The organism is Janthinobacterium sp. GW821-FHT03C08 (assembly GCF_059420905.1).
In genome coordinates, this window is record NZ_JBWKUP010000021.1 from 1 (window position 1) to 56,342 (window position 56,342).

General features: G+C 63.9%; 50 protein-coding genes, 4 tRNA genes, 1 other RNA gene and 1 riboswitch. Of the genes, 24 read left to right on the top strand and 31 right to left on the bottom strand.

Features of this window, described 5'->3' with window-relative positions; translation table 11 throughout:
- Positions 1–1,149 (bottom strand): DNA polymerase III subunit gamma/tau (gene dnaX, locus AC07VL_RS24440; RefSeq protein WP_494808135.1); only part of this gene is annotated, 1,149 nt, incomplete at its 3' end.
- Between the two features lie 173 nt (positions 1,150–1,322).
- Here dnaX and AC07VL_RS24445 point away from each other — a divergent pair.
- Positions 1,323–1,976 carry a hypothetical protein gene (locus tag AC07VL_RS24445; RefSeq protein ID WP_494808136.1) on the top strand — a complete coding sequence of 218 codons (654 nt, stop codon included), beginning with the start codon at positions 1,323–1,325 and terminating at the stop codon, positions 1,974–1,976.
- 59 nt (positions 1,977–2,035) lie between these two features.
- On the opposite strand, the gene ffs is transcribed toward AC07VL_RS24445, so the two are convergent.
- Both ffs and ubiD read right to left on the bottom strand, forming a co-directional pair.
- An RNA gene (gene ffs / locus AC07VL_RS24450) (signal recognition particle sRNA small type) lies at positions 2,036–2,134 on the bottom strand.
- Positions 2,135–2,257: 123 nt separating this feature from the next.
- Positions 2,258–3,742 (bottom strand): 4-hydroxy-3-polyprenylbenzoate decarboxylase, encoded by a 1,485-nt coding sequence (gene ubiD, locus AC07VL_RS24455; protein WP_494808137.1) that lies wholly within the window; start codon positions 3,740–3,742, stop codon positions 2,258–2,260.
- A gap of 477 nt (positions 3,743–4,219) precedes the next feature.
- Between ubiD and AC07VL_RS24460 the strand changes: the two genes are divergently transcribed.
- The gene (locus tag AC07VL_RS24460) at positions 4,220–5,137 is read left to right on the top strand and encodes a transglycosylase SLT domain-containing protein (protein WP_494808138.1); all 918 of its coding nucleotides are present in this window, start codon (positions 4,220–4,222) and stop codon (positions 5,135–5,137) included.
- A 268-nt stretch (positions 5,138–5,405) separates the two neighbouring features.
- Here the strand turns inward: AC07VL_RS24460 and nusB are convergent, their stop codons facing one another.
- From nusB to ribBA, 3 genes are all read right to left on the bottom strand, one after another.
- Positions 5,406–5,876, bottom strand: a complete 471-nt coding sequence (gene nusB / locus AC07VL_RS24465; RefSeq protein WP_215405451.1) for a transcription antitermination factor NusB — start codon at positions 5,874–5,876, stop codon at positions 5,406–5,408.
- A gap of 202 nt (positions 5,877–6,078) precedes the next feature.
- On the bottom strand, positions 6,079–6,561 hold the full coding sequence (gene ribH / locus AC07VL_RS24470; protein ID WP_070219579.1) for a 6,7-dimethyl-8-ribityllumazine synthase: 483 nt from the start codon (positions 6,559–6,561) through the stop codon (positions 6,079–6,081).
- 178 nt (positions 6,562–6,739) lie between these two features.
- Positions 6,740–7,858, bottom strand: coding sequence for a bifunctional 3,4-dihydroxy-2-butanone-4-phosphate synthase/GTP cyclohydrolase II (gene ribBA / locus AC07VL_RS24475; RefSeq protein ID WP_086146059.1), 1,119 nt, complete (start codon positions 7,856–7,858; stop codon positions 6,740–6,742).
- Between the two features lie 379 nt (positions 7,859–8,237).
- Here ribBA and AC07VL_RS24480 point away from each other — a divergent pair, with 379 nt between their 5' ends.
- A complete protein-coding gene (locus AC07VL_RS24480; RefSeq protein ID WP_494808139.1) occupies positions 8,238–8,663 on the top strand; it encodes an OsmC family protein in 426 nt (141 codons plus the stop codon).
- A 189-nt stretch (positions 8,664–8,852) separates the two neighbouring features.
- Here the strand turns inward: AC07VL_RS24480 and AC07VL_RS24485 are convergent, their stop codons facing one another.
- The 11 genes from AC07VL_RS24485 to glyA all read right to left on the bottom strand — a co-directional run bounded on the left by AC07VL_RS24485 (position 8,853) and on the right by glyA (position 22,239).
- On the bottom strand, positions 8,853–10,247 hold the full coding sequence (locus AC07VL_RS24485) for a hypothetical protein (RefSeq protein ID WP_494808140.1): 1,395 nt from the start codon (positions 10,245–10,247) through the stop codon (positions 8,853–8,855).
- 158 nt (positions 10,248–10,405) lie between these two features.
- Positions 10,406–11,044 (bottom strand): riboflavin synthase, encoded by a 639-nt coding sequence (locus tag AC07VL_RS24490; protein WP_494808141.1) that lies wholly within the window; start codon positions 11,042–11,044, stop codon positions 10,406–10,408.
- A gap of 180 nt (positions 11,045–11,224) precedes the next feature.
- On the bottom strand, positions 11,225–12,298 hold the full coding sequence (gene ribD / locus AC07VL_RS24495) for a bifunctional diaminohydroxyphosphoribosylaminopyrimidine deaminase/5-amino-6-(5-phosphoribosylamino)uracil reductase RibD (RefSeq protein ID WP_494808214.1): 1,074 nt from the start codon (positions 12,296–12,298) through the stop codon (positions 11,225–11,227).
- A 339-nt stretch (positions 12,299–12,637) separates the two neighbouring features.
- Positions 12,638–13,255, bottom strand: a complete 618-nt coding sequence (locus tag AC07VL_RS24500) for a GspH/FimT family pseudopilin (protein WP_494808142.1) — start codon at positions 13,253–13,255, stop codon at positions 12,638–12,640.
- Positions 13,256–13,290: 35 nt separating this feature from the next.
- Positions 13,291–13,731 carry a type IV pilin protein gene (locus AC07VL_RS24505; RefSeq protein WP_494808143.1) on the bottom strand — a complete coding sequence of 147 codons (441 nt, stop codon included), beginning with the start codon at positions 13,729–13,731 and terminating at the stop codon, positions 13,291–13,293.
- A 341-nt stretch (positions 13,732–14,072) separates the two neighbouring features.
- A complete protein-coding gene (locus tag AC07VL_RS24510) occupies positions 14,073–17,936 on the bottom strand; it encodes a pilus assembly protein (RefSeq protein WP_494808144.1) in 3,864 nt (1,287 codons plus the stop codon).
- On the bottom strand, positions 17,933–18,583 hold the full coding sequence (locus AC07VL_RS24515) for a pilus assembly PilX family protein (protein ID WP_494808145.1): 651 nt from the start codon (positions 18,581–18,583) through the stop codon (positions 17,933–17,935). The genes AC07VL_RS24510 and AC07VL_RS24515 overlap by 4 nt, the downstream gene beginning before the upstream one ends.
- A gap of 3 nt (positions 18,584–18,586) precedes the next feature.
- Positions 18,587–19,567, bottom strand: a complete 981-nt coding sequence (locus AC07VL_RS24520) for a PilW family protein (protein WP_494808146.1) — start codon at positions 19,565–19,567, stop codon at positions 18,587–18,589.
- Positions 19,564–20,130 (bottom strand): type IV pilus modification protein PilV, encoded by a 567-nt coding sequence (gene pilV, locus AC07VL_RS24525; protein WP_494808147.1) that lies wholly within the window; start codon positions 20,128–20,130, stop codon positions 19,564–19,566. Before pilV ends, AC07VL_RS24520 begins: the two co-directional genes overlap by 4 nt.
- Before the next feature lie 256 nt (positions 20,131–20,386).
- Positions 20,387–20,848: a transcriptional regulator NrdR gene (gene nrdR, locus AC07VL_RS24530; RefSeq protein WP_494808148.1), complete on the bottom strand. Its 462-nt coding sequence runs from the start codon at positions 20,846–20,848 to the stop codon at positions 20,387–20,389.
- A 143-nt stretch (positions 20,849–20,991) separates the two neighbouring features.
- Complete coding sequence (gene glyA / locus AC07VL_RS24535; protein ID WP_290600260.1) at positions 20,992–22,239, bottom strand: serine hydroxymethyltransferase; 1,248 nt, start codon at positions 22,237–22,239, stop codon at positions 20,992–20,994.
- A gap of 111 nt (positions 22,240–22,350) precedes the next feature.
- A riboswitch (ZMP/ZTP riboswitch) is annotated at positions 22,351–22,477 on the bottom strand.
- Positions 22,478–22,793: 316 nt separating this feature from the next.
- Here glyA and ybgC point away from each other — a divergent pair.
- From ybgC to AC07VL_RS24580, 9 genes are all read left to right on the top strand, one after another.
- Positions 22,794–23,195 carry a tol-pal system-associated acyl-CoA thioesterase gene (gene ybgC, locus AC07VL_RS24540; protein ID WP_494808149.1) on the top strand — a complete coding sequence of 134 codons (402 nt, stop codon included), beginning with the start codon at positions 22,794–22,796 and terminating at the stop codon, positions 23,193–23,195.
- Between the two features lie 47 nt (positions 23,196–23,242).
- Entirely contained in the window at positions 23,243–23,932 is a 690-nt protein-coding gene (gene tolQ / locus AC07VL_RS24545) for a protein TolQ (protein WP_494808150.1), read from the top strand.
- 15 nt (positions 23,933–23,947) lie between these two features.
- Entirely contained in the window at positions 23,948–24,388 is a 441-nt protein-coding gene (locus AC07VL_RS24550) for an ExbD/TolR family protein (protein ID WP_290600257.1), read from the top strand.
- Between the two features lie 48 nt (positions 24,389–24,436).
- Complete coding sequence (gene tolA / locus AC07VL_RS24555) at positions 24,437–25,456, top strand: cell envelope integrity protein TolA (protein ID WP_494808151.1); 1,020 nt, start codon at positions 24,437–24,439, stop codon at positions 25,454–25,456.
- Between the two features lie 5 nt (positions 25,457–25,461).
- Positions 25,462–26,730 (top strand): Tol-Pal system beta propeller repeat protein TolB, encoded by a 1,269-nt coding sequence (gene tolB / locus AC07VL_RS24560; RefSeq protein ID WP_494808215.1) that lies wholly within the window; start codon positions 25,462–25,464, stop codon positions 26,728–26,730.
- 40 nt (positions 26,731–26,770) lie between these two features.
- Positions 26,771–27,295 (top strand): peptidoglycan-associated lipoprotein Pal, encoded by a 525-nt coding sequence (gene pal / locus AC07VL_RS24565; protein ID WP_494808152.1) that lies wholly within the window; start codon positions 26,771–26,773, stop codon positions 27,293–27,295.
- 134 nt (positions 27,296–27,429) lie between these two features.
- Positions 27,430–28,188, top strand: a complete 759-nt coding sequence (gene ybgF, locus AC07VL_RS24570) for a tol-pal system protein YbgF (RefSeq protein ID WP_494808153.1) — start codon at positions 27,430–27,432, stop codon at positions 28,186–28,188.
- Between the two features lie 67 nt (positions 28,189–28,255).
- Positions 28,256–28,331 (top strand) — tRNA-Lys (locus AC07VL_RS24575).
- An 89-nt stretch (positions 28,332–28,420) separates the two neighbouring features.
- Positions 28,421–28,496, top strand: a tRNA-Lys gene (locus AC07VL_RS24580).
- Positions 28,497–28,592: 96 nt separating this feature from the next.
- Here the strand turns inward: AC07VL_RS24580 and AC07VL_RS24585 are convergent.
- The 3 genes from AC07VL_RS24585 to AC07VL_RS24595 form a co-directional block, all read right to left on the bottom strand.
- A complete protein-coding gene (locus AC07VL_RS24585) occupies positions 28,593–30,215 on the bottom strand; it encodes a hypothetical protein (protein WP_494808154.1) in 1,623 nt (540 codons plus the stop codon).
- A gap of 130 nt (positions 30,216–30,345) precedes the next feature.
- On the bottom strand, positions 30,346–31,470 hold the full coding sequence (locus AC07VL_RS24590) for an acyltransferase family protein (RefSeq protein WP_494808155.1): 1,125 nt from the start codon (positions 31,468–31,470) through the stop codon (positions 30,346–30,348).
- Positions 31,471–31,635: 165 nt separating this feature from the next.
- Positions 31,636–31,944 carry an ArsR/SmtB family transcription factor gene (locus AC07VL_RS24595; RefSeq protein WP_494808156.1) on the bottom strand — a complete coding sequence of 103 codons (309 nt, stop codon included), beginning with the start codon at positions 31,942–31,944 and terminating at the stop codon, positions 31,636–31,638.
- 106 nt (positions 31,945–32,050) lie between these two features.
- On the opposite strand from AC07VL_RS24595, the gene AC07VL_RS24600 reads away from it, so the two are divergent.
- Positions 32,051–33,139: an NADH:flavin oxidoreductase/NADH oxidase gene (locus AC07VL_RS24600; RefSeq protein WP_494808157.1), complete on the top strand. Its 1,089-nt coding sequence runs from the start codon at positions 32,051–32,053 to the stop codon at positions 33,137–33,139.
- On the opposite strand, the gene AC07VL_RS24605 is transcribed toward AC07VL_RS24600, so the two are convergent.
- Both AC07VL_RS24605 and AC07VL_RS24610 read right to left on the bottom strand, forming a co-directional pair.
- Positions 33,136–34,629 (bottom strand): MDR family MFS transporter, encoded by a 1,494-nt coding sequence (locus AC07VL_RS24605; protein WP_494808158.1) that lies wholly within the window; start codon positions 34,627–34,629, stop codon positions 33,136–33,138. The two genes, AC07VL_RS24600 and AC07VL_RS24605, sit on opposite strands and share 4 nt — an antisense overlap.
- Positions 34,626–35,084 (bottom strand): MarR family winged helix-turn-helix transcriptional regulator, encoded by a 459-nt coding sequence (locus AC07VL_RS24610; RefSeq protein ID WP_494808159.1) that lies wholly within the window; start codon positions 35,082–35,084, stop codon positions 34,626–34,628. The genes AC07VL_RS24605 and AC07VL_RS24610 overlap by 4 nt, the downstream gene beginning before the upstream one ends.
- Before the next feature lie 120 nt (positions 35,085–35,204).
- On the opposite strand from AC07VL_RS24610, the gene AC07VL_RS24615 reads away from it, so the two are divergent.
- The 4 genes from AC07VL_RS24615 to AC07VL_RS24630 all read left to right on the top strand — a co-directional run bounded on the left by AC07VL_RS24615 (position 35,205) and on the right by AC07VL_RS24630 (position 37,767).
- Positions 35,205–35,280: transfer RNA gene (locus tag AC07VL_RS24615), tRNA-Lys, on the top strand.
- 79 nt (positions 35,281–35,359) lie between these two features.
- Positions 35,360–35,435: transfer RNA gene (locus AC07VL_RS24620), tRNA-Lys, on the top strand.
- Between the two features lie 549 nt (positions 35,436–35,984).
- The gene (locus AC07VL_RS24625) at positions 35,985–37,094 is read left to right on the top strand and encodes a hypothetical protein (RefSeq protein WP_494808160.1); all 1,110 of its coding nucleotides are present in this window, start codon (positions 35,985–35,987) and stop codon (positions 37,092–37,094) included.
- Between the two features lie 22 nt (positions 37,095–37,116).
- Positions 37,117–37,767 carry an RNA-binding protein gene (locus AC07VL_RS24630; protein ID WP_494808161.1) on the top strand — a complete coding sequence of 217 codons (651 nt, stop codon included), beginning with the start codon at positions 37,117–37,119 and terminating at the stop codon, positions 37,765–37,767.
- A 351-nt stretch (positions 37,768–38,118) separates the two neighbouring features.
- Here AC07VL_RS24630 and AC07VL_RS24635 read toward each other — a convergent pair whose 3' ends face one another.
- The gene (locus tag AC07VL_RS24635) at positions 38,119–38,925 is read right to left on the bottom strand and encodes an AraC family transcriptional regulator (protein WP_494808162.1); all 807 of its coding nucleotides are present in this window, start codon (positions 38,923–38,925) and stop codon (positions 38,119–38,121) included.
- A 65-nt stretch (positions 38,926–38,990) separates the two neighbouring features.
- Here AC07VL_RS24635 and AC07VL_RS24640 point away from each other — a divergent pair, with 65 nt between their 5' ends.
- Positions 38,991–39,254 carry a hypothetical protein gene (locus AC07VL_RS24640; RefSeq protein ID WP_494808163.1) on the top strand — a complete coding sequence of 88 codons (264 nt, stop codon included), beginning with the start codon at positions 38,991–38,993 and terminating at the stop codon, positions 39,252–39,254.
- Between the two features lie 57 nt (positions 39,255–39,311).
- Positions 39,312–39,917: an IMPACT family protein gene (locus tag AC07VL_RS24645; protein ID WP_494808164.1), complete on the top strand. Its 606-nt coding sequence runs from the start codon at positions 39,312–39,314 to the stop codon at positions 39,915–39,917.
- 21 nt (positions 39,918–39,938) lie between these two features.
- On the opposite strand, the gene AC07VL_RS24650 is transcribed toward AC07VL_RS24645, so the two are convergent.
- Positions 39,939–40,907: an aromatic alcohol reductase gene (locus AC07VL_RS24650; RefSeq protein ID WP_494808165.1), complete on the bottom strand. Its 969-nt coding sequence runs from the start codon at positions 40,905–40,907 to the stop codon at positions 39,939–39,941.
- A 203-nt stretch (positions 40,908–41,110) separates the two neighbouring features.
- On the opposite strand from AC07VL_RS24650, the gene AC07VL_RS24655 reads away from it, so the two are divergent.
- Entirely contained in the window at positions 41,111–42,001 is an 891-nt protein-coding gene (locus AC07VL_RS24655; RefSeq protein WP_494808166.1) for a LysR family transcriptional regulator, read from the top strand.
- A 35-nt stretch (positions 42,002–42,036) separates the two neighbouring features.
- Here AC07VL_RS24655 and AC07VL_RS24660 read toward each other — a convergent pair whose 3' ends face one another.
- The 3 genes from AC07VL_RS24660 to AC07VL_RS24670 form a co-directional block, all read right to left on the bottom strand.
- On the bottom strand, positions 42,037–42,510 hold the full coding sequence (locus tag AC07VL_RS24660) for a hypothetical protein (RefSeq protein WP_494808167.1): 474 nt from the start codon (positions 42,508–42,510) through the stop codon (positions 42,037–42,039).
- Between the two features lie 130 nt (positions 42,511–42,640).
- Complete coding sequence (locus tag AC07VL_RS24665) at positions 42,641–43,030, bottom strand: hypothetical protein (protein WP_494808168.1); 390 nt, start codon at positions 43,028–43,030, stop codon at positions 42,641–42,643.
- 13 nt (positions 43,031–43,043) lie between these two features.
- Positions 43,044–43,421, bottom strand: a complete 378-nt coding sequence (locus tag AC07VL_RS24670) for a nuclear transport factor 2 family protein (RefSeq protein WP_494808169.1) — start codon at positions 43,419–43,421, stop codon at positions 43,044–43,046.
- A gap of 267 nt (positions 43,422–43,688) precedes the next feature.
- Here AC07VL_RS24670 and AC07VL_RS24675 point away from each other — a divergent pair, with 267 nt between their 5' ends.
- The 3 genes from AC07VL_RS24675 to AC07VL_RS24685 all read left to right on the top strand — a co-directional run bounded on the left by AC07VL_RS24675 (position 43,689) and on the right by AC07VL_RS24685 (position 46,678).
- Entirely contained in the window at positions 43,689–45,089 is a 1,401-nt protein-coding gene (locus AC07VL_RS24675) for an L-cystine transporter (protein ID WP_494808170.1), read from the top strand.
- Positions 45,090–45,175: 86 nt separating this feature from the next.
- Positions 45,176–45,940, top strand: coding sequence for a histidine phosphatase family protein (locus AC07VL_RS24680; protein WP_494808171.1), 765 nt, complete (start codon positions 45,176–45,178; stop codon positions 45,938–45,940).
- Positions 45,941–46,330: 390 nt separating this feature from the next.
- A complete protein-coding gene (locus tag AC07VL_RS24685; RefSeq protein WP_494808172.1) occupies positions 46,331–46,678 on the top strand; it encodes a hypothetical protein in 348 nt (115 codons plus the stop codon).
- A gap of 311 nt (positions 46,679–46,989) precedes the next feature.
- On the opposite strand, the gene AC07VL_RS24690 is transcribed toward AC07VL_RS24685, so the two are convergent.
- The 3 genes from AC07VL_RS24690 to AC07VL_RS24700 all read right to left on the bottom strand — a co-directional run bounded on the left by AC07VL_RS24690 (position 46,990) and on the right by AC07VL_RS24700 (position 52,879).
- A complete protein-coding gene (locus tag AC07VL_RS24690) occupies positions 46,990–50,058 on the bottom strand; it encodes an efflux RND transporter permease subunit (RefSeq protein ID WP_494808173.1) in 3,069 nt (1,022 codons plus the stop codon).
- A 9-nt stretch (positions 50,059–50,067) separates the two neighbouring features.
- Entirely contained in the window at positions 50,068–51,243 is a 1,176-nt protein-coding gene (locus tag AC07VL_RS24695; protein ID WP_494808174.1) for an efflux RND transporter periplasmic adaptor subunit, read from the bottom strand.
- A gap of 76 nt (positions 51,244–51,319) precedes the next feature.
- A complete protein-coding gene (locus AC07VL_RS24700) occupies positions 51,320–52,879 on the bottom strand; it encodes an efflux transporter outer membrane subunit (RefSeq protein WP_494808175.1) in 1,560 nt (519 codons plus the stop codon).
- A 32-nt stretch (positions 52,880–52,911) separates the two neighbouring features.
- On the opposite strand from AC07VL_RS24700, the gene AC07VL_RS24705 reads away from it, so the two are divergent.
- Complete coding sequence (locus AC07VL_RS24705; protein ID WP_494808176.1) at positions 52,912–53,118, top strand: hypothetical protein; 207 nt, start codon at positions 52,912–52,914, stop codon at positions 53,116–53,118.
- A gap of 1 nt (position 53,119) precedes the next feature.
- Here the strand turns inward: AC07VL_RS24705 and AC07VL_RS24710 are convergent, their stop codons facing one another.
- Positions 53,120–56,341, bottom strand: a complete 3,222-nt coding sequence (locus AC07VL_RS24710) for an efflux RND transporter permease subunit (protein ID WP_494808177.1) — start codon at positions 56,339–56,341, stop codon at positions 53,120–53,122.
- Position 56,342: the final 1 nt, after the last annotated feature.

Consider the following 56,342-nt stretch of genomic DNA (forward strand, 5'->3'; position numbering starts at 1 on the left):
GCCCGGAGCCGACGCGGGCGCCGCAGCCGGCACGCCTTCGGCGCCGCCTATGCCGGGCCGAAAGGCCAGCATGCGCAGCAGGGTCATGGTAAAGCCCGCGTATTCGTCGGGCGCCAGGCCCAGTTCATTGCGGCCATGCACGGCGATCTGGTAAAACAGCTGCACTTCTTCCGCGTCGAAGGCGGCGGCCAGGCGCACGATGTCCGCGTATTCGGGCAAATCCTGCGGCAAGGCAGCGGGCACGGTTTGCGCCAGCGCAATGCGGTGCAGCAAGGTGCCCAGGTCTTGCAGGGCGCCGTTGTACGACAGGCTGCGCGAGGCCATCTCGTCGGCCACGGCCAGGAGATCGGCGCCATCCTGCTGCGTCAGCGCGTCGAGCAGGCGCACCAGATACGATTGGTCGAGCGCGCCCAGCATGCCTTGCACGGCGTCGAGCGTGACTTCGCCGGCCGCATACGCGATGGCCTGGTCCGTCAGCGACAGCGCGTCGCGCATGGAACCGTGGGCGCCCTGGGCCAGCAGGCGCAAGGCCGGCTGTTCGAAGGCAATGCCTTCCTGTCCCAGGATATTGTCCAGGTGGCTGATGATGTGGCCGGGCGGCATCTGCTTGAGGTTGAACTGCAGGCAGCGCGACAGCACGGTGACGGGTATCTTTTGCGGGTCCGTCGTGGCCAGGATGAACTTCACGTGCTCGGGCGGCTCTTCCAGGGTTTTGAGCATGGAATTGAACGCGTGGTTCGTCAGCATGTGCACCTCGTCGATCATGTAGACCTTGAAGCGCGCATTGCTGGGCGCGTAGACCGCCTGCTCCAGCAGCTGCGCCATTTCATCGACGCCCCGGTTCGACGCCGCATCCATCTCGATATAGTCGACGAAGCGTCCCGCATCGATCGCCGTGCACGCTTCGCACACGCCGCAAGGCTGGGCCGTGATGCCGCCCGTGCCATCGGGGCCAATGCAGTTGAGCGACTTGGCCAGGATGCGCGACAGGGTCGTCTTGCCGACGCCGCGCGTGCCCGTGAACAGGTAGGCGTGATGCAATCGGCCACTGTGCAGCGCATGCGTGAGCGCGCGCACGACGTGCTCCTGGCCGACGAGCGTCTCGAAATTCTTGGGGCGGTATTTACGGGCGAGGACTTGATAGGACATGCTGAGATTTTACCGTAGATAGCGGGTGCGAAGGGCCTATCCTGCGCCAGCCCGGAAAAGCGGCGTCAGGTGCAGCACAGAGGCAATAAAAGAACAATTGTAACAAGCTGCGCCGGGATTGGCGAAATCCGCACGGCCAGCATAGAATTTGCTTTTCCTTTAACTTGATAAAAATGAAAAATTTCATCCTGCTTCCCCTGCTCCTGTTGCCTCTGTGCGCCCATGCCGGCGAGCGCGAATGGGTACCGTACAAGAAACTGATCGAAGACTTGCGCATCGACAAATTCTACGCCCTGCCTGCCGCCGAGCGCGACAAGCTGCGCCTGTTTATCACCATCAAGCCGGACAACAAGAGCTACAAGCCATCCGACGTAATCCTGACGGCCGTCAAAGGCAACGAGCGCCTGCCCCTGCCAGCCCTGTCGCCGGACTACCGCATGGCCCTGGTGCCGAATCCCGCCTGGCTCAGCGACGACACGCAGATCATGACGAGCCTGCCCAAGGGAGAAAAATCCAAGGTCAGCCTGACGGCCACCACGGCCCTGCCCGATGGCCTGCAATGGAACTATGCGGCCGTCATGGGCAGCGTGGCGCAGATGAACCTAGCCATCAAGAAGATGGCGGGCGCGCTGAGCATGTTCGCGCCCACGGTCAAATCGGTGGTATTCAAGTTCGGCAAGCCGGCACAGTTAACGGTAGGCAACAAAGTATGGACGACGGATGCGCAGCACCAGATCGCGCTGAAACCAGACGCCACCCTGCTGAAGGACAATCCGGCCATGCTCGCCAGCGAGCGGCCCGTCGAGGCGGAACTGAGCGACGAGTAATGGCCGCAGGGCGGAAACAAAAAAAGCTGCCCGTGGCAGCTTTTATATTGTTTCCCGAAGGAGGCGAGCCTGATCTGCGGCACTCATGGTTAATAGCCGTGGCTGCTTCGTTCCCGACCTGACCAGGTTAGCCATGCCACGATGCGCAGGGGCCCGCCGGGGACAATTATAACCGGTCTGCGCAAGATTGGGGAAGTTGCGCAAAAACCAGAGTATCCCAACGGCGAAATCCGGGGTCGCATCCTCAGGGTGCGACCCCGGCATCGGCTCTTGGGCTGGCCCTACAAGCCCAGCTCTTGCCAGATGCCATCCACCCTGGCCTTCACTTCCGGCGTCATGGCGATCACCGTGCCCCACTCGCGCGTCGTTTCGCCCGGCCATTTATTCGTCGCGTCGATGCCCATCTTGCTGCCCAGGCCGCTGACCGGCGAGGCGAAGTCCAGGTAGTCGATCGGCGTGTTGTCGACCAGGGTCGTGTCGCGGATGGGGTCGACGCGCGTGGTGATGGCCCAGATGACCTCCTTCCAGTCGCGGATATTCACGTCCTCGTCGACGACGACGATGAACTTGGTATACATGAACTGGCGCAGGAAACTCCACACGCCGAACATCACCCGCTTGGCGTGGCCCGCATACTGCTTCTTAATCTGCACCACGGCCATGCGGTAGCTGCAGCCTTCGGGCGGCAGATAAAAGTCCGTGATTTCGCTGAACTGCTTTTGCAGCAGGGGCACGAACACTTCGTTCAGGGCCAGGCCCAGCACGGCCGGCTCGTCGGGCGGCTTGCCCGTGTACGTGGAGTGGTAGATGGGGTCGCGGCGCATGGTGATGCGGTCGATGGTAAACACGGGGAAACTGTCCTGCTCATTATAGTAGCCCGTGTGGTCGCCATACGGCCCTTCCAGCGCGTGCTCGTAGCCGCTCGGATGGTTTTCGTCCGGGTAGATATGGCCTTCGAGCACGATTTCAGCGGACGCGGGCACGCGCAGCTCGCTGCCGATGGCTTTCACCAGCTCCGTGCGGCTGCCGCGCAGCAAGCCGGCGAACTGGTATTCGGACAGGCTGTCCGGCACCGGCGTGACGGCGCCTAATATAGTAGCGGGATCGGCACCGAGCGCGACGGCGATCGGATACGGCTTGCCCTTGCTCTGGATGGCGTGTTCGCGGAAGTCCAGCGCCCCGCCCCGGTGCGCCAGCCAGCGCATGATGACCTTGTTACGTCCCAGCACTTGCTGGCGGTAGATGCCCAGGTTTTGCCGCTTCTTGTTCGGGCCCTTGGTGATCACCAGGCCCCACGTGATCAAGGGGGCAACGTCGCCGGGCCAGCAATGCTGGATGGGCAGGCGCGCCAGGTCGACGTCATTGCCTTCCCAGACGATTTCCTGGCACTTGGCGCCGCGCAGCTCCTTCGGCGACATGTCCCACACGGATTTCACCAGCGAGCCCAGGCCCAGCAAGTCCTTGAAATCCTTCGGCGGTTCCGGCTCCTTCAGGCGCGCCAGCACATGGCCGATCTTGCGCAGTTCGCCGACATCTTCCGCCCCCATGCCCAGCGCCACGCGGCGCGTCGTCCCGAACAGATTGCCCAGCACGGGCATCGTGTGCCCCGTCGGATTGTTGAACAGCAAGGCCGGTCCGCCCGCGCGCAGGGTGCGGTCGCACACCTCCGTCATCTCCAAATACGGCGAAATGGGCGTCGAAATGGGCTTAAGTTCACCCATTTGTTGCAGTTGAGAAATAAAATCTCGCAAATCTGAATATTTCATGTGTTTTTAATTTTTTTTGACGTCGGACGCCGTTGCTGAAGGATCTATGCCAAGTAATTGATTTTATTGGCTTTTGGCACAATGCAAGTCAAAAAGTAAGACATAAAAGTAATAAAGGATCGATTCGTTAGTATTGACTTGATATAAAACGGCTTCTACAATTCGCCCAACTTGAAAGAGGACGCCGGCCCAGGGCTTGATTTTAGCGTCTCTCTCTCATTCACGGAGTCGGGGCTCCACATGACATTTTAAGGAGTGTTTTCAAAAGGCGTCTGCCTTACCCCCGGTAAAAGTTGTATTGCGACTGATCCAATACCAATGCGGACCGATCAGCTCAAGCAAGCAATGACGGCGTTTCTCGCACGCATCCATACGCGGCGGAAACGATGATATTTCTGATGCACGGCATTGGCAGTACCCACGACACCGCGACACCGCGGAGGGACTGCCTGTTGACGCGACATTTCGGGGAACTCTATGACTCATCGTAGCACCGAAGCAGCATTACCTGCTTCAACCGTGGCTGGCCAGCCAGCACTGGCGCGTTTGCGCGCCCGCGCACAAGCCATTTCGGCACGTGGTGTCTTGACCACCGCACAACACACGCTGACAGTCTTCGGCATTTCCGCCCTGGTACTGATCGCCCTGCTGATGTTCCGCCCTGACCTGGGCAAGCAACTGACGCACAGCCTGTTCCCGCTGCCCATGGCAGAAGCGCAGGCCGTCGAAGCGCCGGCCCTGTCGGCACTGATGGAAGCGCCTGCTTCCGTGCAGACGGCCGCCGTCAAGGACGTGCCGCTGACGAAGGAAGAAAAAGCCCTGCTGGGCACGCAAAAGCAGCAGCAATGGGTGACGGACTGGCTCTCCAAGCGCTACCGCGTGGCCAACGACGCGACCAATATGCTCGTCTCGACGGCTTACCTGACGGCCCGTGAAATCAAGCTCGACCCCCTGCTGATCCTGGCCGTGATGGCCATCGAATCGGGCCTGAACCCGTTCGCGGAAAGCCCCGTCGGCGCGCAGGGCTTGATGCAGGTCATGTCGAAAGTGCACCATGAGCGCTTCCAGGAAATGGGCGGCGTGCAAGCGGCCCTGAACCCGGTCGCCAACATCCGCGTCGGCTCCCTGATCCTGAAGGACTACGTCACGCGTGGGGGTTCCGTCGAAGCGGGCTTGAAAACCTACGTGGGCGCCGCCAACTTCGCCACCGACTCGGGCTACGGCTCGCGCGTGCTGGCCGAATACCGCCGCCTGAAGCAAGTGTCCGCCGGCCAGCGCGTGCCGACCAGCACCCCGGTGATGGCATCGAACACGCCGGCGCCAGCCAAGGCCCCTGCCGCGGAAAGCGGCATCACCATCAAAGTATTGCCTCACAACGAGATCGCCGGCCTGTGACCCTTTAAAAGCCCTCACAGGGGCATCCGGAAAAAAGCCACCGGCACTTTGCGTGCGGTGGCTTTTTTTTGTCCGGCAGCCTGGTTGCGCTGCATGGGCGCATGCTGCCAGCCGGCGGCGCAGCCCGCCTTGGCCCATTACGGCCCAAAGCGGTGCCACGGCGGCAAGTCCGCCCGCCGCACAAACAAAAAGGGCAGGCTTTTCAGCCTGCCCTTTCCGCATCCCTGCGGCGCGGCGCCGGACGTGTACCTATACGTGTACCTATATATTACTTGCGCTTGCTGGCGTTGACTTCTTCCTCGCGGAATTTCACTGCCAGCTTGTCCAGCACGCCATTCACGTACTTGTGGCCATCGATGCCGCCGAACGACTTGGCCAGCTCGACCGCTTCGTTGATGACGACGCGGTACGGGATTTCCATGTTGTTCTTCAGCTCGAACGCGCCGATCAGCAGGATGCCGTGTTCGATGGGCGACAGTTCCGCGATATTGCGGTCGATCAAGGGAGCCATGCTGTCGCGCAGCGCCAGCGAGTCCTTGATGGCGCCGTACAGCAGCACCGTGAAATGATCGCCATCGGCCTTGTCGAAGCCATGCGCGGCGCGAATATTGTTCACGACGGTGGTCGCGTCTTCATTGTTCAGCAGCCACTGGTACAAGCCCTGCAGCGCAAACTCGCGCGCGCGGTGACGCGGCGTGCGGTTCTTGCTGGGATTGGCGAGCAAATTTTTCTCAGTCATGATTGTTACCTGTTCTTAAGTACGTGTTCACTACAAATTCCGGCGAGACAGCACGGCGCGCTTTTCAACGCGCCGCAGCCAACCGCGTGTCAGAACGTTCGAGAAAATGCTCAGAGCAAGGCGCGAGCCCGAAGACAGTACGAATGTACGGCGAGGGCTTGCAACGCAGCTATGGGCGTTTTATCGGACGTTCACTACACGGCTAGTCCTCCTCGGATTCTTGCAACTCTTCTAGCGCTTGCGCTAAATTAGCCATTTCCACTGCCACGCGTGCCGCTTCGGCTCCCTTGACGAGCATGCGCACTTCCGCCTGCTCGTCGTTTTCCGTCGTCAACACGGCGTTGGCGATGGGGATGCCGTAATCGAGACCGACGCGCGTGATGCCCGCGCCCGATTCGTTCGATACCAGCTCGAAGTGGTAGGTTTCACCGCGAATCACGGCGCCCAGTGCGATCAGGGCGTCGAATTGCTCGGTTTCTGCCATTTTTTGCAGAATCAGCGGGATTTCCAGGGCGCCCGGCACGGTCACGTGCAGGATATCTTCATCGGCCACGCCCAGCTTGCTCAACTCTTCCAGGCATGCCGACAGCAAGCCACCACCGACGATTTCATTGAATCGTGCCTGGACGATACCGACGCGCAAACCTTCGCCGGCAAAATTGGTTTCATACGTTCCTACGGTCATCATATGCCTCTTTAATCTGGTGGTTCAGGGCGGCATGCACATGCCGCCATCGTTTACTCTTACATCGACGCCTGACAAAATCGTAGCGAGCGGCAGCGAGTTGTGGTCGAGAAGCGCAACTGTACGAATAGTACAGTGAGCATCGCAGGCCGCAAATCGCGACGCGCAGTAGATTTGGTTAGGCGTCCTGGCCAGGATGGCACTGAAAACCCGTGACTTCCAGGTCGAAACCGACCATCGACGGCATCTTGCGGGGGCTGGCCAGCAATTGCATCTTGCTCACGCCCAGGTCGCGCAGGATTTGCGCGCCGATGCCGTAGCTGCGCAGGTCCATGCTGGCGGCGCGGCCCTTCGGCTTGGCTTGCGGCGTGTCCAGCGCGGCGAACTGGGCAAACAGCTCGCTCGACGTCTCGCCGCAGTTCAGCAAGACCATCACGCCCCGCTCGGCCTGCTTGATGGCGGCCATCGAGGCGGCCACCGTCCACGAGTGGGTGGTCGCTTCGCTTTCCAGCACGTCCAGCAGGGAAACGGGTTGGTGCACGCGCACCAGCGCTTCCAGGCCGGGGGCCAGGTCGCCATGCACGAGGGCCAGGTGGGCCGACGCGCTGGGCTTGTCGCGGAAGGCGATCAAACGGAATTCGCCGTGCGCCGTGTGCAGGGTACGCTCGGCAACGCGCTCGACCAGGGACTCCGTCTGGCTGCGGTAATGGATCAGGTCGGCAATCGTGCCAATTTTCAGGCCATGCTGCTCGGCAAACACCAGCAAGTCCGGCAGGCGCGCCATGGTGCCGTCGTCCTTCATGATTTCGCAAATCACGGACGCGGGCGTCAGGCCGGCCATGGCCGTCAGATCGCAGCCGGCTTCCGTATGGCCTGCGCGCATCAGCACGCCGCCCTTTTGCGCTTTCAGGGGGAAGATATGGCCGGGCTGGACGATATCGCTGGGCTGCGTGCCCTTGGCCACGGCCACCTGGATGGTCTTGGCGCGGTCGGCGGCGGAAATGCCCGTCGTCACGCCTTCGGCCGCCTCGATGGACACGGTGAAATTGGTGCCATAGGCCGTGCCGTTGCGCGACGTCATCATCGACAGGTTCAGCTCGTCGCAACGCTCTTCCGTCAGGGTCAGGCAGACCAGGCCACGCGCATGCGTGATCATGAAATTGATGGCTTCCGGCGTCACGAAATCGGCGGCAAGCACCAGATCGCCTTCATTTTCCCGGTCTTCTTCATCGACCAGTATCACCATGCGGCCGGCGCGCAATTCAGCGACGATCTCTTCGGTGCTGGATATAGACATTATTCATCCTCGTATGACGCCTGGCCCAACCTGCTGCGCGTCGGTATTGCCAGGCGTTGTTAATGAAACTAAAAACTGAAACTGAAACATCAAGCGCGAATATTCCGCGAATTTCCGGGAATTTTCTTATAACCTGCTATTTTAAAGGATTTAGCGCTTGCAGACCTGAAATAAGACAGCGCCGCCACAACAGACACCGCCGCCGGGCCACAAAACGCCGATTCCTCGTTCCAGCGCAAACGGCGCGGCAAAACGCGCGCCGCCCGCCTGGCGAAGAGCATAAGATGAGCGGGTCAGCACACTTGGTCATTCTCCGCGCCCCGCGGTTCCCGCCGCAGCGGGCGCTTGTTTCGCATTATTCCCACACAGGAGCGGCAGCATGAAAACCAACGGATCGGCCATCTGGTCAGGCGGCATCAAGGATGGCAAGGGCGCCATCAGCACGCGCAGCGGCGCCTTGCAGGCATATCCCTACGGCTTTGCCAGCCGCTTCGAAGGCAAGCCGGGCACCAATCCCGAGGAATTGATCGGCGCCGCCCACGCGGGCTGCTTCACCATGGCCCTGTCGCTGATCCTTGGCGAAGCGGGCCTGACGGCGGAAAAGATGGAAACAACGGCCGACGTGACCCTCGACAAGGTCGATGACGGCTTTGCCATCACTGCCGTCCACCTGATCCTGAAGGCGAAGATACCCGGCGCCGACCAGGCGAAGTTCGAGGAACTCACGGGCAAGGCCAAAGCCGGCTGCCCCGTGTCGAAATTACTGAAAGCAAATATCACGCTGGACGCCACCCTGCTGCCGTGACGCCCCCCGCCACCGGCCTGTCCCGGCGGGCATGCAGCCTGTGGCAGGGCCGGCCCTGGCGGGCGGAAGGCAGGCCTGGCGCCGCCGCTAGCCTGGAAAACGGGCCTGGCACAGGGACACCAAGGCACGCCGGGACAGTGAGCGTGGCAGGCAGCCAGTGGCGGCGCGCGGCAACTCGTGTCCCGCGTTCTAGATCTTCGGCACGGGCTTGACGGGCTCCACCGGCGCGACGGGCGCCACCAGGGGCGCTTGCGAGGCGCTGGCCGGCAAGGGGCGGTTCATCAGGCCGGGATTCAGGGCTGCGTTGTTCAGGTTATAGGCGGCGATGGCGGCCGCCACGGACGGGTCTTGCGACGACGGCGGCGGCACGGCCTGGCCCGCGTTTTGCGCGGCCAGCGCTTGCGCCTGCGCATTTTGCTGCGCCAGCTGGGCTTGCGCAGTGTCCGCCACGCCCGCATCGGCCTGCACCTGCGCTGCGCGCGCCAGCGATTGCGCCCGGTCGGCCGCCGCCTGGGCCGCCAGTTGCGCGTCGCTGGCCGCCAGTTGCGCCCGTGCCGCATCATCTGCCGCCGCCTGCGCCTGCTGCTGCAAGCCCATCTGCTGCACTTGTCCTTGCCGCAACTCTTCCACCCGCGCCGCTTCCTGCTGCCGGGCCTGCAGGTCCGCATCGAGGCCGGCACTGCCCTGGCGCAGGGCGTCCGCGCGCTGGCTGTCGGCCTGCTGCGCCTGCAGCGACTCCGGCGCATCGGCCGCCTGCCGTGCCGGCGCCTGGGGCCGCAGCCCCTGCAAGTCCAGGTTCAGCTCTTCCGCTTCCAGTTGCTGCTGCAGTTCGAGTTGCCTCTGTGCAATAGCCGCCGTTTGCGGCGCTTCCCCTCGCGCCACGGCCGCCACCTGCACTGCCAGCGCGGCAGCCGCAGGGACCGCCTCGCCGGCCAGGTCCGCCTCGACAACGGCCGCCACCGGCACGCCCTGCTGCCGGGCCAGCACGGCCCCCACCTGCGCCAGCACGTCCGTTCCCTGCTGCAAGGCATCCAGGGTGGCAACGCTGTCGGCCGCATAAGCCGCCTGCAAGGTAGCGGCATCCACGTCCTCGTTGCGCAAGTCGATGCCGATGCGGGCCAGTCCCGCCTGCGTCAGCAGGCTGCCGTCCTGCGCCAGCGCGGCGGCCGCATTGGTAGTGCCGTCGCCCGACAGCAGGTCGTAGCGCTGCGCCAGGCTGCCCGGCGTGTCGCCCGCCGTCGCCAGCTGGCTGGCGTCGATGCCGCTCGTTTGCAGCTGGGCGAACGATTCCGTCAGCTGCCGCGCCAGCGCCAGCAAGTCGTCATGGACATTCACGGGGGCAGCGGCCGCGCCAGCCTGCTCCGTGGCGCCCTGCAAGGCCAGCAGTTGCCGGCGCGACAGGGCCACGCCGGACAAAAACTGGCCCAGCGGGGAGAGGTCGACCTGGGTCGACGACAGCAGGGGAATGGCAGCCGCGGCGCCGGCAGCGGGTACGGGCGCGGCTGGCGACAGCGGCGCTGTTTCGCCCACGCGGGGCGTGGCCGGTATGACATTGGGCAAGGTGGCGCGCGAAATCGGCTCCATGGTTTTCCTCCACTGCGGAAAACTTCATAGTATGCGCGTCCGGGGGAAAAGCAACACACGCCTGGAATCTGGCGACTCTATACAATCGGGAAGGGATGCGCCGGAGCGCCCGCCGCATGCGCATGCGGGGCGGTCCGGCGGGGTGCGGCAAGCGCGTCTTAGGCGGCAGCCTTGCTGTCGAGCGACAGCATGCGCTCGACATAGCGGGCGATCAGGTCGATCTCCAGGTTGACCTTGCCACCAACCGTCAGGTGCTTCAGGGTCGTCATGGCGATCGTGTGCGGGATCAGGTTGATCGAGAAGCGGCAGCCATCGATGGCGCCCGCGCCCAGGTCTTCCACGCGGTTGACGGTCAGCGACACGCCGTTGACGACGACGGAACCCTTGAAGGCCAGGTATTTCGCCAGCGCGTGCGGCGCTTCGATGACCAGTTCCCACGATTCGCCCACGGCTTCGAACTTGCGCACGATGCCCAGGCCGTCGACGTGGCCGGACACGAGGTGGCCGCCCAGGCGCTCGGCCAGGGTCAGGGCCTTTTCCAGGTTCACTTCCGTGGGCGTATCGAGGCCCACGGTGCAATTGAGGCTTTCGCGCGAGACATCGACGGCAAAACCCGTGTCCGACTTGTCCACCACCGTCATGCAGGCGCCATTGATGGCGATCGAATCGCCCAGGGCCACGTCGGCCAGCGGCAAGCCGCCTGCATGGATGGTCAGGCGCACGCCTGCGTCGAGGCCGCCGTCAAGCGGCTGCACGGTTTCAATTTTGCCAATGGCGGCAACAATTCCTGTAAACATCGAACTAACCCTATAAAAAGTGTGAAAGTATTAAAAACGCCTGTCAAAACCTGCTGTGCGTCGTCATTTGCGGCCTACGATGCTCACTGCCTCGGCGGCCCCGTACTTCGTACAGCTGCGCTCCTCGGGCCAACGGGGGCGCCGAGCCTTCTTCCGCTCGCTACGGTTTTGTTAGGCGTTTTAATTGCGCTGGGCGAATCTTGCAAGGATACGCAAATCTTCGCCCACTTGCTGAACCTGGTGAAATTGCAAAGTGCGCTGCTGCTTGAGATCCGTCAATGCCGGCAAGGCAAACATGCCTTGCGCGTCGCCCAGCAAGGTGGGCGCCAGGTACACGAGCAATTCATCGACGCAGCCTTCGCGGATCAGCGAGCCGTTCAGCTTGGAGCCGGCCTCGACGTGGACTTCATTGATTTGCCGGCGTCCCAGTTCCAGCATCAGCGCGGCCAGGTCCACCTTGCCGGCCGCGTTCGGCAACAGGATGACTTCCGCGCCCAGCGCCTGCAGCTGCGCCTCTTTCTCCGGGTTGGCGACGGCCGCCACGATCCACGTGCCGCCCCCTTGCAGGATGCGCGCATCGAGGCTGATGTCGAGGCGGCTGTCGATGACGATGCGGCGCGGCTGGCGCGGCGTCTCGACGGCGCGCACGTTCAGTTGCGGATCGTCCGCCTTGACCGTGCCGATGCCTGTCAGGATGGCGCAGGCGCGCGCGCGCCAGGCGTGGCCGTCGGCGCGCGCCTGCGGCCCCGTGATCCACTGGCTCTGGCCATTGTGCAGGGCCGTCATGCCGTCCAGGCTGGCCGCCGTTTTCATGCGCACCCACGGCTTGCCGCGCTGCATGCGCGAAAAGAAGCCGATATTCATTTCATACGCCTCGTCCGCCAGCACGCCCGTCGTGACGGCGATGCCGGCCGCTTCCAGCTTGGCCAGCCCCTGCCCCGCCACCAGCGGGTTCGGGTCCGTCATGGCGGCCACGACGCGCCCCAGCCCCGCGCGCACGAGCGCGTCCGAGCACGGCGGCGTGCGGCCATGGTGATTGCACGGCTCCAGGGTGACGTAGGCCGTGGCGCCGCGCACGTCGTTGCCGCGCGCGGCCGCATTCGCCAGCGCCTGCACTTCGGCATGATCCTGCCCCGCCGCCTGCGTCACGCCGGCGCCGATCACCTGGCCATCCCTGACGATCACGCAGCCGATGCGGGGATTGGGCGAGGTCGTGTACAAGCCCCGCGCCGCCCATTCCAGCGCCAGGCGCATGCCATCGATATCATTGAGTATTTCCACAGGCTTAATCGCTTGAAGGTGAGTCATTAAAAAGGGTGGGTGCAGCGCCACGGACTGCACGGCGCGCTTTGTCAACCTGTCCCGCATCTCTGCCGGCGCCGCCGCAACCGGCGCGCGGACGCCGCCGGCCACCGCCTCGACGCGCCATGGCCTTGCACGGTGTGGCCAGGATGCCCGTCAAAAAAGCCCGGCTACCCGCGCCGGAACGGCATGGCAGCGGCAGCGGCCATCACCATCGGCCATCGGCCATCGGCGCGAGCTTGATGCACATCAACACGCACGGAGCGACACGCAGGGTTCACCGCGCCCATCCTAGCCGTCGGCCACGCCGCTGCAATTGGCCGCCTGCTGCTGCGGGTCACACACGCGCACCCTGCCCAGCATGTTGATTTTAATATGGCGCACCTGTTTTCCCAAAGCGAGGGACAAGGTGCCCCAGCGCGCCGCCAGGCTGTTGGTAGCGCTGCAACTGCGTCCTGCGCCATTGTAGGCGATATACAACGGTGCCGTGGCGGACGAAAACGCGAACTGGACCGTGATGCCGGCCGGCAGCGGTCCCTGGCGGAACAGCAGCTCGTCGTCGCCATCGTAGGCCAGGTTGGCATTCCGGTCGATGAAGACCAGCCAGCCCATGCGCCAGTCCATGCCGCCGGGGCCGGCCGGCACCAGCAGCACGCGCCGCCCCCGCGCCATCGCCTGCGCCCGCGTCAATTCGATGGCGGAAAACAGGTCCGTGGCCACCGCGCGCACCTGCTGGCGCGCCAGCACCTGCTGCAGGCTGGGCAAGGCAGCGGCCGCCAGCAGCGCCGCGATCGCCAGGACCGCCAGCATTTCCAGCAAGGTCAGTCCCGTGCCCCATGGCGGCCGGCGGGGCGGCGGGGCGCGGCAGGGGACGCTTGCACGCCGCCACCCGGCACCGTGTGCGCCCATGCCGGCCCTGCTGATGGGAAGCGGGCTGTGCATGGCTAGGGCCAGCAATGACTGGCCGGGCCGCTGCTGCCGCGCTGGCCCGTGCTGTCCAGCGACAGGACGCCGCACTCGGGATCGTGAAAGCGGACATCCACTTTCGGCGTGCCCGGCAAGGCGCGCAGCAGCACGCATTGCCCGATCGTCGACGCCGGACAGGCCAGCGCCTCGATTTCATAGGCGCTGGCGGCCGGACCGTCGCCGGACCACCAGGGAAACTGCTGCGCCTGCGACGGGTCCGACGCGGCGGAAAACGCCAGGTAGCGGTTGTTTTGCGAGTAATAGCGCTCCTGCTGCTGCATCAGCCGCAGCAGGCTTGCCTGGCCCTGCACCCGCTTGGCCCGCACGACATGGCCATGATAGGCGGGCACGGCCAGCGCCAGCAGCAGGCCCGCGATGGCCAGCGCGACCAGCAGTTCGATCAGGCTGAAGCCGGGCATGGCGGAAGTGCCACCGGCAGCCAGGCCGGCGGGACTGGGCAGGCGCGGCAACGCAAGCCGCTGCCGGGGTTGCCAGGGCTCCCTGCACGGCGGACTGCGCACCTGCCTGTACGCCAGCGCATGCGCCTGCCCGCGCGCCAGCCGGGACTGCCATCCGCAGCCGCACCACCATGCCATCATCCTCCGCCATGCCGTGCACATGTACCGCCCTCCCATCCGTTTGCCGCGTGGACGCCTGCTGCCCTGCTCACCCGCGGCGTCACTCGGCGCCCCACCCGCCACGCGCCGTGCCCCCTCCCACGCACCAGTGCCCCGCTGTGTCCTTATCCAGCCGCGGCGGCTCACGGCGCCTTCTTCTTCGCCGCCTCATGCAGTTCGCGCCAGTTCGCCACTTCCCGCCAGCTGAGACGCCGGGCGGGCAGCGGCGCACTGACGAGCTTGAAGCCGGGCAGCGGCCCGCCCGCCGTGCCAGGCAGGTCGGGCTGCACTACGGCCAGCGTCTTGCGCTCCCCGGCGCGGCCCGTCGGCGCGACGGCACCCACGCTGCTGCCCAATTCCAGTACCTGGGGCGGCGCCCGCGCCAGGCCATCGAGCAAGCGCCCCGTCACGGCTCCAGCCTGCACGAGGCCGCCACCGTCGGCGGCAAAGCCGCTCAGCACGTCGAGCGCATACAGGCGCGTGGCCGGCCTGGCGCAGGCATCGCGCCCCGGCAGGACGGTATTGAAGATCACCCGTCCCGCCGCCAGCACGGGGCTGGTGATGCTGCGTTCGCCCGTTTGCGCCACATCAAGGAAATCGACATACCAGCCGCGCACGGCCCCACTGCCCGTGTAGCGCACCTCGGCGCCATCGACGCGCACGCCCCCGTCCGCCGCATCCAGCCGGCGCGGCTCCAGGTCGGCCCGGCCCAGCGTGGGCGACCCTTCCTGCCCATCGTCATGCACGGCATAAAACGCCTGCGACAGGAAGGCGCCGGGCCAGGCATCGGCCGCCTCGACCAGCTTGCCCGTGCCGAACAGCAGCAGATAACCGCCGCCCCGCGCGTAAGCCACCTTGACCTGCTGCGTGACGGGCTGGCGCCGTCCCTGCCCGTCGCGCGCGACGAAAACCAGCTTGCGTCCCACGCCATCCTTCCACGGCGGACCGCCAGCCATCTCGAAGCGCCAGAGATTGCCCTGCAAGTCGCCCGCATACAGCCAGGCCAGCGCGCCATCCGTTCCCGGCACCAGCGCGGGCGGCCCCAGCGCCTGGGCAAGCGGCGCGGCATCGGTATCGACGCCATGGCCGCCATCGCCTGCGCCACCGCCGGCCACGGGCACTTTCAGGCGGAAATAATTGCTGCCCAGCAGCCAGGGTGCCCCGGGCGGCTTGTCCAGCGCCAGCAGGAAAATGGCGGCGGCCGATGCGGGTGCCGTCGTTTCCTTGCCATCGTCAGCGTAGTTGTTGTAGCCGCTGCTGACCACGGCAAAGTCGCGATAGGCCACGGCGCCATCCTTGCCGCCCATATTGATGCGGGCAAAGCCGGGCGGCGCGCGCACGTTGCCCATGAGCTTGTCGTCGCGGTCCGTAAATTCCCACAATGCCCCGTCCTGCGCAAAGCGGGCCGGGTCGGTGATGTCGAGCGCAAACACGCCCTGCGCCCCGCCGCCCATGCCGGATGCCAGCACCGTCTTCCAGCGCCCCGCGGCCAGGACTTCCGCCGTGGCGACGGCCCCGTCCAGCAACGGTCCGGGGCTGTAGTGAGTGCTTGCAGCCGCCGCCGCGGCGCGCAGCAGGGCTTGCGGCAGATAGGCAAACAGTTCGCTCCCCGTGCGCGCATCGAAGGCATGCAGCAAGCCGTCATTGGCGCCCAGGTACAGCATTTTTCGCCGCTGTTGCAGGGCCTTGCGGTGCGCGCCATAGCCGGCACCGGGCATGCCTGGCGCGGGTGCGCCGACGTAGACAAGGTTGCCATGCGGCGCCGCGCCCAGGCTGCCCGAACGGCGCCGCAGGACGCCGCCCGGCTGGCCCGCTTCGTCCGTCCGCTTGCCCAGCAGATACGCCAGCCGCCGCTCGCCCTGGCCATCGCCGCCGTCGAACGCTACCCGCTGCGCCGTCGACAGGGCTTGCCACGCCAGCGGCATCAGGGCGCCCCCGGTGCCGGGCGTGTACACGGGACGCAGGGCCGCGGGCGCCGTTGCCGCCACTTCCCCCGTTTGCCACCACATCTTGCCGCTGGCCAGGCCGCCATCGCCGCCGACGGCCAGCCCGCTGCGCGACAGGCTCATGCCGCCGTCGGCCAGGCGCAGCTGCGTGTGAAACCAGTATGCCTCTTCCGTACCGTTGGCCAGCGCTGCCAGCGCAGGACCGGGCAGCGTCAGCGCGTCCGTGCCCTGGTCCGCCGCCGCGAAGGCGGCGCGCAAGCCCGCGACGAGGGCGGGCGGATCGCTGCCGGGCAAGTAATGGGCGGGCCGGCGCCCGTCCATGCTCCATTCCGCCAGCGCGCTGCCGGTGGTGCTCCGGAAGGGATTGGCGTCGCCGTTGGCATCCTGGAAACCGCCATACTTGGCCGTCAGCAGCAAGGGCGTGACGTCCGGCGCGGCCGCCGGATCGCCCTGGCGCAAGTCGCCCGCATAGTGGTCGACCATCGGCGCACCGGCGCTCCTGCCGGGACGCAGGACCTGCACGTGCGACCAGTACGCCAGGCCGGCCGCATGGTAGCTGGCGCTGCCCGTGGCTTCGGCCAGCAGTTCCAGTCCGGCCAGGGCGGGAAGCGGTGCGGGATTGCCCTGGCCGCCGTCGCTTTCCAGCTTGCCCACGGCGCGCGTCCAGGCCATCGCGTCCAGCGGCGGCGGCGCAAACCCATCCACGGCGCGCGCACGGTCGTTGCCGCCGCCAGGCGCGGGGTGGACGGGCACGTTGCCGGGCACGTAGCGGTCGCCCGCCAGGCCCGCATCGCCGAGGCTGACGACGACCTGGCGCTGGCAGCTGGCCGCCTGCGGATCGCTCCACAGGGTGGCGACCGGCAAGCCCTCGTCCATGGCAGGCGGGGACGTCGCCGGCGGCACCACGGGACTGGCCTGCCGTCCCTGCAGGTAGCGCAGCGATTCGTACAGCAGTTCGGCCAGCGGCGCCGCTCCCGCATAGGCGCCGGGACGCCCGGCATTGCTGCGCCCCAGGCCATTGATGTAAGCGGTCACCCCGCCGCCATGCGCCGCATACACGCCATTGACGGGATTCCACTCGGCGTCGGCATTGTCTTGCGGCACAAAATCGGGTGCCATCCAGCGCTGCGCTCCCGCGTGGTGCAACGGGGCGCGCAGCACGCCGCCATACGCCTGAGCCGTGCCGGCCGGCTTGCCGTTCAGGTGGCCGAACACGCCCACGCGCACCCTGCCGCCATGGCGCTGGATGGCGCCCACCGGCTTGTAGTTCTTGCCATACGCCAGGCACAAGTCGTCGCGCAGCGGTCCCTCGTCCCCATCGCATACCCGCACGCGCGCCAGGAACACGCCGTGCGCGCCGGCGGCGCCGGGAGCGTCGCAGCTGCCGCCCGCGGGCAAGCTGCCATCGCCGAACAGCAGGCGGTTACGGCAGGAAACGATGGACAATTGCCCCAGCGCAAATGGCGTTGCGGCCGCGACGCCCTCGCGCAGCACCTTGCGCGGGAAGAACACGGGATGGGCGAAGAAATCGGGCCCGGCGCCGCCATCGGGCAGATAGGCGCGCTGCAGCACCGTCCTGCGCACTTCGTCGATGACACGGTCGCCGCCCGTCAAGGCATAGCGGACGAGGTCGAGCATGCTGGTGCTGGCCCAGTTGAGAAAGTTGCCGCTAAAACTATCCCCGCCACAGCCATGCAGCGCGTCTGCCTGCTTCAGCACGGAGAAGTAAGCGGTCGCTACGCGCAAGTCGGGCTGCAGGGCGCCGCCCTTGCCGAGATACGGATAGCTGTAGCACATGCGCGCATGAAAGTAGCCCGCGTACTCGCGCTGCGGCGCATAGTCGCCGCCATGGGCCGCCGCGGCCGCCGCATGCGTGAGCGACAGGTTGAGCAGCAGGTTCGGCGGGACGCGCGCGCCGCGCAGGCCCACGTCGGCACGCTCCAGGGCCACGGTCGGCGTGGCGGCCGGCAGCGCGCGGCCGGCCAGGCAGCCCAGGCACAACAGCGGCAACACCAGCCAGGCCCGGCCGGCGCGCCGCACGCCGGAGCGCGGCATCTTCATGGCACCGCCCCGGCCGTCTGCTTGCGGTAGTAGCTTTGCAGCACCACCTGCGTGCCGTCCTGCGCGCCGAACCCGATGGCCGTGATGCGGTACACATAGTTTTCCGTGGCGAGGCTGCCGGCCGCCGGCCCCGCCTCTTCGCCCGGCGCATGAAATGGCAGCAACTCGATGATGTAGCGGGGCCGGCGCGCGGGCAGCAAGCCCTGCCCCGTCTGCATGGCCGCGCCCGTAAACTGGCCATACGGCACCGAGCGGCTGGCGCCGCCGGCCGATTCGGCCGCATCCAGCTCCATGGCCAGCCACAGGGCCGGCGCGCCCTTGGCTGCGGGCAGGCACAAGCCCAGCTCATTTCCCTGGCCGCAAGCCTGCGCGAAGCCCGCCGCACTGCCCGGCGCGAACAGGCCGCTGCGTCCGGGCGCGCCGGGCAAGCCTTCGATATCGTTCTGCGCATCCATCAACGCCTCCTCCGCCGCCTGGAAGGCGACATGCCGGTCACGCGCGCCGCGCGCCGCCTTCTCTGCCTGCAAGGCCATCTGCGCCGCCGACACGCCCAGCAGCAGGATCACGACCAGCAGGCACAGCACGTACACGAGGGTCGCGCCACACATGCGCACGGACGCGGCCCGTCGGCGGACAGGGGCAGGCATCGCCTAGTCCGGCCCGTTGCGCAGCATGATGCTCGTTTGCACGATCTGCCGCCGTCGTCCCTGCAGGGCGGGCGGAAAAGCCGTCCGCAGCACGCGCGCGCCCGGGTCGCCGGCGCCCTGCGCCTCGACATACGCCTTGCCGAACAGGTCGAACTGCGCCGGTCCCAGGTCATCGGATTTGCCCGCCGCGCCCGCCTCTCCATGCAGCAGCAGCGCCACGCGCACGCCGGCGATGCGCTTCCAGTGCGTGCGGCGGTGAAAGTCGCGCTGCCGTTCGGCCGCCGTCTCGCCCACCAGCAGCAGCGCCGCGTCGGCGGCATCGAGCAAGCTGGCATTGACGTACAGGTTGGCCACGCCATCGGGCGGCGTATCCGTATCGAGGCCATACAGCACCTGGAAGCCGTCGACGCCGCGGATGATGGCATCCGCTCCCCAGCCGTTCGCGCCACGGTATTTGCAGCGCAATTCGCCCTCGCCATCGGCGCCCTGCGCCACGTAGAAAATGCTCCAGCCCCGCTGCGCCTCGGTGTGCGCGGCGCCCACGCCGAAGCCGGCGCAATTGAGGACGGAACCGTCGCCGCCCTCGTCCGCGCCGGCACCGTCGTAGCGCAAGGCCAGCACGTCGCTGCCATGCATGACGTCGGGCAAGGCCTGGCCGATACCCTCGCTGTTCTTGCCCAGGCCATGCGCGTCGAGCCCGGCGATATTGGCGCTGTCTTCGCTGGCGTGAAACAGCGGCGCGGCATCGCCGTCCCAGTTAACGTACGCCGTCTGGCGCACGGCGCGGGCGATGGCGTCGAGCGCATAGCGGCCGTTGTCGTCCAGGCGCGCGCCGGCCGACTGCTCCGCATAACTGCTGCTCGCCGCCAGCAGCACGGCGCTGGCGGCGAGCAGCAGCAAGGCGCCAACCGCCATGGCCACCAGCAATTCAACCAGGCCCATGCCCCGACGCCAGCTGGCTCCCGCGCCCCGCATGCCGTTCATGGACCGCCTCCGCCCAGCTGCAGCAGCAGTTTGGGGGGCGCTTCGCCCGCCCCGTTCACGGCGGGCTGGCCGTCGGGCTGGCGGCCGCGCCAGCCCAGCTTGATGACGATGGGCGCCCCCTTGCCGCCGCTGCAAGCCCAGTCCGGCCCCTGGGCGGCGGCATTCCACGCCGCCATGTCGCGGCAGATGTGCAGGCGGGCGCCGGGCAAGCCCGCATGCAGCTGCTGCTTCCATTCGGCGATATCGAATTGCGCCAGCTGCGCCGCGCCGCAGGCGCCGGCACCGAAGCAGCCGGGCGCGCCGCCGTCCTGCGCTGGGGTACCATCCGGCGCCGCTTCGTAGGCCACGCCCAGGTAGGGATTGCCGGCGTCGGGACCTTCCATGAGTGCGCTGTTGGCGCGCATGCGTTCGGCCATGCCGGCGGCCAGTTGCGCGGCGGCCGACAGCAGCGCCGATTCATGGCGCGCGCGCAGGGAGGTCAGCTGCAAAATGCTGGCGCCGAGCAAGCCCAGCGCCAGTAGCAGCAGCGACACCAGCACCTCGACGAGGGAACTGCCATCCATGGATCCACGCGCACTGCCGTGCATGACGTCCTCCTGCAAATTGCGCCGCGCGAAAGCACGACCCAGCTACACGATAGGCGCGCGCCGAAACGCGGGCATGAGGCAGCGCAAACGTCGCGGCGAAAAGGCGGAAAATCAGAAAAAAGCGGGGAAAAAAACGCGCCGGGATTGATCAGGCGGCTTGCCAGGCGAGCGCTGGCGTGGTGGTGCGGGACGCTCCATCAGTCCCGCTGGCGGCAGGCAACGGCGGGGAGCCTCAGGGCTTGCGCGCCTGCCCCACTTCGGCGATCGCATCCTGGAATTCGGCCAGGTCTTCGAAATTCTTGTACACGGAGGCGAAGCGGATATACGCGATCTTGTCCAGGCGCTTGAGTTCCTGCATGACGAGTTCGCCGATATAGCCGGAATCGACTTCACGCAAACCGCTCGTCAGCAGTTTTTCCTGGATGGAGGCGATGGCGGTATCCACGGAGGCGGCCGCGACGGGACGCTTGCGCAAGGCCAGCATCAAACTGCCGCGCAACTTATCCGCAGCGAACTCCGTCCGGCTGCCATTCTTTTTGACGACGGCCGGCATGATAAGTTCAATGCGCTCATAGGTCGTGAAACGCTTGTCGCATTGGCTGCAGCGGCGCCGGCGCCGGATGGCATCCCCTTCCTCCGATACGCGCGTATCGAGAACCTGGGTGTCGCCGTGCTGGCAGAATGGACATTTCATGGGCTGGCTACAACTTTATAGTAATAATTACGGGAAATCGCCGCCCTTAAGCAAAAGGCGCCCGAATCACTCCGGGCGCCCTGGGGCACGAAGGAATGTGTCATACAGAATCTTACTCCGTATGACACATTCTGGACAAATAATTATGCTGCGTACACAGGGTGCGCGTCGGCCAGCACTTTCACGGCCGCTTTCACGCGCTCGATGGTGGCGGCGTCATGCGGGTTGTCCAGCACGTCGGCGATCAGGTTGCCCACTTCTTCCGCTTGCGCTTCCTTGAAGCCGCGCGTCGTCATGGCCGGGCTGCCCAGGCGGATGCCCGAGGTGACGAACGGTTTTTGCGGGTCGTTCGGGATGCCGTTCTTGTTGCAGGTGATGTGCGCGGAACCGAGGATGGCTTCGGCTTCCTTGCCCGTCAGGTTCTTGGCGCGCAGGTCGACCAGCATGACGTGCGATTCCGTGCCGCCGGAAACGATGCGCAGGCCGCGCTTGATCAGGGTTTTTGCCAGCACGTCGGCGTTCTTGACCACTTGCTTCTGGTATTCGACGAATTCAGGGCTCAGCGCTTCCTTGAAGGCGACGGCCTTGCCGGCGATCACGTGCATCAGCGGGCCGCCCTGGATGCCGGGGAAGATGGCCGAGTTGATGGCTTTTTCGTGTTCGGCCTTCATCAGGATGATGCCGCCGCGCGGGCCGCGCAGCGATTTGTGCGTGGTCGAGGTGACGAAGTCGGCGAACGGCACCGGGTTCGGGTACAGGCCGGCGGCGATCAGGCCCGCGTAGTGGGCCATGTCGACCATGAAGTAGGCGCCCACTTCCTTGGCGATCTTGCTGAAACGCTCGAAGTCGATCTTTTTCGAGAAGGCCGATGCGCCGGCGATGATCAGCTTGGGCTTGCGTTCGCGGGCCAGGCGTTCCATGGCTTCGTAGTCGATGTCTTCTTCCGCCGTCAAGCCGTACGAGACGACGTCGAACCACTTGCCGGACATGTTCAGCGGCATGCCGTGGGTCAGGTGGCCGCCTTCGGCCAGCGACATGCCCATGATCAGGTCGCCCGGTTTCAGCATGGCGAAGAACACGCCCTGGTTCGCCTGCGAACCCGAGTTCGGCTGCACGTTGGCGCATTCGGCGCCGAACAGCTGTTTCACGCGGTCGATGGCCAGTTGCTCGGCCACGTCGACGTATTCGCAGCCGCCGTAGTAGCGCTTGCCTGGATAGCCTTCGGCATACTTGTTCGTCAGCTGCGAGCCTTGCGCTTCCATTACGGCTGGCGACGTGTAGTTTTCCGACGCGATCAGTTCGATATGGTCGTGCTGGCGCGTATTTTCTTTCTGGATGACGGCGAACAATTCAGGATCGACGTTGGCGAGGGTGTGATCTTTTGCAAACATGTAAAAACTCCAAGTATGAGGGTGCTTGTACTGGCAGGTTGGATCGAATGAGGGGAGCCGGCGTTAAGTGAATAACAACATTGGACAGGCAGCCTCTTCGTGCTTTTCCATAGTGGCTACCCAGGCGAACGGCGGATGAAAAATCTCACGTTTCCCGGTGGGTGCCCACCTTTCGCCGGCAAGACGACCGCCACATCGTGGGGATCGCTCCGACTTTTCGCCAGTCACGTGAGACGTAATGGAAATCAAATTGTAAGTTAAGTGCCCAAATTGAGCAAGGAATGCAGCGCTGCGGCTATAATCGCCGCGCGCTGCAGCCGCCCGGGCGCGCCACGGTCCATGCCCGGGGTGAGGACGCCCGTTCTTAAGCTGAACTTAAACCTGGCCAGGGCATGTAAGCGTATGTTACGAAGCTTGCCATCGCGCACCCCGGATCTACAATGCTGCGGTGCAACTTGCATGCTGCTTTTACATGGCTTTCCAGCAAGCGCCTTAAGTCACAACAAGAAAAATCGCGTAAAATGTTGCTCAATCTCACTACTGGCGCAATAAACATGCCTTCAGTCTTTACCTGGAACGTACGTGTCTACTATGAAGACACCGACGCCGGCGGCATCGTCTATTACGCGAACTACCTGAAATTCTTCGAGCGCGCACGCACCGAATGGCTGCGCGCCATTGACGTGGGCCAGCAGGAATTGCTGCAAACGCACGACGCGATGTTCGTTGTCAAAAGCGTCAACGCCGACTATCATGCGCCAGCCAGGCTCGATGACACGTTAAGATTAACCCTGAGCATAGAAAAGATGGGGCGCGCCTCCATCGTTTTCCTGCAACAAGCCTGGTGCGGCGACAGCCTGCTCAACACGGCCCGCGTCAAGATCGGCTGCGTCGACTCAAGCATGCGCCCGCGCGCCGTGCCCGATGCCGTGGCGGCCCGCATGCGCGCCGCCTGAGCCCCACCCCGCCACCCCGGACAATTCACCCAACAGACTGCCAGCCAATGAACGTTACACAAGATCTTTCTTTCCTCGCGCTCATCACCAATGCCCACCTGATCGTGCAACTGATCATGGCCCTGCTGTTGCTGATCTCCCTGACCAGCTGGACCTATATTTTCCGCAAGATGTTTGCCGTGCGCCAGGCGCGCAAGCAGACCATCGAATTCGAACGCAGCTTCTGGGCCGGCGGCAACCTGCATGCGCTGCATCAAAGCGCCAGCGGCAACCGCGACCAGAGCGGCGCGCTGGCCCGCATCTTTGACGCCGGCATGGGCGAATTCATCAAGGGCAAGGCGTCCTACGGTTCGCGCGACGCGCTGGACGTCGGCGCCGTGCTCGACGGTGCCCGCCGCGCCATGCGCGCCGCCTTCCAGCGCGAAATGGATGCGCTCGAATCGCACCTGGCCTTCCTCGCCTCCGTCGGCTCCGTCTCGCCGTACATCGGCCTGCTGGGCACGGTATGGGGCATCATGAACGCCTTCCGCGGCCTGGCCAACGTGCAGCAAGCCACCCTGGCCGCCGTCGCGCCCGGCATTGCCGAAGCGCTGATCGCCACCGCCATCGGCCTGTTCGCGGCGATTCCCGCCGTCGTCGCCTACAACCGTTTCTCGCACGACATCGACCGCCTGGCGATCCGCTTCGAAAGCTTCGTCGAGGAATTCTCCAACATCTTGCAGCGCCAGTCGCGCTAAGGGGGAGCACTGCCCATGGGTTCCTCATTCAATAGCGGCGGCATGCGCGGCGGCCGCGGCCGCAAGTTCAAGTCGGAAATCAACGTCGTGCCGTACATCGACGTGATGCTGGTGCTCTTGATCATTTTCATGGTGATGCCGTCGTCGAACAATCCCAGCGTGGTGAACCTGCCCAACGCGGAAAAGACGGCGAAACCGCCCGATGACTATATCCAGATCGTGCTGAAGCCAAATGGTTCGCTGTCGATCGGCCTGATCGGCAAGGACCAGCTGGCGCCGGAAACGGAACCGAACCGCGACGCCCTGCTGCGCAAGCTGCGCGGCTTGCACGAAAGCAATCCCGAGTATCCCGTGATGATCGCGGGCGACAAGGACAGCAAGTACGACGACGTGATCCAGCTCATTTCGGAAGCGAAGAAGATGGGCATTACCCGCGTCGGCCTGGCCACCAAGTAGGCGCACCACCGTATATCCGGACTTGACCGTTTTTAGATAGACTAGACTTTGCAGACCAAACCAATCGACCATGTACTCGGCAAGCCCTACAGCGTGCCGCGCGAACGCAGCCGCTGGCCCTCGCTGGGCCTGGCGCTGGCGATGCACCTTGGCCTGCTGTTTTTCCTGTGGGTAGGCGTACACTGGCAAAGCACGGAGCCGGTCGCCGTGGAAGCGGAAGTGTGGGACATGCAGGTGCAGACGGCCGCGCCGGCGCCCGAAGTGACTACCGAGCCGGAACCGACGCCGGCCCCGCCGCCGGAGCCGGAAGTGGAGCAGCCCGCCCCGCCGCCACCGCCGCCCGTGGCCGCGCCCGAGCCGAAGGTCGACCTGCGCGAGGCGGAAATCGCCCTCGAACGCAAGAAGGCCAAGCTGAAGGAAGAAAAAGAGAAAGCGGCAGCGGAAGAACGCCGCAAGCAGGAACAGAAGAAGGAACGCGAGGAAGAAAAGCGCGAACTGGAGAAACAGAAGCAGAAAGAGAAAGAAAAGGCCGAGAAGCTGGAAAAAGAGAAGGCTGACAAGCTAGAAAAAGCCAAGCTCGAAAAAGAGAAAGAAAAAGCGCAAGAAAAAGCCGAGAAGGAACTGGCGGACAAGAAAGCGGCGGCGGAAAAAGCCGCCAAGGCGAAAAAAGCGGCGGAAGAGAAAAAAGCCGCCGACAAGGCACGCGCCGCCGAGATGAGCCGCATCACGGGCGCCGTCGGCACGGGCACGACGGGCACGGCCGCGAAAGCGACCGCGCCCCGCAAGGACAGCGGCTATGTCGCTGCCCTGACGAGCAAGATCAAGGGCAACCTCGCGTACAGCGGCAGCACGGACGTGCCGGGCAACCCGCGCGCCGTGTTCAAGATCGAGCAATTGCCAACTGGGGAAATTATTTCGGTCCGAAAGATAAAAAGTAGCGGACTGCCGGCGTATGACAGCGCGGTGGAAAACGCCATTAATAAATCGTCGCCACTGCCGAAGAAAAAAGACGGCACCGTGGAACGCGAGATTGAACTCATATTCGAGATGAAGGATTTGCCTAAATGATGACCATGAAAAAAATGAGCTATGTCGTGCTCTGCGCCGGCTTGCTGCTCGGCGCCACCAGCGCCCAGGCGCAGCTGCGCGTGGAAATTACCGGTATCGGCAGCAACCAGATCCCTGTCGCCATCGCCAATTTCGTCAATGAGTCGGCGGCGCCGCAGCCGCTGTCGTCCATCATCAAGGCCGATTTGACGCGCAGCGGCGTCTTCAAGCTGATCGATGCCGATACGGCCATCGCGGAAACGGCGCCCGTCAGCTACGACCAGTGGAAAGCGCGCGGCGCCGACGCGCTGGCCGCCGGCAGCGTGCAGACCATGGCCGACGGCCGCCTGGACGTGCGCTACAAGCTGTTCGACACCATCAAGGGTACGCAGCTGTCGAGCATGAACAATGCGGCCGCGCCGCAGTTCAACCGCCTGCTGGCGCACAAGATCGCCGATGACATCTATGAAAAGCTGACGGGCACCAAGGGCGCGTTTTCCACGCGCATCGCCTACGTCACGCAATCGGGGCGCGAATACCGCCTGGAAGTGGCCGACGCCGATGGCGAAGGCATCCAGGTCGCCCTGCGTTCGCACGAGCCGATCATTTCGCCCGCCTGGTCGCCGGACGGCACCAAGGTGGCCTATGTGTCGTTTGAAAAACGCAAGCCCATCGTCTACGTGCAAAACCTGGTGACGCGCCAGCGCACCATCGTGTCGAACGAAAAAGGCAGCAACTCGGCGCCCAGCTGGAGCCCGGACGGCACGCGCCTGGCCGTGGCCCTGTCGCGCGACGGCCATACCCAGGTCTACATCATGAACGCCGATGGCAGCGGCCTGCGCCGCCTGTCCACCAGCAGCGGCATCGATACGGAACCGCAATTCTCGGCCGATGGCCAGAGCATTTACTTCACCAGCGACCGCAGCGGCGGACCACAAATCTACCGCATGCCACTCAACGGCGGCGAAGCCAAGCGCGTGACGTTTGGCGGCTCCTACAACACCAGCCCGCGGATTTCACCCGACGGGAAGACACTCGCTTATATTTCCCGTCGCGACGGCAATTTCCAGCTCTACGCGCTTGACCTGGCTAGTGGCCAGGACCTGCGCCTGTCGGACACCGCCAACGACGAATCACCGAGCTTTTCGCCCAACGGGAAATATATCATGTACGCGACCGAATCCGGACGACGCAAGTCGTTGGCGGTGGTTTCGGTGGATGGCCGCGTCAAGCAGCGTCTGACCACGCAAGCTGGCAATATCAAGGAGCCCACCTGGGGTCCTTTCATGAAGTAATGCAGTACGTTTTACCTTAACCACGACCCGGAGAATAAAAATGAGTAACTTTAAAAGTTTAGCTTTCATCGCAGCTACTGCAGCCCTGTTGTCGGCTTGCAGCACCCCTGTCAAACTGGCAGAAACCCCAGTCGTCGAGCGCGCTCCTGAAAAAACCGCGCCTCCAGCAGCCGACACGCGCGAAGTCAACACCGTCGTCGCTGAAGTCGTCGATCCGCTGAACGATCCAAAAGGCGTGCTGGCCAACCGCAGCGTGTACTTCGATTTCGACAAATACGTCGTGCGTGAATCGGAAACGCCAGTGGTGCAAAACCACGCCGCTTACCTGGTGAAGACCCCGTCGCGCAAAGTCATCATCCAAGGCAACACCGATGATCGCGGCGGCGCCGAGTACAACCTGGCCCTGGGCCAGAAACGTGCCGAAGCCGTGCGCAAGTCGATGGCCGCCCTGGGCGTGTCCGACAGCCAGATGGAAGCTGTGTCCTTCGGCAAGGAAAAGCCTAAGGCTCAAGGCAACAACGAAGCAGCATGGGCAGAAAACCGCCGCGCTGACATCGTTTATTGATGTACAGCGGTAGGCGCAGCAAGATAGACGCTTACCTAACTGGCCAGTCATAGGCATAATAATGGGGCGCAGCGCGGTGGTTCACCGCCCGGCGCCCCGTTTGCATGTATGCGTAACTTTTGAAAGCCCGACCCATGATGACATTCTCGAAAGCCGGCGTCGCCGCCGCCCTGCTGGCCGCTTTTGCCACCCTGCCCCTGCATGCCAACGCAGCCCTGTTCGACGACGACGAAGCACGCAAGGCCATCCTGGAGCTGCGCTCGAAAGTCGACGCACTGGCACGCGACATGAACAGCCGCATCGACACCAAGGCGGACAAGACGAGCACCTTGAGCCTGCTCAACCAGCACGACCAGACCATGCAGGAGATCGCCCGCCTGCGGGGCCAGATCGAAGTGCTGGGCAATGACCTGGCGAATGCGCAAAAGCGCCAGAAGGATTTCTACACCGACCTCGACGCGCGCCTGCGCAAGCTCGAACCGCGCCAGGTCACCATCGACGGCCAGGAAGCGGCCGTCGGCGTGTCCGAGCAAAGCTCGTACGAAGCGGCGCTGGCCCTGTTCAAGTCGGGCGACTACAAGGGCGCCGCCACGGCGCTGGACGCCTTCGTCAAGCGCTATCCGGAGTCGGCCTACGCGGCCAATGCGCAATACTGGCTCGGCAACGCGTATTACGCCCAGCGCGACTGCAAGAGCGCCATCAGCGCCCAGCAAGCCGTCGTGAAGAACTACCCGGACAGCCCGAAGGCGGCCGACGCCATGCTCAACATCGCCAGCTGCTACACGGAGATGAAGGACAAGGCCAACACCACCAAGACCCTGAACGCCCTGATCTCGCGCTATCCGGACTCCAGCGCCGCCCAGACGGCCAAGGAACGGGCCGGCAAAAAGTAAAAGCGGGGAAAAAGTTGCCCGTTAGGTTTGACAGAATCCCGGGCACCCCCTATAATCTTTCTTCTTCGGGTCGTTAGCTCAGCTGGTAGAGCAGCGGACTTTTAATCCGTTGGTCGCAGGTTCGAATCCCGCACGGCCTACCACGAATACGCAGTACTGATCTGCTTGCGAGTTGTTATAGCAAGCATTTTTTTACGGCACAGTGTTACCGAAGTTGTTGTAAAAAGTTTTTGGGTCGTTAGCTCAGCTGGTAGAGCAGCGGACTTTTAATCCGTTGGTCGCAGGTTCGAATCCCGCACGGCCTACCAAATACTTCAGAGAAGCCAACCGTTCGCGGTTGGCTTTTTTGTTTTGCGGCCGCATTGGGGCCTTTGCCAACTCCCGCTGGCAAAGGCCGTGCACGCTTACTCCCTGCCGGGAATATCGGCGTTATGGAATCTGCTCATGCCCACCACGCGCGTGTCGCTGTCGGCGTAGCTCAGCTCGACCGTGTCGCCGGGCCGGGTCAGCACCAGCTCTTCGGACAGGTCCGAACTGCCCGTGAAGATGGTGCCTAGCGTCTTGTCGCCCGCGGCGATGGTGATGTAATACATGGTCTGGCTGTTCCTGAATTCGGCGGCGATGCGCACGACCGTGCCCTTGAGCGCCACCTCGCGTGCTTCGGTGCCGATGTCGGCCGCCACGCGGTTGCTCGAGCGTTTCGACTGATAGCTGCGCAAGGTGGCGTTCAGCGTGTCGGCCACGCCGATGACCTGGTTGTTGCGCATGTCGACCATGCCGAAGGCGCGCGAAACGCCCTGCACGTCGCGCAGCGCCATCACATAGGTGGGCGCGCCATTGACGAGGAAGGGCAGCGGATTGGTTGCCTTGTAGTGCTTTTCGGGATTCACATTTTCCACCGCATGGGCCGCGGTGGCCTGCGACACGGACGGCACCTTGAACCAGCGCACGGCCTTGGTGCGGGAATCGACAAAGTAAAAGCCGGACAAGCCGTTGTTCTTGCCTTTCGACGTCATGCCGCCCACCCAGTACGGACGCTGGTCGGAACCGTAGACCAGGTCGAGCATGCCGTCCACGCGCAGGCGCCCTTCATTGTTCAGGTTGATAAAGCCGTGCACGTATTCGCCGCGGTCCTGCATTTGCTCGAGAATGAATTCCTCGGCCTGGATGCGGTCCACCCAGGCCGGTTCTGCACCCATCTTGTAGCGCCGCACTTCGCCCGTGACGGCATTGACGGTGATGATGCCGCTCGACTCGCTGCCCGAGAAGCCCACCTTGTGCTCGTACACCGTGCCGACGTAGTACGGCACGCCGCTGTCATCAATTTCCGGCTCGAAATCCGTCAGGCCGACCCTGGTGTTGCCCGACAGATAAGCGTGCCGCTCCACGTAGTCGCCGAAATAGCCGGACTGCAGATAGCGCATCTTCAGGGGCTTGCCCTCGAGCTCCATGACCAGCCGCACATCGGCCGGATCATGCGCCGACACCACCAGATAGCCGGGCGTGGCGCCATCCGCGAACCATTTGAAGAAGCCGCTGTGCTCGAGGAAGGCCACCCAGACGAGCTTGCCATTGACCAGCTGCTTCACCGGCGTGCCGACGGCCACCTGGGAACCGAGCGAGGCGATTTCCGACAGGCGCTTTTGCATGGCCTGCAAGGCCATGTCCTGCGACACGAGCGGCGCTTGTTCGATATCAATGGGCGGCAATGCATCGTGGAAATTCGCCGGCGCTTCCGCCCCCAGCATCTTGTAGTACGCGTTCGCGTGCAGCAATGGCGCGCTGGTGAGGAAAACAATGGCGCCAAAGAGCGCGGCCAGGACCACGTAGGCGGCGGTGAACTCCTTGCGGCCCGCCAGCGCAACGGCCGGCAAGGCCGCGATCAAGGCGATGACATAGATGCCGGCGAAATCGAATGCCAGCGTCGGGGCCTGGAAATAGCCCAGCGCCAGCAACAGCAAAAGAGAGAGCACCAGGCCGGCGATGCGCAAGGGACGGCGGTATGAGGCGTGGCTTCTTATGATCATTTTTAGATACGGGCGTGATTGAACGGAGCTTGACTGTTGTCAATCCCGATAGCATAGCATCTTGATCACTTTTTATGTGCCGTCAGGCAACACGCCGGCCGCCGGCGACGCCTCGGGCCAGGCCCCGCGCTCAGCCCAGTACGGGGCGCATGCGCAAGTGCGCCACGGCCAGCGGCACGACCCGCCCCAGCGGCACCTCCACCCAGCGGTAAAACGCGGCCCCGGCCAGCAGGCTGGCGCTCCAGGCCGTCAGCATGCCCAGCGCCTGCCAGGCCGGTTCGAGCGGCACGTAGGCGGTGAACAGCGCATTCACCAGCAGGCTGACGGGAAAGTGCACGAGGAAGATGGCGTACGAAATGCGGCCCAGAGTGTTGACGATGTTCCACGCGCGGCCTTGGGAAGGCGTGCGGGCGCGGCCGAACAGGATCAGGGCGCAGGCGACGACCAGCGCCAGGGCAATGCGGCTGCGGTAGTCGATGGCCAGCCCCAGCAGGACGGGCACCGCCATCATGCACATCAGCGCAGTGATGGCGCCGGGCTTGCGGGCTGGATCGCCGGCCCACCAGGCCAGCATGCCCAGACCATAGCTGCCAAAGAAGTACGGCGCCCAGTTGTCCCAATCCGCATCCAGGTTGAAATACAGCAGGGAAAAGGTGATGCCGGCGCTAACCGCCAGCGGCATCAGCCAGGGCAGCGCCCGCCGGCCCGCCAGCATGCCACCCAGCCATAGCAGCAGCACGGTCAGCATATACAGCTGGAAATCGATGGCCACGTACCAGGCGCCGGCCGACAGCGATTCATAGCCCAGCACGCCATGCAGCAGCAGGGCATGGGCGCTCAGCTGGCCCAGGGTGACGGCGGCCGACATGGAATCGTGCAGCATCCAGATGCCCGCCACGGGCGTCAGCACGGCGGCGAGCAGGGTGGCTGCCAGGAACGGCGGCGCCAGCTTGGCATAGCGGCGCCAGATCGCTTGCGCGGGATAAGCCATGCCGGGGCGGGCGGCAGGCGAGAGGGACTTGGCGGCGAGGAAGCCGCCGATGACGAGGAACACTTGCACGGCAATGCGCGCGTTGCCGCCCAGCCAGTCCAGCACCTCGGGCCACAGGGGCTGGACGTAGTCGGACATGGGGCCGTAGAACGCCAGGTGGTGCAGCACGATCAGCTGCGCCGCGCCTGCCTTCAATACATTGATCCAGCCAAACTGCGGACGAGGTGCCAGGTCCGCCTGTGATACCGCTGCTGCTGCCGTCATTCCCTATCCTTGCCGTGCCAGGCAGTGTCGCCAGCCCATCGCGCAAGGGGTACGCGGCCGGGGATCTACCAAAAGGCCGATATCATAGCCGAGGCTGGCAAATGGCGTGGCGGCAATGCCGCGTAGAAATGAATTCTCGACTGCGCCGCAGTCCTGCCCTGACGCCTACGCCTGCGGCTGCTGCGCGAGGATGGCATCGAGCAGGCCGGGGAAACGGCTGTCGATATCGGCGCGGCGCAGGGTATTCATGTGCGTCGTGCCCACGTTTTCCGTGCACACCAGGCCCGCTTCGCGCAAGACCTTGAAGTGGTGCGAGACGGTCGATTTCGGCCGTCCGCCATCGAGGTCGCCGCAGGCGGCCGCCTCGACTCTAGCCAGGTGGCGCACGATGTCGAGGCGGATGGAATCGCTGAGGGCATACAGCACGCGCTCGAGGACGAATTCGCTGGCGGAAGGATGTTTGTGTGGACGCATGAGCAGAATCATACCGCATCGGCTATACTAATTCCATTCTTCGAATATTTACGAACTACCGAATCTGTAGCCTCGCCCTACTCACCACCCAACCATAAAGGCCACCATGTCCGCCCTCTTCCAGCCCTACACCCTCAAAGGCATCACCCTGCGCAACCGCATCGCCGTGCCGCCCATGTGCCAGTACATGGCCGTCGACGGTGCACCCAACGACTGGCATCTGTCGCATTACGCGGGCATGGCGCGCGGCGGCGCGGGCCTGGTGATCGTCGAGGCAACGGCCGTGGCGCCCGAAGGCCGCATCACGCCCGGCTGCACGGGCATCTGGAATGATGATCTGGCGCAAGCCTTCGTGCCTGTCGTAAAAGCCATCAAGGCGGCCGGTGCCGTGCCCGGCATCCAGATCGCCCACGCGGGCCGCAAGGCCAGCGCCAACCGCCCATGGGAAGGCGACGACCACATTGCCGAGGGCGACGCGCGCGGCTGGCCAACCATCGCCCCGTCCGCCATCGCCTTTGGCGGCGGCCTGGGCAAGGTGCCGCGCGCCATGGACCTCGACGATATCGTCCGCGTGACACAGAACTTCGTCGACGCGGCCGTGCGCGCCCGCGAAGCGGGCTTCGAATGGCTGGAACTGCACTTTGCCCACGGCTACCTGGCGCAAAGCTTCTTTTCCGCCCACTCGAACCAGCGCGACGACATCTATGGCGGCAGCCTGGAAAACCGCAGCCGCTTCCTGCTGGAAACATTGAAAGCCGTGCGTGAAGTATGGCCCGAGCACCTGCCGCTGACCATCCGCTTCGGCGTGCTGGAATTCGACGGCCGCGACGAGCAGACCCTGCTCGAATCCATCGGTCTCGTGCGCCAGTTCAAGGAGGCCGGCATGGACATGATCAGCGTCAGCATGGGCTTTACCATTCCCGACGTGGCCATTCCCTGGGGTCCGGCCTTCATGGGCCCCATCGCCGAAAGAGTGCGGCGCGAAGCGAGTGTGCCCGTCTCGTCCGCCTGGGGCTTCGGCACGCCCGCCATCGCCGAGCGCGTCGTCAAGGAAGAACAGCTGGACGTGGTGATGGTCGGCAAGGCGCACCTGGCCAACCCGCACTGGGCCTACTTTGCCGCCAAGGAACTCGGCGTCGAGCGCGCCTCGTGGGTCATGCCGGCGCCGTACGCGCACTGGCTGGAACGCTACTAATCAGCTTTCGCCTTCACCGTGGCCGGATGTCCCGCCAGGGGCAGTTCCGGCAGGAACAGCAAGGCGAGCAGTCCCAATAGCAAGAGCACGGCGCCGGCGCCAAACACGCTGGCAATGGCGTGACGGTAGACTTCCACCGTTTGCGCCTGCGCCGCGTGCGCGCCCAGCGCCGACACGGCTTCCACGCCATGCCGGTGCAACTGGCCCGCGAGGATGGCGCCGGACGCCGTCACGCCCAGCAAGCCGCCCAGCGAGCGGAAGAAGGCCAGCATGGCCGTGCCCACGCCGCGCCGCGCCAGCGGCAAGGCATTTTGCACGGCGATCGTCATGTTCGGCATCACCAAGCCCAGTCCCGTGCCGAGCAGGAAGATGGCCGGCTCGATGATCCAGTAGCCGCGCGACGTTTCCATGGCCCAGGCCAGCACGGCAAACGCCACGACCGCCACGCCCAGCCCCGCCACCTGCACCATCTTGTACTTGCCCGAGCGCGACAGCACGCGCCCGTTGAACATCGACGACGCCACCAGCCCCACCATCATGGCCACCGTCATCACGCCCGATTCCGCCGGACTCGTGCCCATCACCAGCTGGAAGAACAGGGGGAAGAAGACGCTGGCGCCCATCAGGCCCATGAAGGTCACGGCCATCACCAGGCTGGCGATATTGAAGGTGCGGTTCTCGAACAGGTCCGGCGGCAGCACGGGCTCGTCCACCCTGCCCACGTGTACCGCCAGCCAGCCGCCCAGCAACAGGGCGATGCCGCCGCTCGCCTTGATGGCCAGCGAGTCCCACGGCCACTCCGTGCCGCCCAGCGCCAGCACCAACAGGGCCGCCGTGATGGCGCCCGTCAGCAGGAAGGAACCCAGGTAGTCGATCTTGTGCGCATGCGTGCGCACGGGCTTGCGCATGGCGCGCGCGATGATGTAGAAGGCCACGGCGCCCACGGGCAGGTTCACATAGAAGATCCAGTGCCACGACAGGGCATCCGTGATGACGCCACCCAATACCGGCCCCAGCACGCTGGTGACGGCAAACACGATGGGCACCATGCCCTGGCGCTTGCCCCGCTCGGCCGGCGGCACGATGTCGCCGATGATGATCTGCGCCAGCGGCATGAAACCGCCCGCGCCCAGGCCCTGGATGGCGCGGAAGAGGATCAGTTCCGTCATGTTCTGCGCCAGCCCGCACAGCACGGAACCGAGCAAGAAGGTCAGCAGGGCCGTGAAGATCATGGGGCGGCGGCCGTACTGGTCGGCCAGCTTGCCATACAGGGGCATGGTGGCCGTCGAGGCCAGCACGTAGGCCGTCACCACCCACGACAGGTGCGCCATGCCGCCCAGGTCGGCGACGATGCGCGGCAGGGCCGTGGCGACGATGCTCTGGTCCAGCGCGCCCAGGCCCAGCACGGCCATCAGACCCAGGTAGGTGGCGCGCACTTCGCGTTCCGTCAGGGGCGCTTGCGCGGCCGCGGTGTTGTCCAGGGTACTCATGCTTGTCCAATCTCGAGCAGGGGCTGCATGGCGGCTTCCAGCGCATCGACCTGCTGCGGCGACAGGCGGGCGATGCGCCGCGCCAGCGCATCGCGGCGCCGCGCGCGCAAGGTGTCGAGGACGGCCAGGCCCTCGGCGGACAGCTGCAGGCCCGAGCGGCGCCGGTCCTGCGGATCGGGCGCACTGCGCTCCACCAGCCCCGCCTCTTCCAGCGACTTGACCTGGGCGCTGACGGTGGGGCCGCGCACGTTCTGCAGGCGCGCCAGCGCGGCCACGCCGATGCCTGGCTGCTCGTGGATCAGGGCCAGCAGCATGTACTGCATCATCGACACGCGGGCATCGAGTTCGCCCCCTTCGCGCTGCATGGAGCGCAGCAGGCGCTTGAACGCCGTGCGCAAGTCATCGGACAGCGCCAAGGCGCGCTCGGGGATGGGAAGGTCTTCGGTATTGGACATGGAATGATTTAAATAGGTAGGCTATCTACCTATATTAGCCTGCGCACGAGGGCAAGGCAAGGCTTTTTTCCATCCCGGCCCTTCCCAAAACCGCCGTTGGCCGTCATAATAGCCGCCCTTGGGTCGTTAGCTCAGCTGGTAGAGCAGCGGACTTTTAATCCGTTGGTCGCAGGTTCGAATCCCGCACGGCCTACCAAGAATTTGCAGTCCGTTTGCATGCCGCCATGGCAAGCACGTACCGCTCAGTGTTACCGCAGCAAGTAGTCAAAGTTTTTGGGTCGTTAGCTCAGCTGGTAGAGCAGCGGACTTTTAATCCGTTGGTCGCAGGTTCGAATCCCGCACGGCCTACCAAATACTTCAGAGAAGCCCACGAATTCCGGTTCGTGGGCTTTTTTGTTTCTGGTCCATTTCTGGTCCGTCTCAGCAGCGGCTAGGCTTTTGCAGCCCTCCCCTTACCCGCAATCCTCTTCGTAGTGTTCGGCGTCATAATTCGGTTCGACAGAACCGAACTGGATACTTCGCCGCCCCGGAACACCACGTCCTCTAACGAGCAAGTATGAAATACCATAGGGGGGAGTTCAAGGGCGACGATGACGCTAATCGGTCACTTAACAATCTACTACGAGCCACCTCGCACGGTGGCAGGGTCAAACCTATTTCTATAAGCGGTTTCGAACTTTATCACCAACTTAGATGTGACACCGCCACCATCGAACACTAGAGCAGTAAGCAGGCCATCCCAGACTACGAAGCTTTCAATCAGCAATTAACTAGAAGCAACACCGCCAAGCATAATTATCTGACAAGAAATTATGCATGAGGTAAAGTAACACATCATTGTGAGTAGTCACGATGCAAATGTGAGAATGTGTGACATTTCCTTTGCTTAACGTAGGCCATATGAAAAAGCTAGATATAACCGAACTATCGTTCACTAAAAGTTTTATCTTCTTTAAAAAATCAAAATATCTATCCAAAAAGAAATTACTTGCCCTGCTAAAAGGTATTGCTCAGGAATGCGGAAGTACGATGAGCTTCAAACCGATTTTACGACATGGAGTATTATTTTCAGCAAGAACTGGCGAGATGGGAAGTGTCTCGCTCATGATTGGACGTAAGAAGCGTTCCCCCTCCTTTTCCAACGGCCTCTTGCAAGAAGATTTAATAAGCTATTTTCTCCTTCTTGAATCTCGCGACTATTGCGCAGTTCAATTACGACATATATCAGTTGCAGATATTGAGAAATTTGAAAATTACTATAGCAAACTTAGTTATGCGCAAGTTACCTCAGTTTTAAACGATGCCGCGAAAGTTTTAAAAATAACAGCACGGATAATAAATCCAGCTCAGCAAGGGGTAACCGGGAGAGGTTATGAAGGAACGGATCTCAATGGGGAAATGCCCTCATATGGCAACGGACGTTCTATACCCAGAAATCTTAAAGCAAAAAATGGCACAGAGATTGTTTCTATCACTTCAGGCGCAGCCAGAATTACAACCTACGGTCAGAGTGTAAGCATCCAACAGGTTGCAATTTGGTTTCACACTTACTGCGAAACAATAAATACGGGTTTGCGCTCAAAATTCATCCAGCGCTTCGCCAGCCCTGTCGTCTTTTCAGAAGAAATAAAGAAAATTAGTCCTACTTTGATCGTCTTTGACTCATTAAATTTCCGTCAATTGATTGATGATGAAGATTTAGTTATCAAACGCCGACACAAAAGAAACAAGGCAAAAGCAACGCCTACTATGGTCGAACATATACTATCGACACTTGAAGACTCAAGGAGAATTAGGAACAACAAATTCAACTCAGGCCACTTAAAAGTCCTGAGCAATAGCATACAGGTAAATTTATCCTCGCTAGATAACTATGTCATAGATGATGGGAAAAACGATATAAAGATTTCGACGTACCTCAATCGAAAAGAATTATTTTCTCTATATTTTGATAGTGCAGAACATATATCTTTCTGGAACTATCTTTCAAGACAAAAGCGCGATTTCTGAAATCGATGGCGTTATTTCATGCTTGAAGGATATTCCGGACCTACGGGGAGCAGACCGAGAAAAACTGCTGCAGTCAAAAAAAGACACTACGGACACAACAGAATGGTTGACATTCCCAGCAAGTTCTGTTTTCGGGATAGTAGAAAATCACATCGCCAATGATGACTACATTTTTTGCGACGATCTCGGTGACGAATGGGCAGACCATATATCATTCAACTCAAACCTAAAGACACTTTCATTTCACCACTCTAAATACAGCAAAGATGAAGGTACAGGCGCCTCTAAATTACACGACATTATTTCCCAAGCACTTAAAAATATGGGCCATGTAATATGCTCTCCCGCCGCAATGGAAAATAAAATTGACGGCTACAATGTTCCCTACCCAGACTCGAAGATTTCCAGAATTCGTAAGCGGCCCGCAGATGAGCTCGATGATGCGGCGACGAAATCGGCTATCGGGAAAATTATGCGCAGTAATGACCTAAATCGTAAGGTGGCGATATACTGCTCGTTCCTATCGAAGAAAAAACTTGAAGATGGTTTAATAAAATTGAAAAAAGGTGACCCGGTGAAGGCTCATTTCAATCAGGTTCTTTGGCTATTGTCTTTCTTCATTTCTGCATCAAAGGAAATTAACGTTAACCCGGTGATCTATTGCCAACCGTAGAACGCGATATTGCTAGCTGTCCCATGCGTCACGAGCGCCGCAATGATGTAAATTTCCGGTTGTTTTCCCCCATGGGCAACTTACATCGCCTCCGGTCACATGCCGGTCCCGTGTGCCCGGTTCCTGCCCTCTGGCCCCAGTCTGGCCCAACCATTACAGCCAGACCTGCAGCAGCAAAGCGCCGCCGCGCCGGCAGAATGCAGAACTGGCTCAAGCAGTACGGCGCGTAAGTAGGCTTACCAACGCACTTTAGGGCCGGGGTCACAGGGCCGGCACAGGGCCGGGGTCAGGTCCGACATTCGTACACGATTTCAGCCTTGACCGTCTCTATCAAGAGCAAGTTGCGCATTATCAAATACCGATATTGCTCGATTCACTGCCATCACCATACCTCCCCGGCGTCACGCCCATCACCCGCTTGAACATGGCGATGAAGGCGCTGACGGTGTCGTAACCCAGGTCCAGCGCAATGGTCGTGACGAGCTGGCCGGCGGCCAATAGTTCCAGGGCGCGCAGGGTGCGGGCGCGCTGGCGCCAGGCGGACGGCGTAAAACCGGTCTCGATCGTGAATCGGCGCGCCAGGGTGCGCGGGGATACGCCGGCCCAGACGGCCAGCGCTTCCACGCCCCGCTCGTCGGCCAGGTCATCGAGCATGGCGCGCGCCACGCGCAGCAGGCGCGGGTCCGTGGGTAGCGACAAACCAAACGGCTCGTGCGGCGCGGCGGCGATCTCGTCGAGGATCACGCCTGCCACCCGGGCTTGCCGCGCGTCCGGTACGTCAGACACATCCGCCTCCCAGGCGCTGGCGCGGGCCACCGCTTCGCGCAGCAAGCCCGAGACGCGCATCACGCACGGCGCGGCGGGCAAGCCGGCGCAGCTGGCCTCGTCCACGTATACGCTCCAGCCCGCAAACGGACCGTGCGAACGCAGCGCGTGCATATGATGGGGCGGCACCCACACGCAGTGGCTGGCCGGCACCACCCATTGTCCGCTGTCGGCGGCAACGGAAAGCAAGCCCCGCATGGCGCCGAACAGCTGGCCGCTGGCATGGCGGTGCGGCGGCGTCACCCGTTGCTGCGGCTGGGACATGCGCATGGCGCGCAGCGGCGCCAGCCCCGTCGGCGGCAAGATTGGCGGATTTGACGTATCTATAGTCATAAATAACGCAGGCAAGACAATTCCGTCATCATACAGTGGAGTCTTTCGACATCGAGGAGTTCACCATGCGTGCAGAAGACGTATTGCCGGATCAACAAAACCAAGGCCAGTTCAATGGCCTCACCGTGCGCAAGGGCACGGTGGGCGCTTTCCTTGCCAATGCCCGGCTGTGGCTGGACGACGCCAGCAGCAGCGACGACAAGGCCATCGCCGAGCGCGACATTCTCGACGCTCTGCCTTCCCTGCATGCACTGGGACTGTTCGATATTCTGCAGGCGCGCGATGCGGCGCTGCGCGAACTGGTGGCCGCCGCCGCGCGAGCGGGCTGACTCGTCCCCGGCGCGCATTTCCTCTATCATGCTGCTTTGCCCGCCTTTGCCTCCGCCATGCCGTTTACCATTGCCGCCCCCGTCCACAGCGAACTGATCATCAAAAAAAGCCGTTTCATCGGTTGCGTGCAGCCGATGACGGACCGCGCCAGCGCGCAGCAGGTGGTCAATGACTTGAAGGCCCAGCACCCGGGCGCCTGCCACGTGTGCTGGGCGCTGCTGGCTGGCGGGCAGTCGGCCGCCGTCGATGATGGCGAGCCGAGCGGCACGGCGGGGCGGCCCATGCTCGACGTGCTGCGCCACCAGGACCTCGAAGGCGTGCTGGCCACCGTCGTGCGCTACTTTGGCGGCATCAAGCTGGGCGCGGGCGGCCTCGTGCGCGCCTACACGGACAGCGTGGCGCAGGCGCTGCTGCAGGCGGAAAAGACGGCCATCGTGCGCCAAAGGTCCCTGCGCTGCACGGTGCCGTACGCGATGGAAGGCATGCTGCGCCGCGAGCTCGACGGGGCCGGCGCCACCCTGCTGAACGTGGCGCACGGCGACGCCGTGCTGTTCGACTTCAGCCTGCCGGAAACGGCGGCCAGCGCCCTGCTGGCCCACCTGGACGAGGCGGGCAACGGGCGCATCGGCTGGCTGAAGGCGGAAGAAGAAACGCAGGACTGAAGGCGCCCCGCGTCGCGTCCTTCACGCGCCAGGCGGCGTGCGGCGGGATTGCCAGAGGCCGCCGTGCGCGTGCAGCCAGGTCCGCACGTCCACCGTGGCGATGCCGCGCTGCGCATTGTAGGTATTTTCCTTGTCCCACCACATGCCGTCGCCGCGCGCGAAGGCGATGCGGTAGCGCGCCATGCCATCGCCGGGCTGCCCGGCGAGGTCGGCGGCCAGCCGCGCCGGCGTCAGCAGCTCGCGGCGGAAAGGGCGTCCCGTCACCTCTTCCACGATCTCGGCCAGCCGGCCATACGAGAGCGTGTCGCCGGCCAGGTACACCACCCGGTCGCGGATGGCGGGCGTTTCCAGCACGATGGCGCTGGTGAGGCGGCCGATATCGTCCGGCGTGGTCACCGTCAGCCGCGTCTCCCAGCTGCCCAGTGCCCGCACCACGTCGCCGCCGAAATCCACCAGGCCGAACGCCGGCTCGAACAGGAAACTGGTAAACATGCCCGTCGAGACGATCACCCATGCGGTGGCCGACTGCGCGCGCAGCTGCTGGCGCACGGCATATTGTTCGTCGAACACGGGCTGCCCGCTGCCCGTGCCGACGATGTCGTAATCGACGCCGAACTGCCAGGGAAAATAGCGGCGCACGCCGGCGGCCAGCACGGCGCACGTGATCCTCGTCTGGGTGCCCGGCCCCGCCACGAAACCCGTGCAATTGAGCACCGTATCGAATGGCTGCAGCAGCGCGGCCAGTGCCGCCTCGCCGCCGTCCTGCAAGTCGAAGGACAGCAGGCGCACGCCCATGGCGCGCAGTTCCGCCTGCCTGCGTGCCTGCGCGGAGTCCGGCGCCTGCAGCGAGCGGGGCGACACCAGCACGGCGAGCGGCCTGGCCAGTGCCTGGCAGCGCGGCGCCAGGTGGCGCAGCACCGCCATGCCAAGTTCGCCGGCACCGAGCACGAGGATGGCGCCGCGAGGCAATTCATGGGAATGAGGGGACATGCTTGCTTCCTTCTGTTCAGTGGGAGATTGATCCATTTTTCGGCACGGCCAGCGGGGATGCACGGGCATGCCGGGATGCAGGGCAGTATAGGCATGGGACGGCTTCCCCATAAGCGGGCGCAGCTTGCCTTCAGCATTGCGAAAAATGGGATAATCGCCCCTCAACAGCAGACACGGGAGCGGCGGTGGACAGGATACGGGGCATGCAGATTTTCTCGCGCGTGGTGGAAGCGCGCAGCTTTGCCGGCGCGGCCAGGAATCTGTCGATACCGCGCTCCACCGTCAGCCGCTCGGTCCAGGACCTGGAAGCCTTGCTGGGCGTGCGGCTGCTGCAGCGCACGACGCGACAGCTGAGCCTGACCCAGGACGGCGATGTGTATTACGAACATTGCCAGCGCATCTTGAGCGAACTCAAACGCGTCGACAGCGCCTTGTCGAACGGCACGGCCAAGCCGCGGGGCATCTTGCGCGTGGACATGACGTCCTCGTTCGCGCGGCAGGTGGTCTTGCCCGCCATCCAGACCTTCCAGGCCCGCTACCCGGACATCGATCTCGTGCTGACCCTGGGCGACCGCCCCGTCGACCTGCTGCAGGCAGGCGTCGACTGCGTGGTGCGCGCAGGCGTGCCGGAATTGTCGGCCTTGCTGGTGGCGCGCCGCATCGGCGGCTTCGAATGGGTGACGTGCGCCTCGCCCGCCTACCTGGAACGGCATGGCACACCCCGCTCGCTGGAGGAGCTGGCCCGGCACCAGGCGGTGGAATTTCACTCAGGGCATACGGGGCGGCCGCTGGCCTGGCATTTCATCGTCGACGGCGAGGAGCGCGCCATCACCTTGCGCGGCAGCCTGGCCGTCAACGATACGGACGCCTATATCACCTGCGGCCTGGAAGGACTGGGGCTGATACGCATCGCCAGCTTCCTGGCGGCGCCGCATGTGCGCGCCGGGCAGCTGGTGCCCGTGCTGCAGCAATACCGGGGGCCGGTCGTGCCGCTGTCGGTCCTGTATCCGCAAAACCGGCACCTGTCGCCGGCCGTGCGCTCCTTCATCGACTGGATCGGCGAGCTGCTGCGCAACATGGAGGCGCAGCACTGATGCCCGCCCGCTCCCCGTGCGGCAGGCATTTACTTTTACTGCACGCGGCGCACTTTGGGCGAATTGTTCGTGCCTTCGATCTTCAGGAAGAAGGTGCCGATGAAATTGCGTTCGACCGTCACCTTGGGATTGGTCAGCGGCGCCAGCACGGCGGAGCTGCCGTCGACGATGCGCCACACCTGGCCATTGCTCAATTTGATCAACTCATTGCCGCTCCAGCCATCGAACTTGCCGGCGATGGTGCTGCTGATCGACTTGCCTTCTTCCGGCTCGGCCGCCTTGGGCGCCTTCACCATTTCCATGCCAAAACTCTGCTCGCGCTGCTGCGCCGTCGGCACGGCGGCGGGAGCGGCCACGGCAGCGGCGACAGGGGCGGCGGCGCCCAGTGGAATGGCGTCATAGCATTTCACGCGGCTGGGCACATCGGCCAGCGAGCGGCATTGCAACATGGCAGCGTCATCGGCCAGGGCCGCACCCGATACGAACAGCAGCAAAAAGAGAGCTTTCATCGAAATTCTTTCAAAATAAGAGAAGTTACGCCAGGCATGCCGTTTGCCATGCATGTGGGAAATGATTATATCGATAGCGGACGGCCGTGGCATGACGATCTTGGCACGGCTGGCAATGCTTGTGCGCAACTCAGGCGCCGCGCGGGCGTTTGACCTGCAACAAAATGAAATGGGTCCACGCCAGCGCCGGCAGCACCAGCAACAGCAGGACCAGGCCCGCCGGCATGTCCGGCGCGAACCGCGCGAAGCAGGCAAGGAAGGCGGCGATGGCCAGCCAGAAGCGCCAGGTGAACGCATACGCCTTGCGCGCCACGGTGGCCAGGGCGATGCGCCAGAATTCCAGCAAGGCCCACAAACCGCCCGTCAGCAGCACGGCGGCCAGCCCGTTGGCGCCGGGCGCGTCGGCCCAGGTGCGCACCAGGTTATACAGCAGCACGGGATAGCCGGCCGCGATGGCCAGGGTGGCGGGGCCGGCGGCGATGACAGCTTCGACCAGCTGTCCTTTGGAACGATGATCCACTCGGTCTGTCCCCCTAGGCCACGACGCCGGAATGGGCGGCGACCACCTGCAGCGCGCCGGCCGCATCCTGCGCCCACACGCGCGTAAAACGGAAGTCGCCCTGCGTTTCCACGTCGTGGTAGCTGCCCGTCAGCTGCATGCGCACGGAAACCACGGCCACGCTGCCCGTGATGCGCACATGGCGCTCGGACGCGCGCAGTTCGGTGATGGTGAGCAGGCGCTGCTCGTGCGCGGCCAGGTCCGCCTGCTTGCTCAGCAAGTGGCCCAGGTGATTCGTAAACAACAGGTCATCGGCCAGCAGGACCGCCAGCGCGGCCACGTCGGAGGCCATCATGGCCAGGCGCAGGCGCTCTTCCGCGTCCAGTACTTGTACTTCAGTCAATGCATTCATGGTCTTCCCTATCGGTCGTCTGGCACGGCGTGATCAAACGGGCAAAGCTGGCATGCTGGCATGAAATCGCCCGTTTCACAATCATCCGGAAGACTTATGCCTGTGGAGCATATTCATATAGCGTAATATTCGCAGCGGTATTGTGCAGAACGCCAGCATAGTACTGTACAGTGCTTGCCCTTCCGCCCCGGGCTGGGGCAGCTGTCACCTGTAGCAATGTTGGAATGCTCACTGCAGTCTCGAATAAAACCAAGATAAGGCCCTCTCATGGCAATTAACATCATTCTGAACCTGCTCGTTGCGCTGATCGTCTTCGCCTTCATGTTCCGCCAGCAACGACATCACGCCACGTTCACCGTGCGCGTGTTCACGGGCCTGGGCCTGGGCGTGCTGCTGGGCGCGGCCGTGCAGTGGCTGTACGGCGCCGGCTCGCCCATCATCGTCGGCACCAATGAATACATCGACATCGTCGGCAGCGGCTACGTGAAGCTGCTGCAGATGATCATCATGCCGCTGATCATGGTCTCCATCATCTCCGCCATCCTGAAACTCAAGGATGCGAGTTCGCTGGGCAAGATCAGCGCGCTGACCATCGGCACCCTGCTCATCACCACCACCATCGCCGCCGCGCTGGGAATTCTGATGGCCAAGCTGTTCGGCCTGACGGCCGTGGGCCTGACGTCGAGCGCCGCCGAAGTGGCGCGCGGCGTGCAGCTGCAAGGCTCGCTGGAAACGGCAAAAGCCCTGTCCCTGCCGAAACTGCTGGTCAGCTTCGTGCCGACCAACCCCTTCCTCGACATGACGGGCGCGCGCAAGACGTCGACCATCGCCGTGGTCGTGTTTTCCATCTTCATCGGCATCTCGGCCACGGGCATCGCGGCGAAAAAGCCGGAAATCTTTGCCTCCTTCGAGCACTTCATGAAAGTGGCGCACGCCATCGTCATGCGCATGGTCACCCTGGTGCTGCGCCTGACGCCGTATGGCGTCTTCGCGCTGATGTTTGAAGTGGTGGCCTCGTCTAGCTACACGGACATTCTGAAACTGATCAACTTCGTCGTGGCGTCCTACAGCGCGCTGATATTGATGTTCCTCGTGCACCTGGCCATCATCGCCGGCATTGGCCTGAACCCCTTGCGCTTCGTCAAAAAAGTCTTCCCCGTGCTGGCCTTCGCCTTCACGTCGCGCACCAGCGCCGGCTCGATCCCGATGAGCGTGCAGACGCAGACCCAGCGCCTGGGCACGCCGGAAGGCATCGCCAACTTCGCCGCCTCGTTCGGCTCGACCATCGGCCAGAACGGCTGCGCCGGCATCTATCCGGCCATGCTGGCCGTGATGATCGCCCCCACCGTCGGCGTCGATCCATTTACGCTCAGCTTCCTGCTGCCCTTGCTGGCCATCATCACCATCGGTTCCGTCGGCGTGGCCGGCGTGGGCGGCGGCGCCACGTTTGCCGCCCTGATCGTGCTGTCGGCGATGGACTTGCCCGTCGCGCTGGCCGGCTTGCTGATCTCCGTCGAACCGCTGATCGACATGGGCCGCACGGCCCTGAACGTGAGCGGCTCCATCACGGCCGGCACCGTCGCCAGCCGGGTCATGGGCGAGACCGACCTGGCCGTCTACAACAGCGACGACGCCCCCGACCTGGACGAGGCGGAACACACGGCCTGACCGCCGCTCGCCAGGCAGCGGCGCGCCGCGCCTGGCCGCTTTCCTCTATATTGATTCACAACAAATACAGGGGAAGGCGCGAGACGATGGAGCAGAAATGGCCGCAGCAGATCTGGATCGTGCGTCACGGCCAGAGTGCCGGCAACGTGGCGCGCGACGCCGCCGAAGCGGAAAAACAGTTATCCATCGCCATCGCCGAGCGCGATGTCGATGTCCCCCTCTCCAGCCTTGGCGCGCGCCAGGCGCAGGCGCTGGGCGACTGGTTCGCCACCCTCCCCCCTGAACAACGACCGACTGTCGTGCTGTATTCGCCCTACCTGCGCGCGCGCCAGACGGCGCAGGCCGTGCTGGCGCGGCTGGACGGGGACAGCCTGGCCTCCGTCGTGGCCGACGAGCGCCTGCGCGAGAAGGAATTCGGCATCCTCGACCGCCTGACCGTGCATGGCATCGCCAGCAAATACCCGGAACTGTACGAACAGCGCCAGCACGTGGGCAAGTTCTATTTTCGCCCGCCCGGTGGCGAAAGCTGGTGCGACGTCATCCTGCGCCTGCGCAGCGTGCTCGACACCATCACGCGCGAATACCGGGGAGAACGGGTGCTGATCGTCGGCCACCAGGTCATCGTCAACTGCTTCCGCTACCTGCTGGAGCGCTGCGACGAGCAAGCCATCCTCGCCATCGACCGGGCCGCCGACGTGCCCAACTGCGGCATCACCTCGTACGCCTTCAACCCGGCCCTGGGCAGGCAGGGCAAGCTGCAGCTGGACCTGTGCAACTTCGTCGCGCCGCTGGAAGCGGCCGGCACACAAGTCACCGCCCAGCCCGACATGCCGGCCGCGCCCAAGTCCTAGCCCCGCTGGCAGCCGGGCCGCCACGCCAAGCTGGTGCCATCCCCGAGGAAAACCTTGTCGCCAGGCAGCGCCGTCGGGCCAGGCGCGGACGGGGCTGCCAGCGGGGCCTTCCGCGATAAGCATGGCGCGTCGTCCGGGCGCGCTTGCCCCGGCGGCGCTTGTCGTTCACGGGGCGCGCTTGCGCCAGGTCAAAGGGGATGGTCGCTCCCGTCATCCGCCTCCGCTGATTTGTAAATCCGGTGAACCTGCGCGCGCCTGCCTACTCTAATTTTTGCAAGCGATGCCAGCATTGCTACGGCTGCCCGTCATGCCATCCGGGCGGACAGCCCGGCGATGCCCGGACTCTCATCCGAACTTTCACGACAGCTTTCCAACGAGAAAGGATCCATCATGACGGCCCCATTCCTGAACACCAGCAGGCTTGTCCTCGGCAGCGCCATCGTGTGCGCGCTGCTGGGCGCCTGCAACAAGCACAATGACACCAGTACCGCCCCGGCCACCCCTGCCGCCACGACCGATGCCACGCCGGCCACGACGCCCGGCACCAGCGGCACTTCCGGCACCTCGGGCACGGGCGGCGGCATGACACCCGACAGCACCGCGCCCGCCACGCCATCGGGCACCGCCCCAGGCAGCACCACCAATCCCGACGGCACGACCACGCCCCCCGCCGTGCCGCCCGCCAACAGCACCACGCCAGGCACTGGCACTACCACGCCGCCGCCACGCAGCAGCTGACACGGTAGCTGAGGCAGCGCCCCTGCCGTGGCCCGCCGCCATGGCGGGAGGCCTGCAAGGCATCGACCACGGAAAGCCTTCCCGCGGAGGCTCTCCGCTGCACCCAGCCGCGGCGCCCGCGCGCCCGGCCTCCTCATCCGTCCCCATCCGTCCGTACCTCCCGCACCTCACTTCACTTTAGTTCACCCTCACCTCACTGTTCCGCTCCGTCCGCGCGCGCCAATGTCTGCCCTGTCTCAGCCGCGTCCCGAGCATGCCTCAGCCACGAGGCGTCTTCCACGCGGCGACGCCCGCGCGGCGGCGGCCGGCGATCAGTGCGCCGGCACTTCCTCCGTCGCGCTGTCCGCCGCGCCGGCACGCAGGGCCTGGTGATCGGCGGCAAGGAACAGGTACATGGCCGGCACGACGAAGAGGGTAAACAGGGTGCCGATGGACAAGCCAGTGAAGATCACCAGCCCCATCGCGTGGCGCCCGGCCGCGCCCGCGCCCGAGGCGATCACCAGCGGCAGCACGCCAAACACCATGGCGGCCGTCGTCATCAGGATGGGGCGCAGGCGCACGGCGGCTGCCTCTTCCACCGCCTCGCGCTTGCTCCTGCCCGCCTTTTGCAGCTGGTTGGCCACTTCCACGATCAGGATGCCATGCTTGCTGATCAGCCCCATCAGGGTCACCAGGCCCACCTCCGTGTAAATGTTGATCGAGGCAAAACCCAGGAAGATGAACATGGTGGCGCCAAACAGGGCCAGCGGCACGGAGACGAGGATCACGACGGGGTCGCGGAAACTCTCGAACTGCGCCGCCAGCGCCAGGAAGACGATGACGACGGCAAACAGCATGGTGACGACAAAGCCGCCCGATTCCTGCACGAACTGGCGCGACTGGCCCGAATAATCAACCGTATAGCCACTGGGCGCCACCTGGGCCAGCGTATCGCGCATGAAGGCCAGCACCTCGCCCTGCGAGGCGCCGGACACGCCGGAAAGCGTCACGGAATTGAGTTGCTGGAAGCGGTTGATCGACTCGGGCACGACATCGTACTGGATATGCGCGACGGTGCTGGCCGGTATCATCGTGCCGTTGGGCGTCTTGATATGGAAATCCAGCACTTCGGACGGGTTCAGGCGATCGACCTGCAGCACCTGCGGGATCACCTTGTAGGAACGTCCCGCGATGGAGAAATAATTGACATAGCCGCCGCCCAGGGCCGCCCCCAAAGCCGCCCCCACGTCCTGCTGCGTCATGCCCAGCGCGGCGATGTTGTCGCGGTCGACCACGACGGTGGCTTGCGGTTTGTCAATCTTCAAGTCTGCATCGACGAAATAGAACTTGCCCGATGAACGCGCCTTGTCGAGTACCTGCTGCGCGATGGTATTGAGGTTTTCAAACGGTTCCGTAGTGGTGATGACGAATTGCACCGGCAAGCCCGAGGAACCGGGCAAGGCGGGGAACTGGAAGGCGGCCACGCGGGCGCCGGCGATCTTGTTCCAGCCCGCCTGCAAGTCCTGCTGCACTTCCTTGGCGCTGCGCGTGCGCGCATCCCAGGGTGTCATCAGCATGCCGCCAAAGCCCGAGTTGACCGTCGGCACACCCGTAATCTGGAACATCTGGCTGTATTCGGGCATGGCCTTGGCTACCTGGTAGACCTGCTCGGCATAGGTTTGCATCTGGTCCGACGTGGCCGTCGGGTCGCCCACCACCTGCGACAGCACGACGCCCTGGTCTTCCTCGGGCGCCAGCTCGGATTGCGACATCTTGAACATCAGCCCCAGCACCGCCATCAGGATCGCCGCCATGACGATGAGCACCACCCAGGTATCGAGCAGCGCGTGCAGCAGGCGCTGATAGGTGTCGTGCACCCTGCCGAAGACGCGGTCGATGGCTTGCACGAAGCGGCCGCTGTCCTGTTCCGGACGGAAAAAGCGCGAACACATCATGGGCGACAGGGTCAGGGCCACCACGCCCGACACGGCCACGGCGCCAGCCAGGGTGAAGGCGAATTCCGTGAACAGCGCCCCCGTCAGGCCGCCCTGGAAGCCGATGGGAACATACACGGCGATGAGCACCACCGTCATCGCCAGGATGGGGCTGCCCAGCTCGCGCGCCGCCTGCAGGCTCGCGTCCAGCGGCGACTTGCCTTCCTTCATGTGGCGGTCCACGTTTTCCACCACGATGATGGCGTCATCGACTACCAGGCCGATGGCCAGCACGATGGCCAGCAGGGTCAGCAAATTGATCGAATAGCCGAGCGCCAGCATCACGGCAAACGTGCCGATCAGCGACAGCGGCATGGCGATCACGGGCACGATCACGGCGCGCAGGCTGCCCAGGAACAGATAGATGACAATGGTGACGATCAGCAGCGCCTCGACCAGGGTCTTGATGACTTCCTTGATGGAGGTATTGATGAAGAAGGTCGAGTCGTACACGATTTCGCCCGTCAGGCCGCTGGGAAGCTGGGCCTGGATATCGGGAAAGCTGGCGCGCACGCGCTTGGCCACGTCGAGGATATTGGCTTCCGGCGCCACCTTGATGCCGATGAAGACGGAGCGCACGCCGCTGAAGGCGACGTTGAAATCATAGTTTTCCGAACCCAGCACGACGGTGGCCAGGTCTTCCAGGCGCACGATGGAGTCGCCGCTGCGCTTGACGACAAGTTTCTTGAATTCTTCCACCGAATGCAGGTCCGTGCCCGCCGTCAAGGGGATGGTCACCATCTGGCCCTTGCTCGAACCGAGCGCAGCCAGATAGTTATTGTTGCCCAGCGCCGTGCTGACATCGGCGGCCGTCACGCCGAACGCCGCCATCTTGGAAGCGTCCAGCCAGGCGCGCAGGGCAAACAGGCGCGCGCCCAGCAGTTCTGCCGTCTGCACGCCCGTGATGGAATCGAGCTTGGGCTTGACCACGCGGCTGAGAAAGTCCGTCACATTATTCGTCGGCAAGGTCTTGCTGTAAAAGCCCAGGTACATGGCGTCCGTCGTCTGCCCCGTCTGCACCGTCAGCACGGGCGCCTGGGCCTGGGCCGGCAGCTGGTTGCGCACGGAACTGACTTGGGTATTGATCTCCGTCAATGCCCGGTTCGCGTCGTAGTTCAGGCGCAGGGTCGCCGTGATGGTCGACACGCCGCTGCTGCTGGACGACGACAGGTAATCGATGCCCTGCGCCTGGGCGATGGCCGATTCCAGCGGTTGCGTAATGAAACCGGCCACCGTCTGCGCATCGGCGCCGTAATACGTGGTGGAAATCGTCACGACGGCGTTCTGCGTCTTCGGATACTGGTTGATGGGCAAGCTGAACAGGGAGCGCAGCCCCAGCACCACCAGCAGCAGGCTCACCACCATCGCCAGCACGGGCCGGCGGATAAAGATATCGGTGAAGTTCATGGCGGCGCCTCAGTGTTCCTGCGGCGTGGGCCGCGGATTGTTGCCCGGCTCGACGACGTTGCTGATGACCACGGGGCTGCCGTTCTTGAGCTTGATCTGCCCGCTGGTGACGACCTGCTGCCCCTCGGTCAAGCCCGTCAGCACGGCCACCTGGTCGCCCCGCGTCTCGCCCGTCGTCACAAAGACTTGCTGCACCACCAGATCGCCCGCCTTCGGCGGCGGAGCGGCAGGGGCGGCGCTGGCTGCGGCGGCGGCCTTGGGCGCCTGCTGCGCCGGATGCACGACAAACACGGTGGAACCATACGGGTTGTAGGTGATCGCCGTCTGCGGCAAGGTCAGGTACTGTTGCTTGTCCCCCACTTCCACATACACATTGGCAAACATGCCCGGCAGCAACTGCCGTTTCGGGTTGGCCACCGTGGCCTCCACCTGTACGTTGCGCGTGGTGGGGTCGACCTTGGAACTGATGGCGCTGACCTTGCCGCTAAAGGCCGTTTTTGCGTAGGCGTCACTGGACAGATTCAGGGCTTGCCCCACTTGCAGGCCGCTCAGCTGCTTTTGCGGAATATAGAAATCGACATAGATGGGATCGATGGTCTGCAGGGTCACGATCTTGTCGCCTGGATTGAGGTACTGGCCCGGATTGATGGTGGTGATGCCAAGTTTGCCCGCAAACGGCGCGCGGATGGTTTTCTTTGCCACCAGCGCCGCCTGCTGGGCAGCCAGCGCCTGCTTGCTTTTCAAGTCGGCCTGGTCGCTGTCGATCTGCGCCTGGCTGATCGCCTGCACGGCAAATTGCTGCTGGTCGCGCTTCAGCACGGAAGCGGCCAGTTCGGCCGCCGCCTGCAGGGCGCGTAATTGTGCAATATCGGCATCGGCATTGAGTTGCACCAGCAATTGCCCCGCCGCCACATCCTGACCCGACTTGAAGTTGATCGTCCTGACCAAGCCGGCAATTTCGCTCGTCACGTCGACGCCGCGCACGGCCACCATGGTGCCCACCGATGACAAATGGGGCTGCCAATCCGCTTTGCGGATGATGGTCGCCGACACTGTCTGCGGCGTGGGCTTGGGCGCACTGGCCATGAGCTGGCGGATATGCAGAAAGAAGCCCAGGGCCAGCAAGGCAATCAACAGGAGCACCGCCCCCAGCATGATGAGCATGCGCTTATTGCGTTTAGTCATGGATGCGCTCCTGGTTATTCTTTCTGGCTGCCATCGTGCTGCGTATTGCCGTGCAAGGCCTTGCGGCGCGGGCGGTTCAGTTCGTGCCTGCCGCCACCGGCAAACTGGTCGTGGCGGGAACATTGTCCAGCGCTGGCCGGTTCCACCAGCCGCCGCCCAGCGCCTGGAACAGCGCGGCACTGTCCGCAAAGCGCGCCGCCTGCGCCTGCACCAGGCCCACCCTGGCCTGCTGGTAGGTGCGCTGGACATCCAGCAGGGTTAGGTAACTGATGGCGCCCAGCTTGAATTGCTGCGTACTCAAGGCCAGCGATTCGCTGGCCAGGGCCTCCACCTCGGCCTGCTGCTTCAGGGCGGCGGCATCCGCCTCGAGGGCGCGCAAGCTGTCGGCCACATTCTGGAAGGCGCCCAGCACGGTGGCACGGTAATCGGCGGCGGCGCCCTCGTAGGCGGCGATGGCGGCGCGCCGCCTGGCGTCCAGCGCGCCGCCATTGAAGATCGGCTGGGCCAGCCCGGCGCCCAGGCCCCAGACGGCGGAACTGGCGTGCAACAGCGCGGGGAAGGTGGTGGCCAGCGCGCCATAATTGCCCGTCAGATTGAATTGGGGATATTTGTTCGCCGTGGCGACGCCGATTTGCGCGCTGGCCTGGTGCAGCAGCGCCTCGCTGGCGCGGATGTCGGGGCGCTGGCGCACGAGGGCCGACGGCAGGGACAGGGGCAAATCCTGCGGCAAATGCAGCGATGCCAGTTCAAACTCGGGCATGCCCGCTTCGCTGGGCAGGCGGCCTGCATACACGGAAAGCTGGTGGCGCGTCTGCGCCAGGGCCTTTTCCAGCGGCGGCAAGGTCGCCCGCGTCTGCGCCACCGTATTGCGCTGGAGTAAGACCGTGGCGCGGCCAATGGCGCCGAACTTGAGTTGCTGCTCGATCACATCCAGCTGTTTTTGCTGCGCGTCGAGTACTTCGCCGGTCGCCTGCAACTGGCCGCGCAGGGACGCTTCGCGGATGGCCGTCGTCACCAGGTTGGCCGTCAGGGCCAGATACGCCGCCTCCAGCTGATACTGCTGATACTCGGCCCGCGCTTGCAAGCCTTCCAGCTGGCGCTTGTTGCCACCGAACACGTCCAGCGAATAGGACACGTTGACGGAGGCATTCGTCAAATTGAAGACGCCCCCCGCGCCCGTCAGGCGGCTGGTCTTTTCGCGGTTGAAACCCAGCTGGCCAGTCACTCCGGGATACAGCAGCTCGCCGCTCTCGGCGCGGTAGTTTTCATTCGCCTGGCGCAGGGCGGCTTGCGCCGATGCCAGGCCCGGGCTGCGCGCGAGGGCGTCGCGCACCATCTGATCGAGGACCGGCGATTGAAACAGCGACCACCACTGCGCGGGAATATCCTGGCCCGGCATGAAGCGCTGCGCCTGGCCGCCGATACCGGGCGCCGAGGCCGTTTGTTCCGGCAAGGGCAGCGGCGTGTAGCTGTCGCCGCCCTGCGGCGCAGCGGGTGGCCTGAAGTCGGGTCCCACGGCACACCCGGCAAGCAGGCACGCCAGGAGCACCGCCGGCATGGCAAGGCGCAGGGAAGCGGCAGGAGCGGAACTCCTGACGCGCAAGGCAATAAGGGGCTGCCATAGGCTGGGGACCATTTTTTTTATCCGATACTATGCATTGCAACATCATGACAACGTTGTTGAGCTTCTCGAATACTGGACTTGCCGCACGACAATACCGCGCCAAAGCACTGGCGGGCGCGATTATTCTAGCATCAAAATCCGGCGGCGTATGCGGTGCCGCTGCAGTGCGCAAGATGCTGGTAAACGTCAAAGAGCCTTCCGAAGAAGGCTCTTTGACTTGGCACAAGTGCTGCGCAGCCGGGGCTGCCTGACTTACTTCTGCAGGCCGACCGGCGTGGCCGCAGGCGCGCGGCGGCCCATCAGGTACAGCACGCCGATTTTCAGCATGCGGTAGACGAAGCGCACCATCAGCAGGGTCAGCACGCACTCGATCAGGGTCAGGACGAGGGCGAAGGCCACGTGCATGCGCGCGGCGCGGCGGTGGAACTTGGCCACGGCGCCATCGCGGGCGATCTCGATGCTGTCGTAGAAGGTCGGCACGACCAGCAGGGTCAGGATGGTCGAGGTGATGGTGCCGCCGATGATGGCGATCGCCAGCGGACGGTAGAATTCACCGCCCTCGCCCAGGCCCAGCGCCACGGGGAACATGCCGGCGATCAGCGCGAACGTCGTCATCAGGATGGGACGCAGGCGCATGCGGCCCGCATACATCAGGGCATCCTCGCGGCCATGGCCCTCTTCCTCGCGCTTGCGCGCCGCGTCCAGCAGCAGGATGGCGTTCTTGGCGACCAGGCCCATGAGCATGATGATGCCGATAAAACTCATCAGGTTAAGGGTGTTGCCGGTAATCACCAGCGCCACCACCACGCCAATTAAACTCAGCGGCAAGGACATCATCACGGCCACGGGCGCCGTAAAGGAACCGAACTGCATGACCAGGATCAAATACATCAGGCCGATACCCATCACCAGCGCGATCAGCATTTCCGTGAACAGTTCCTGCTGGTCCTGGCCGGCACCGCCCAGCGCCAGGCCGTAGCCGGGCGGGAAGTCGATGGACTTGGCCAGTTTCATGGCGTCGCTCGTCACCTCGCCGTTCGAGCGGCCCTGCGCATTGGCCGAGACGGTGATCGTGCGCTTGCCGTTCTTGTGCTCGATGCCGGACGGTCCCTTGCCCATGGTAATGGTGGCGATCTGGTCCAGCGGCACCATTTGCGACGTGCCCGTTACGCTGATCGGCAGGCGCTCGATGTTCTCGGAGGCCACGCGGTCATCGGGATGCAGGCGCACGGCCACGTCACGCGTTTCGCCCGTCGGATCGACCCAGTCGCCCACTTCCACGCCGGCAAAGGCCACGCGCAGCGATTGCGCCGCGTCATTGACGGAAATGCCCATCGAGTTGGCCAGGCCGCGGTTCAGTTCGATCTTCAGCTCGTTCTTCGGGTCCTGCTCGGACAGGCCGACATCGACGGCGCCGGGAATGGCGCGCAGCTTGTCCATGTAGGCGTTGGTGATTTCCATCAGCTTGCGCGAGTCAGGGCCCGTGAATTCCACCTGGATGGGCTTTTGCGCACCATTGCTGAGGTCGTCGAGCACCACGTATTCGGCGCCCACCAGGCGCGACATCTTCTCGCGCAGTTCCGTGGCGATTTCCTTGGCCGAACGCTTGCGGGTGTTGCGCTTGCCGATGTCGACATACACGCGGCCGCCGCCCGCATTGATGGAACTGTTGGTGTCCTTGGTTTCAGGCAAGGTGCGTGCCAGCACGGCCGCCGCTTCCAGCTTCAGGCGCGAATACTCGATGCTGCTCGACGATGGCGTGCGCACGTTGATCATCAGGTTGCCCGAATCGGAGGCCGGCAGGAAGCTCGTGCCGCCATGCGAGATATGCAGGGCGATGGCGCCCACCAGGCTGCCGAAGGCGATGACGGCCATCCAGCGGCGGTGATGCAGGGCCCAGGCGATGACGTTGCCGTAGCGGTCAGCCTGGTGGTCGAACCAGTGGTTGAATTTCTCCAGCACGCGGCCCAGGCCTTTTTTCGGCGCCGAGTGTTCCTCGACGGGGTCGCCCCAATAGGCCGACAGCATGGGGTCGAGCGTGAACGAGATGCCCAGGCTGACGAGCACCGAGCACGTCACCGTCAAGGCGAACGGACGGAACCATTCGCCCGAGATCCCCGGCATGAAGGCGACGGGAATGAAGACAGCGATGATGGAGAAGGTCGTGGCGGCCACGGCCATGCCGATCTCGGCCGTGCCTTCCAGCGCGGCCGTGCGGCGGTCCTTGCCCATCTGCATGTGGCGCACGATGTTTTCGCGCACCACGATGGCATCATCGATCAGCACGCCGATGGCCAGCGACAGGCCCAGCAGGGTCATGAAGTTCAGGGTAAAGCCGCACAGCCACACGGCGATGAAGGCGGCGATGACGGACGTCGGCAGGCTCAGCGCCGTGATCAGGGTCGAGCGCCACGAGTTCAGGAAGGCGTACACGACGAAGATGGTCAGCACGGCGCCCAGCACCAGCGATTCGATCACATTGTTCAGGCTATGCTGGGCGTTTTCGCCGCCGTCGCGCGTCACTTGCAGGATCGTGCCTTTAGGCAAGGTCTTGTTGATCTCCGCCACCATGTCGCGGATCTTGTTGGCCACGCTGACGGTGGACGCGTCGCGCACGCGGGTAATCGAAATCCCCACGTTCGGCTTGCCGCTGCGCACGCTCAGGCTGTTGATTTCGGCAAAGCCGTCCTGGATGGTCGCCACTTGCGCCAGGCGCACGATTTCCTCGCCGCGGCGCTTGATCACCACCTGCTCGAAATCGGACGGCGACTCGATGCGGCCCACGAGGCGGATGCTTTTCTCGTCCAGGGTGCCGCGCACCTTGCCCACGGGCGCATTCGTGTTCTGGTTGCGCAGGGCGGTGACGACATCGCTGACGGAAACATTGTATTCACGCAACTTTTCCGCGCGCAGCAGCACGGACAGTTCGCGCTTCAGCGAACCGCCCACGTTCACCAGCGCCACGCCATCGACGGCGCGGAAGCGGTCCGACAGCACGTCCTCGGCCAGACGCGAGATTTCCGCGTGGCTCTGCGAGTTCGACGACAGGGCCAGCTGCATGATCGGCTCGGCACCGGGGTCGATGCGCTGCAGGATAGGCTCGCGCATCTCCAGCGGCAGCTTGTAGCGCACGGCGGCGATGGCGTTGCGGATGTCGTCGGACGCTTCGATCAAGTTCGTCTTGAAGGAAAACTTCAGGAAGATGCTGGCCGAGCCTTCGTTCGAATCGCTGTTGATCTCCGTCACGCCGGAAATGCTCTGCAGGGATTTTTCCAGGCGGTTGACCACTTCGCGCTCGACCGTGTCGGGCGAGGCGCCAGGATAGGGAATGCTGACGACGATGAACGGCACTTCGACGTCGGGATTCTGGTTGACGCGCAGTTTCTTGAGCGCCAGCAAGCCGACGCACATCATCGCCAGGATCAGGACGATGGTAGCGGTGGGCCGCTTGATACTGAAATCGGACAGGAACATG

Bases quoted from the DNA above. Each gene is read 5' to 3' on its own strand.
- nrdR (WP_494808148.1), bottom strand. From the start codon at position 20,848: ATGAAATGTCCATTCTGCCAGCACGGCGACACCCAGGTTCTCGATACG.
- AC07VL_RS24480 (WP_494808139.1), top strand. From the start codon at position 8,238: ATGAAAACCAACGGATCGGCCATCTGGTCAGGCGGCATCAAGGATGGC.
- AC07VL_RS24485 (WP_494808140.1), bottom strand. From the start codon at position 10,247: ATGGAGCCGATTTCGCGCGCCACCTTGCCCAATGTCATACCGGCCACG.
- AC07VL_RS24690 (WP_494808173.1), bottom strand. From the start codon at position 50,058: ATGAACTTCACCGATATCTTTATCCGCCGGCCCGTGCTGGCGATGGTG.
- AC07VL_RS24680 (WP_494808171.1), top strand. From the start codon at position 45,176: ATGGAGCAGAAATGGCCGCAGCAGATCTGGATCGTGCGTCACGGCCAG.
- AC07VL_RS24655 (WP_494808166.1), top strand. From the start codon at position 41,111: ATGCAGATTTTCTCGCGCGTGGTGGAAGCGCGCAGCTTTGCCGGCGCG.
- AC07VL_RS24605 (WP_494808158.1), bottom strand. From the start codon at position 34,629: ATGAGTACCCTGGACAACACCGCGGCCGCGCAAGCGCCCCTGACGGAA.
- ribBA (WP_086146059.1), bottom strand. From the start codon at position 7,858: ATGTCTATATCCAGCACCGAAGAGATCGTCGCTGAATTGCGCGCCGGC.
- AC07VL_RS24700 (WP_494808175.1), bottom strand. From the start codon at position 52,879: ATGGTCCCCAGCCTATGGCAGCCCCTTATTGCCTTGCGCGTCAGGAGT.
- AC07VL_RS24640 (WP_494808163.1), top strand. From the start codon at position 38,991: ATGCGTGCAGAAGACGTATTGCCGGATCAACAAAACCAAGGCCAGTTC.
- AC07VL_RS24710 (WP_494808177.1), bottom strand. From the start codon at position 56,341: ATGTTCCTGTCCGATTTCAGTATCAAGCGGCCCACCGCTACCATCGTC.
- tolQ (WP_494808150.1), top strand. From the start codon at position 23,243: ATGAACGTTACACAAGATCTTTCTTTCCTCGCGCTCATCACCAATGCC.
- AC07VL_RS24520 (WP_494808146.1), bottom strand. From the start codon at position 19,567: ATGAACGGCATGCGGGGCGCGGGAGCCAGCTGGCGTCGGGGCATGGGC.
- AC07VL_RS24695 (WP_494808174.1), bottom strand. From the start codon at position 51,243: ATGACTAAACGCAATAAGCGCATGCTCATCATGCTGGGGGCGGTGCTC.
- ybgF (WP_494808153.1), top strand. From the start codon at position 27,430: ATGATGACATTCTCGAAAGCCGGCGTCGCCGCCGCCCTGCTGGCCGCT.
- AC07VL_RS24625 (WP_494808160.1), top strand. From the start codon at position 35,985: ATGAAAAAGCTAGATATAACCGAACTATCGTTCACTAAAAGTTTTATC.
- ribD (WP_494808214.1), bottom strand. From the start codon at position 12,298: ATGCGCCTGGCGCTGGAATGGGCGGCGCGGGGCTTGTACACGACCTCG.
- AC07VL_RS24490 (WP_494808141.1), bottom strand. From the start codon at position 11,044: ATGTTTACAGGAATTGTTGCCGCCATTGGCAAAATTGAAACCGTGCAG.
- AC07VL_RS24550 (WP_290600257.1), top strand. From the start codon at position 23,948: ATGGGTTCCTCATTCAATAGCGGCGGCATGCGCGGCGGCCGCGGCCGC.
- AC07VL_RS24660 (WP_494808167.1), bottom strand. From the start codon at position 42,510: ATGAAAGCTCTCTTTTTGCTGCTGTTCGTATCGGGTGCGGCCCTGGCC.
- AC07VL_RS24460 (WP_494808138.1), top strand. From the start codon at position 4,220: ATGACTCATCGTAGCACCGAAGCAGCATTACCTGCTTCAACCGTGGCT.
- nusB (WP_215405451.1), bottom strand. From the start codon at position 5,876: ATGACTGAGAAAAATTTGCTCGCCAATCCCAGCAAGAACCGCACGCCG.
- AC07VL_RS24635 (WP_494808162.1), bottom strand. From the start codon at position 38,925: ATGACTATAGATACGTCAAATCCGCCAATCTTGCCGCCGACGGGGCTG.
- AC07VL_RS24645 (WP_494808164.1), top strand. From the start codon at position 39,312: ATGCCGTTTACCATTGCCGCCCCCGTCCACAGCGAACTGATCATCAAA.
- AC07VL_RS24445 (WP_494808136.1), top strand. From the start codon at position 1,323: ATGAAAAATTTCATCCTGCTTCCCCTGCTCCTGTTGCCTCTGTGCGCC.
- glyA (WP_290600260.1), bottom strand. From the start codon at position 22,239: ATGTTTGCAAAAGATCACACCCTCGCCAACGTCGATCCTGAATTGTTC.
- ubiD (WP_494808137.1), bottom strand. From the start codon at position 3,742: ATGAAATATTCAGATTTGCGAGATTTTATTTCTCAACTGCAACAAATG.
- AC07VL_RS24670 (WP_494808169.1), bottom strand. From the start codon at position 43,421: ATGAATGCATTGACTGAAGTACAAGTACTGGACGCGGAAGAGCGCCTG.
- pal (WP_494808152.1), top strand. From the start codon at position 26,771: ATGAGTAACTTTAAAAGTTTAGCTTTCATCGCAGCTACTGCAGCCCTG.
- tolB (WP_494808215.1), top strand. From the start codon at position 25,462: ATGAAAAAAATGAGCTATGTCGTGCTCTGCGCCGGCTTGCTGCTCGGC.
- AC07VL_RS24585 (WP_494808154.1), bottom strand. From the start codon at position 30,215: ATGATCATAAGAAGCCACGCCTCATACCGCCGTCCCTTGCGCATCGCC.
- AC07VL_RS24515 (WP_494808145.1), bottom strand. From the start codon at position 18,583: ATGCCTGCCCCTGTCCGCCGACGGGCCGCGTCCGTGCGCATGTGTGGC.
- AC07VL_RS24675 (WP_494808170.1), top strand. From the start codon at position 43,689: ATGGCAATTAACATCATTCTGAACCTGCTCGTTGCGCTGATCGTCTTC.
- AC07VL_RS24610 (WP_494808159.1), bottom strand. From the start codon at position 35,084: ATGTCCAATACCGAAGACCTTCCCATCCCCGAGCGCGCCTTGGCGCTG.
- AC07VL_RS24650 (WP_494808165.1), bottom strand. From the start codon at position 40,907: ATGTCCCCTCATTCCCATGAATTGCCTCGCGGCGCCATCCTCGTGCTC.
- AC07VL_RS24685 (WP_494808172.1), top strand. From the start codon at position 46,331: ATGACGGCCCCATTCCTGAACACCAGCAGGCTTGTCCTCGGCAGCGCC.
- pilV (WP_494808147.1), bottom strand. From the start codon at position 20,130: ATGGATGGCAGTTCCCTCGTCGAGGTGCTGGTGTCGCTGCTGCTACTG.
- AC07VL_RS24500 (WP_494808142.1), bottom strand. From the start codon at position 13,255: ATGGGCGCACACGGTGCCGGGTGGCGGCGTGCAAGCGTCCCCTGCCGC.
- AC07VL_RS24705 (WP_494808176.1), top strand. From the start codon at position 52,912: ATGACAACGTTGTTGAGCTTCTCGAATACTGGACTTGCCGCACGACAA.
- AC07VL_RS24595 (WP_494808156.1), bottom strand. From the start codon at position 31,944: ATGCGTCCACACAAACATCCTTCCGCCAGCGAATTCGTCCTCGAGCGC.
- AC07VL_RS24505 (WP_494808143.1), bottom strand. From the start codon at position 13,731: ATGCCCGGCTTCAGCCTGATCGAACTGCTGGTCGCGCTGGCCATCGCG.
- ybgC (WP_494808149.1), top strand. From the start codon at position 22,794: ATGCCTTCAGTCTTTACCTGGAACGTACGTGTCTACTATGAAGACACC.
- AC07VL_RS24510 (WP_494808144.1), bottom strand. From the start codon at position 17,936: ATGAAGATGCCGCGCTCCGGCGTGCGGCGCGCCGGCCGGGCCTGGCTG.
- AC07VL_RS24600 (WP_494808157.1), top strand. From the start codon at position 32,051: ATGTCCGCCCTCTTCCAGCCCTACACCCTCAAAGGCATCACCCTGCGC.
- AC07VL_RS24590 (WP_494808155.1), bottom strand. From the start codon at position 31,470: ATGACGGCAGCAGCAGCGGTATCACAGGCGGACCTGGCACCTCGTCCG.
- ribH (WP_070219579.1), bottom strand. From the start codon at position 6,561: ATGACCGTAGGAACGTATGAAACCAATTTTGCCGGCGAAGGTTTGCGC.